The 55,683-nt window shown below is 72.8% G+C and carries 49 protein-coding genes and 1 pseudogene (2 of these 50 cut by a window edge); 13 read left to right on the forward strand and 37 right to left on the reverse strand.

Annotation, left to right across the window (positions count from 1 at the left end; genetic code table 11):
* Positions 1–63, reverse strand: the beginning of a protein-coding gene (locus tag BM064_RS09145) for a hypothetical protein (RefSeq protein ID WP_092859461.1). Its footprint begins 426 nt before the window's first position; only the first 63 of its 489 coding nucleotides appear in the window; the start codon lies at positions 61–63; its stop codon lies beyond the left edge, outside the window.
* A 77-nt stretch (positions 64–140) separates the two neighbouring features.
* Positions 141–608, reverse strand: a complete 468-nt coding sequence (locus BM064_RS09150) for a hypothetical protein (RefSeq protein ID WP_092859462.1) — start codon at positions 606–608, stop codon at positions 141–143.
* A 73-nt stretch (positions 609–681) separates the two neighbouring features.
* Here BM064_RS09150 and BM064_RS09155 point away from each other — a divergent pair, with 73 nt between their 5' ends.
* Both BM064_RS09155 and BM064_RS09160 read left to right on the forward strand, forming a co-directional pair.
* Positions 682–936 carry a helix-turn-helix domain-containing protein gene (locus tag BM064_RS09155; protein ID WP_092859463.1) on the forward strand — a complete coding sequence of 85 codons (255 nt, stop codon included), beginning with the start codon at positions 682–684 and terminating at the stop codon, positions 934–936.
* A complete protein-coding gene (locus BM064_RS09160) occupies positions 923–1,147 on the forward strand; it encodes a hypothetical protein (RefSeq protein WP_092859464.1) in 225 nt (74 codons plus the stop codon). The genes BM064_RS09155 and BM064_RS09160 overlap by 14 nt, the downstream gene beginning before the upstream one ends.
* A gap of 2 nt (positions 1,148–1,149) precedes the next feature.
* On the opposite strand, the gene BM064_RS09165 is transcribed toward BM064_RS09160, so the two are convergent.
* The 8 genes from BM064_RS09165 to BM064_RS09200 form a co-directional block, all read right to left on the reverse strand.
* The gene (locus BM064_RS09165) at positions 1,150–2,991 is read right to left on the reverse strand and encodes a phage terminase large subunit family protein (RefSeq protein ID WP_092859465.1); all 1,842 of its coding nucleotides are present in this window, start codon (positions 2,989–2,991) and stop codon (positions 1,150–1,152) included.
* A complete protein-coding gene (locus BM064_RS09170) occupies positions 2,981–3,502 on the reverse strand; it encodes a hypothetical protein (protein ID WP_092859466.1) in 522 nt (173 codons plus the stop codon). The genes BM064_RS09165 and BM064_RS09170 overlap by 11 nt, the downstream gene beginning before the upstream one ends.
* A gap of 114 nt (positions 3,503–3,616) precedes the next feature.
* Positions 3,617–4,327: a hypothetical protein gene (locus BM064_RS09175; RefSeq protein ID WP_092859467.1), complete on the reverse strand. Its 711-nt coding sequence runs from the start codon at positions 4,325–4,327 to the stop codon at positions 3,617–3,619.
* A 364-nt stretch (positions 4,328–4,691) separates the two neighbouring features.
* Complete coding sequence (locus tag BM064_RS09180) at positions 4,692–4,931, reverse strand: hypothetical protein (RefSeq protein ID WP_092859468.1); 240 nt, start codon at positions 4,929–4,931, stop codon at positions 4,692–4,694.
* A complete protein-coding gene (locus tag BM064_RS09185; RefSeq protein WP_143103293.1) occupies positions 4,928–5,497 on the reverse strand; it encodes a hypothetical protein in 570 nt (189 codons plus the stop codon). The genes BM064_RS09180 and BM064_RS09185 overlap by 4 nt, the downstream gene beginning before the upstream one ends.
* A gap of 373 nt (positions 5,498–5,870) precedes the next feature.
* Positions 5,871–7,862: a TRAP transporter large permease gene (locus BM064_RS09190; RefSeq protein WP_092859470.1), complete on the reverse strand. Its 1,992-nt coding sequence runs from the start codon at positions 7,860–7,862 to the stop codon at positions 5,871–5,873.
* A gap of 4 nt (positions 7,863–7,866) precedes the next feature.
* Entirely contained in the window at positions 7,867–9,105 is a 1,239-nt protein-coding gene (locus BM064_RS09195) for a type 2 periplasmic-binding domain-containing protein (protein ID WP_092859471.1), read from the reverse strand.
* A gap of 217 nt (positions 9,106–9,322) precedes the next feature.
* The gene (locus BM064_RS09200; protein ID WP_092859472.1) at positions 9,323–10,015 is read right to left on the reverse strand and encodes a TetR/AcrR family transcriptional regulator; all 693 of its coding nucleotides are present in this window, start codon (positions 10,013–10,015) and stop codon (positions 9,323–9,325) included.
* Positions 10,016–10,104: 89 nt separating this feature from the next.
* Between BM064_RS09200 and BM064_RS09205 the strand changes: the two genes are divergently transcribed.
* From BM064_RS09205 to BM064_RS09215, 3 genes are all read left to right on the forward strand, one after another.
* Entirely contained in the window at positions 10,105–12,489 is a 2,385-nt protein-coding gene (locus BM064_RS09205) for a CaiB/BaiF CoA-transferase family protein (RefSeq protein ID WP_092859473.1), read from the forward strand.
* A 20-nt stretch (positions 12,490–12,509) separates the two neighbouring features.
* Positions 12,510–14,018 (forward strand): acetyl-CoA acetyltransferase, encoded by a 1,509-nt coding sequence (locus BM064_RS09210; protein ID WP_092859474.1) that lies wholly within the window; start codon positions 12,510–12,512, stop codon positions 14,016–14,018.
* A gap of 110 nt (positions 14,019–14,128) precedes the next feature.
* The gene (locus BM064_RS09215) at positions 14,129–15,289 is read left to right on the forward strand and encodes an NADH:flavin oxidoreductase/NADH oxidase (RefSeq protein WP_092859475.1); all 1,161 of its coding nucleotides are present in this window, start codon (positions 14,129–14,131) and stop codon (positions 15,287–15,289) included.
* 42 nt (positions 15,290–15,331) lie between these two features.
* Here the strand turns inward: BM064_RS09215 and BM064_RS28435 are convergent.
* The 12 genes and pseudogenes from BM064_RS28435 to BM064_RS09275 all read right to left on the reverse strand — a co-directional run.
* Positions 15,332–15,913, reverse strand: a pseudogene (locus BM064_RS28435) (alpha/beta hydrolase); the annotation flags it as partial.
* Positions 15,914–16,134: 221 nt separating this feature from the next.
* Positions 16,135–16,770, reverse strand: a complete 636-nt coding sequence (locus BM064_RS09225) for a DUF1190 domain-containing protein (protein ID WP_092859476.1) — start codon at positions 16,768–16,770, stop codon at positions 16,135–16,137.
* A 116-nt stretch (positions 16,771–16,886) separates the two neighbouring features.
* Positions 16,887–18,083, reverse strand: a complete 1,197-nt coding sequence (locus tag BM064_RS09230) for a glutathionylspermidine synthase family protein (RefSeq protein WP_092859477.1) — start codon at positions 18,081–18,083, stop codon at positions 16,887–16,889.
* 256 nt (positions 18,084–18,339) lie between these two features.
* The gene (locus BM064_RS09235) at positions 18,340–19,104 is read right to left on the reverse strand and encodes a GntR family transcriptional regulator (protein ID WP_177236198.1); all 765 of its coding nucleotides are present in this window, start codon (positions 19,102–19,104) and stop codon (positions 18,340–18,342) included.
* Positions 19,105–19,189: 85 nt separating this feature from the next.
* Positions 19,190–20,956: an AMP-binding protein gene (locus BM064_RS09240; protein ID WP_092859479.1), complete on the reverse strand. Its 1,767-nt coding sequence runs from the start codon at positions 20,954–20,956 to the stop codon at positions 19,190–19,192.
* The gene (locus BM064_RS09245; RefSeq protein WP_092859480.1) at positions 20,953–21,180 is read right to left on the reverse strand and encodes an acyl-CoA carboxylase biotin carboxyl carrier protein subunit; all 228 of its coding nucleotides are present in this window, start codon (positions 21,178–21,180) and stop codon (positions 20,953–20,955) included. The genes BM064_RS09240 and BM064_RS09245 overlap by 4 nt, the downstream gene beginning before the upstream one ends.
* 73 nt (positions 21,181–21,253) lie before the next feature.
* On the reverse strand, positions 21,254–22,825 hold the full coding sequence (locus tag BM064_RS09250) for an ABC transporter substrate-binding protein (RefSeq protein ID WP_092859481.1): 1,572 nt from the start codon (positions 22,823–22,825) through the stop codon (positions 21,254–21,256).
* 148 nt (positions 22,826–22,973) lie between these two features.
* Positions 22,974–24,518, reverse strand: a complete 1,545-nt coding sequence (locus BM064_RS09255; RefSeq protein ID WP_092859482.1) for an acyl-CoA carboxylase subunit beta — start codon at positions 24,516–24,518, stop codon at positions 22,974–22,976.
* 109 nt (positions 24,519–24,627) lie between these two features.
* Complete coding sequence (locus BM064_RS09260) at positions 24,628–25,935, reverse strand: TRAP transporter large permease (RefSeq protein WP_092859483.1); 1,308 nt, start codon at positions 25,933–25,935, stop codon at positions 24,628–24,630.
* Between the two features lie 34 nt (positions 25,936–25,969).
* Positions 25,970–26,473, reverse strand: coding sequence for a TRAP transporter small permease (locus BM064_RS09265; protein WP_092859484.1), 504 nt, complete (start codon positions 26,471–26,473; stop codon positions 25,970–25,972).
* Between the two features lie 72 nt (positions 26,474–26,545).
* Positions 26,546–27,685 (reverse strand): type 2 periplasmic-binding domain-containing protein, encoded by a 1,140-nt coding sequence (locus BM064_RS09270; protein ID WP_092859485.1) that lies wholly within the window; start codon positions 27,683–27,685, stop codon positions 26,546–26,548.
* A 15-nt stretch (positions 27,686–27,700) separates the two neighbouring features.
* On the reverse strand, positions 27,701–28,357 hold the full coding sequence (locus BM064_RS09275) for a flavin reductase family protein (protein ID WP_092859486.1): 657 nt from the start codon (positions 28,355–28,357) through the stop codon (positions 27,701–27,703).
* A gap of 194 nt (positions 28,358–28,551) precedes the next feature.
* Here BM064_RS09275 and BM064_RS09280 point away from each other — a divergent pair, with 194 nt between their 5' ends.
* Positions 28,552–29,442, forward strand: a complete 891-nt coding sequence (locus BM064_RS09280; protein WP_092859487.1) for an IclR family transcriptional regulator — start codon at positions 28,552–28,554, stop codon at positions 29,440–29,442.
* A 21-nt stretch (positions 29,443–29,463) separates the two neighbouring features.
* Positions 29,464–30,258: an enoyl-CoA hydratase/isomerase family protein gene (locus BM064_RS09285; protein WP_092859488.1), complete on the forward strand. Its 795-nt coding sequence runs from the start codon at positions 29,464–29,466 to the stop codon at positions 30,256–30,258.
* 243 nt (positions 30,259–30,501) lie between these two features.
* Here the strand turns inward: BM064_RS09285 and BM064_RS09290 are convergent, their stop codons facing one another.
* From BM064_RS09290 to dmdD, 3 genes are all read right to left on the reverse strand, one after another.
* Positions 30,502–31,635, reverse strand: coding sequence for an acyl-CoA dehydrogenase family protein (locus BM064_RS09290; protein WP_092859489.1), 1,134 nt, complete (start codon positions 31,633–31,635; stop codon positions 30,502–30,504).
* Positions 31,636–31,677: 42 nt separating this feature from the next.
* The gene (locus BM064_RS09295) at positions 31,678–33,234 is read right to left on the reverse strand and encodes an acyl-CoA synthetase (protein WP_092859490.1); all 1,557 of its coding nucleotides are present in this window, start codon (positions 33,232–33,234) and stop codon (positions 31,678–31,680) included.
* Positions 33,235–33,550: 316 nt separating this feature from the next.
* Positions 33,551–34,357 (reverse strand): methylthioacryloyl-CoA hydratase, encoded by an 807-nt coding sequence (dmdD, locus tag BM064_RS09300; RefSeq protein ID WP_092859491.1) that lies wholly within the window; start codon positions 34,355–34,357, stop codon positions 33,551–33,553.
* A gap of 181 nt (positions 34,358–34,538) precedes the next feature.
* On the opposite strand from dmdD, the gene BM064_RS09305 reads away from it, so the two are divergent.
* The gene (locus BM064_RS09305) at positions 34,539–35,549 is read left to right on the forward strand and encodes an AraC family transcriptional regulator (protein WP_092859492.1); all 1,011 of its coding nucleotides are present in this window, start codon (positions 34,539–34,541) and stop codon (positions 35,547–35,549) included.
* 49 nt (positions 35,550–35,598) lie between these two features.
* Here the strand turns inward: BM064_RS09305 and BM064_RS09310 are convergent, their stop codons facing one another.
* From BM064_RS09310 to BM064_RS09330, 5 genes are all read right to left on the reverse strand, one after another.
* Entirely contained in the window at positions 35,599–36,255 is a 657-nt protein-coding gene (locus BM064_RS09310) for an ATP-binding cassette domain-containing protein (protein ID WP_092859493.1), read from the reverse strand.
* Between the two features lies 1 nt (position 36,256).
* On the reverse strand, positions 36,257–36,997 hold the full coding sequence (locus BM064_RS09315) for an ABC transporter ATP-binding protein (protein WP_092859494.1): 741 nt from the start codon (positions 36,995–36,997) through the stop codon (positions 36,257–36,259).
* Positions 36,994–37,950: a branched-chain amino acid ABC transporter permease gene (locus BM064_RS09320; protein ID WP_092859495.1), complete on the reverse strand. Its 957-nt coding sequence runs from the start codon at positions 37,948–37,950 to the stop codon at positions 36,994–36,996. The genes BM064_RS09315 and BM064_RS09320 overlap by 4 nt, the downstream gene beginning before the upstream one ends.
* The gene (locus tag BM064_RS09325; RefSeq protein ID WP_092859496.1) at positions 37,950–38,849 is read right to left on the reverse strand and encodes a branched-chain amino acid ABC transporter permease; all 900 of its coding nucleotides are present in this window, start codon (positions 38,847–38,849) and stop codon (positions 37,950–37,952) included. Before BM064_RS09325 ends, BM064_RS09320 begins: the two co-directional genes overlap by 1 nt.
* Positions 38,850–39,061: 212 nt before the next feature.
* Positions 39,062–40,333, reverse strand: coding sequence for an ABC transporter substrate-binding protein (locus tag BM064_RS09330; protein WP_092859830.1), 1,272 nt, complete (start codon positions 40,331–40,333; stop codon positions 39,062–39,064).
* Positions 40,334–40,633: 300 nt separating this feature from the next.
* On the opposite strand from BM064_RS09330, the gene BM064_RS09335 reads away from it, so the two are divergent.
* Entirely contained in the window at positions 40,634–41,317 is a 684-nt protein-coding gene (locus BM064_RS09335) for a DUF2848 domain-containing protein (RefSeq protein WP_092859497.1), read from the forward strand.
* A 24-nt stretch (positions 41,318–41,341) separates the two neighbouring features.
* On the forward strand, positions 41,342–42,052 hold the full coding sequence (locus BM064_RS09340; protein ID WP_092859498.1) for a GntR family transcriptional regulator: 711 nt from the start codon (positions 41,342–41,344) through the stop codon (positions 42,050–42,052).
* A 154-nt stretch (positions 42,053–42,206) separates the two neighbouring features.
* On the opposite strand, the gene BM064_RS09345 is transcribed toward BM064_RS09340, so the two are convergent.
* The 5 genes from BM064_RS09345 to BM064_RS09365 are packed head-to-tail and all read right to left on the reverse strand — an operon-like array spanning position 42,207 to position 46,562.
* Entirely contained in the window at positions 42,207–43,544 is a 1,338-nt protein-coding gene (locus BM064_RS09345) for an amidase (protein WP_092859499.1), read from the reverse strand.
* On the reverse strand, positions 43,541–43,927 hold the full coding sequence (locus BM064_RS09350; protein ID WP_092859831.1) for a cupin domain-containing protein: 387 nt from the start codon (positions 43,925–43,927) through the stop codon (positions 43,541–43,543). Before BM064_RS09350 ends, BM064_RS09345 begins: the two co-directional genes overlap by 4 nt.
* 12 nt (positions 43,928–43,939) lie before the next feature.
* Positions 43,940–45,439 (reverse strand): 4-hydroxyphenylacetate 3-hydroxylase family protein, encoded by a 1,500-nt coding sequence (locus BM064_RS09355; protein ID WP_092859500.1) that lies wholly within the window; start codon positions 45,437–45,439, stop codon positions 43,940–43,942.
* Positions 45,440–45,459: 20 nt separating this feature from the next.
* A complete protein-coding gene (locus BM064_RS09360; RefSeq protein ID WP_092859501.1) occupies positions 45,460–45,993 on the reverse strand; it encodes a flavin reductase family protein in 534 nt (177 codons plus the stop codon).
* Positions 45,994–45,995: 2 nt separating this feature from the next.
* Complete coding sequence (locus BM064_RS09365; RefSeq protein WP_092859502.1) at positions 45,996–46,562, reverse strand: MarR family winged helix-turn-helix transcriptional regulator; 567 nt, start codon at positions 46,560–46,562, stop codon at positions 45,996–45,998.
* Positions 46,563–47,056: 494 nt separating this feature from the next.
* On the opposite strand from BM064_RS09365, the gene BM064_RS09370 reads away from it, so the two are divergent.
* On the forward strand, positions 47,057–49,861 hold the full coding sequence (locus BM064_RS09370) for a cation:proton antiporter (RefSeq protein WP_092859503.1): 2,805 nt from the start codon (positions 47,057–47,059) through the stop codon (positions 49,859–49,861).
* A 21-nt stretch (positions 49,862–49,882) separates the two neighbouring features.
* On the opposite strand, the gene BM064_RS09375 is transcribed toward BM064_RS09370, so the two are convergent.
* Entirely contained in the window at positions 49,883–51,091 is a 1,209-nt protein-coding gene (locus tag BM064_RS09375) for a threonine ammonia-lyase (protein ID WP_092859504.1), read from the reverse strand.
* Between the two features lie 145 nt (positions 51,092–51,236).
* Positions 51,237–52,229: a helix-turn-helix transcriptional regulator gene (locus BM064_RS09380; RefSeq protein WP_092859505.1), complete on the reverse strand. Its 993-nt coding sequence runs from the start codon at positions 52,227–52,229 to the stop codon at positions 51,237–51,239.
* A gap of 161 nt (positions 52,230–52,390) precedes the next feature.
* Here BM064_RS09380 and BM064_RS09385 point away from each other — a divergent pair, with 161 nt between their 5' ends.
* Both BM064_RS09385 and BM064_RS26835 read left to right on the forward strand, forming a co-directional pair.
* Positions 52,391–53,512 carry a metallophosphoesterase family protein gene (locus BM064_RS09385; protein WP_092859506.1) on the forward strand — a complete coding sequence of 374 codons (1,122 nt, stop codon included), beginning with the start codon at positions 52,391–52,393 and terminating at the stop codon, positions 53,510–53,512.
* Positions 53,509–55,683: the 5' portion of an AAA family ATPase gene (locus tag BM064_RS26835; RefSeq protein ID WP_143103294.1), read on the forward strand. It continues 411 nt past the right edge of the window; only the first 2,175 of its 2,586 coding nucleotides appear in the window; it begins with the start codon at positions 53,509–53,511; its stop codon lies beyond the right edge, outside the window. Before BM064_RS09385 ends, BM064_RS26835 begins: the two co-directional genes overlap by 4 nt.

Here is a 55,683-nt window from a genome sequence, read left to right on the forward strand (position 1 = left end):
CCCGCAAAGCCGGGCGGCGTCCTCGTTGCCCACGGGCCAGTTTTCCAGGTCGACGTTCGGCATGTTCAGTCCTCGGGTCTGCGGTATATACTCCCGTAGACCATTCAAAGCGACTCCGTCAAATCATTTATTGACCGATCTCACACCCGCGCCGCCATCGCCTCCGTCGCCGCTACGGCGCCCCAGAGGCCTCGGATCGCGAGCGCCCCATACTCGTAGGCGTCGCCGTCCAGGTCGGTGAACAGCTCGGGCCTCCACTCGACGGGATCGACGGGAAGGTGGTCGCAGGCCCAATCGAAGCCGGCGCAGAAGGCTATGGCCCGAAGCTGGTGGGCGAGACCGGCGGCGGTGCTCGGCCGTGCGTCGATGAGGCCCCGCATCGCCTCCATCTCACGCCGGAGCGCAGCGTCGGCCACGGCCGCGAGTTCCGGCGGGCATTCCACGAATTCGAAAGTCGGCTCGTCAGCATGGCGACGAGCGATGTGGGCGGCGCGCCAAGTCTCGAAGGCGGCGACGGCCGGGTCAGGCTCGGCCTGGCCGGCGAGGGCGGCGGAGGGGAGCGCCAGAAGGGCGGGCGCGGTCAGGGCGGTGCGGCGAGTCAGGGTCATGGGTGGCGCTCCCGTTCAATGGGTGATACCTTGGGATCAATATGCACAACCGATCCCAAAGGATCAATCCCCTTTGATCTCTTCGGCTCAACTTCGCGCTGCGCGCGCCCTCACAGGATGGTCTCAGGCGCAGGCCGCCGAGGCTGCGGGCATCTCCATTCCGACCGTCAAGCGGGCCGAAGGCTCGGGCGCGATCCGGGCTTCAGAGGCGGCCGTCGCCGCTTTGAAAGCCGCCTATGAGGCGGCCGAGGTCGTTTTCATCGCCGAGAACGGGGGCGGTGCCGGCGTGCGCCTGGCGAAGCCGAGGGCTGGCCATGAAGCAAGCTGAAGCCGAAGCCGCCATCCGCAGCCTGTGCTACATCTATGCGCAGGAAATGGGGCTCAAGATGACGGCCGATGAAGAGCCGTCGTTCGATCACTTTTACTCATGGGTTTGCGCAAACTATAGCGCCTACCTGAATTTCAGAGCGACTATCGGAGTTCGCGAACAGGTCGAACTCTGGTTCGATGAGGAATTCAAGCAGATGTGGAGACGGTAGCCCTACCGCTCCATCCACTTCGACTTGATCCGCGTCGGCCTCGCCGCCGGCGCGGGCGCCGCCCGCCCCGCCGCCTTCAGCGCCACATTCGAAATCTCCTGCGCCTCGCGCTCCAGGTCCAGCCCCTGCACCCGCAGCCCGTGCAGCGCGGCCGAGGCGTAGACCAGGCAGTCCAGCGCCTCGTTGCGGATGCCCGACCGCTTCGGCTCCCATGACCGCACCGGGCGGCCGTTCACGTAGCGGGTGCGGACCTTCTCGGCGGTCAGCTGGTCGAACCACTCCGGGCCGAGGCCGGCGGCGAAGCGGATCGCGCCGGGGCCGGGCTCGGCGATGGGCAGGCGGGCGGCGATCTTGTCCTTGAGGGCGTCCACCCCGACGATGAAGACGGGCGCACCGCCCTTGCCCTTGGACGCGGCGCGGGGCCACGCCTGCACGCCCTGACCGCCCCGCCCCTTGATCCCCCAGACGCGCCGGCGCAGGCGGGGCCTGACGAACTCGTAGGCCATGGCGGTGTTCAGCCCGCCCGTGTCCACGCAGACGGCACGCAGGCCCATGTCAGGGACCGCGCGGGCATGGGGTCGCCGCTCCAGCAGGAAGGCGTCCAGCGCCTCCCAGATGGCGGGGCCGGAGGGGTCGCCCCAGATGATGACGTGCTCCAGGACGAAGGACTGCTCGCCGGCGCCCCAGCCCACCACCTGCGCCTCGATCCGGTCGGCCTGCACGTCGACGCCGGCGGTCAGGAGGACGACGTCCGCCGGCACCTCGTCGCCGAAGGCCTCGCGCCGGGCCAGAAGGCCGCCGGGGTCGATCATCTCGCCGCCCTGATCCTCCCACGTCTCGCCGAGGGCGGTGTTGACCCAGACCTGCAGCCGGGCCGGATCCTTGCGCACCTTGCCGTGCCACTCGGCGATTTCGCCGAAGCTCTCGAAGACGCTGTAGAGGCTGGAGAGGTGAAAGCCGGCGGTGCGGCCGTCGCCCTCGGCCGTGGCGCGCCACTCGCCGCGGGCCAGCAGCTCGGGCTTCTGTTCGTCCTCGATCACGCCCCCGCAGTGCTGGCAGCACGCGTAGGCCTCCCGGCGGCGACCCTGCGGCCAGTGGATGTTGCCCCATTCCAGCGTCTGGAACTCGCCGCAGGCGGGGCACGGGATGAAGAACCGGCGCTGATCGGACTCGAGGAAGGCGGCCTCGATCCGCGACTCGCCCTTGATTGTCGGGGTGCTGACCAGGAGCACCTTGCGCCGGCCGCGATAGGTGGCGGTGCGCTTCATGGCGAGGTCCACCGGATCGCCCTCGCCGTCCGCGTCGGCGGGGAAGGCGTCCACCTCGTCCATGAACAGGAAGCGGGCGGGGGTCGAGCGCAGGCCGGCGGCCGAGTTGGCGCCGGTCATGACGATCTGTCCGCCGGGGAAGGCCTTGGCGAAGGCGGTGTTCGTGCTGTCGCGCGACCTGGCGGGGGCGATGCGCTTGCGCAGCTCGGGCGTCGCCTCGATCATCGGGTCGATGCGGGTGCGGGTGTTGCGCCTCACCATGTCGAGGCTCGGCATGACCAGGAGCGCGAGGCCGGGCGCGTTGTGGACGATGTAGCCCAGCCAGTTGAGGCCGGCTTCGGTCCCGCCCAGCTGCGCGCCCTTCACGAAGACGACGCGCTCCAGCGGCGAGCCCACCGACAGGGCGTCCATGATCCCGCGCAGGTAGGGGGCGCGATCGGTGCGCCAGCGGCCGGGCTCGGCCGAGGTCGCCGGCAGCATCCGGTGGGCGTCGGCCCACTCGCTGACCGTCAACTGCCTCTCGGGCATCATGCCGGCCCGCCATGCGGCGTCGATCAGGGCGGCGTCAGTCGTCATCGGTCAGGGCGTCCAGCGGGGTTTCGGCGAGGTCGACCAGGTGCGCCCGCATCTCGCGGTCGAGGGCGGAGAACAGGGCGGCGGCGTCGACCCCGAGCTCTACCGCCAGCCGGGGCGTCACGCGGCTGACCCATGCCAGATGCGCGTCCCGCTCCAGGCGCGCCCGCTCGAATACCGCCTTCTCGGCCTCGGCCCGGTCGACCAGGTTCCCGCGGGCGCGCTCCAGCTCGATCCGGGCGGCCTCCAGCTTCACCCGGTCCAGCTCGCGCCGGGGGTCGGCGTTCGGCTTGTCGGAGAGGGCCTTGCGGCGATGCGGGGCGATGTTCTCACGATACCAGGCGAGGGCGTCGAGCCGCTTGACGCGCTTGCCGTCCGCGGTGAGCGGCAGGCCCTGCTCCACCAGCTGCGAGACGCGGGCCTTGGACAAGCCCAGCTCCTCGGCGAAGGCCGATTTCGTCACCTCGGGGGGCGGCGGGTGGGTCGCGTCAAGGTTGTGAAACAGGGCGGTCATGGCTCGATAGTTCAGCTATTTCAGGGGCTTCACGCTAGTAAACCACCGGGGTTCGAATTACCCTCACCCATGCCTCCGGGGGAAGGACCCGCTTCGGACCTCGAAGCTCTTCGGTCATCGCCGCGTCCTCATCGCGTCGCGCAGCGACTGCTCGAACAGGCGCTGGAAGTCCTTCTCGACGGTCCGCCGCACGGTCTCGCGAAAGCGCAGCGTCTGCTTGTAGCTCGGCGCACCCTTGACGATGTTGAGCATTGGAACGATGTCGCCTCGCTTGGCGCTGTGGCGCGCGAAGATGACATCACCCTGCCGGAAGAAGCGCGGATAGAACTTCTTCCCCTTCCGCTTCCGCTTCTTGCTCGTCTCGGTCTCGTTCTGGCTGGGGTCGCGGCTTGCTTTGAACTGCGAGAGCATCTTCGTGTAGGTGCCCCCGACGCCTGGCCCGTCGTTGACCAGCGGCCCCTTGGGGTGTGGGGTGGCATACTCGCCCGGCAGCAGCACTCGAGCGAATATCAGCGCCTTCTCGAAGCGCTTGGGGACGCGAGGCCCGCCCGCCTCCAGGGCGCGCAGGTATTTGGCCGGGGCGGTGCCCTTGGCCAGGTCATCCTTGATGAAGACCTTGGCGGTCAGGTTGTCCTTCTTCGCGGGGATGATCTTCGGGCTCTGCAGGGTGATCTGTCGAGGTTCGTGCAGGATGCTCCCGAACTCGCTGCGGACCGCGGCTTGGGCGCTCTGCGCTGTCCACGTAAGCGCCCGAGCCGTCGCGAACCGCAACTGGCGCAGGTTTTCCGGCGAAGCGAGCTTGCCTCTGATCGTAACTTTCGACATCGCGTCTCTACCTCTCTTTCTTCAAGCGTTGCGCCTCATGCTTGGTGGTGAGGCTCTGAGCGAGGGCATAGGACGACCAGCCCCGCCGGGTCGGCAGGGTTGGTCCCTAGCCCTTGCGATCATGCTCGGCGGAGCCGGCCCGTCGCTTCAGGCCCTCAAGGTCGCCGGTCGCCCGGTCCCACCGCCTTGAGGTCGGCTGCTACTTGCGACGCCGTGGAATGGCGCCGGGGATCCCGCTTCAGCCTTTCGGACTGCGGTCGGCCTGTGATCCCGCCCCGTGGTAGGCCCTACAATCCATGCGCCACCGTCTGCACCGTCCGCACGGAAGGGCGGGGAGCGCACCAGCTCCCCGCTCTCGTCGCGGTCAGGCGTCGTCCAGCACCTGGCAGTCGTCGTCTCCTGTGAACACCAGCTTCTCGATGATGCCCTCGATGGTCCGTCGCTGTGCGGCGGACGGCTTCCATTGGGGGCGCTTGGACTGGCCGAGGATCGAGACGCAGAACTTGCGCTCCCAAGCGGTCGCCTCGGGGTTCTTGATCGCGGACGGCAGCCAGAACAGGAGCTCATCCAGCGAGCGGTTCGGGAGGGGGAGCATGGCGTTCATGTCGCCAGCTCCGCGGCGATCCCGCCGAACTGCACGTCGAGGCCATAGCGCTGCGCCAGACGCTCGATCAGCTGTTCCGCCATCCCGTCCGCGCCGTCGCCAAGCTCGGCCTCCAGCGCATTCGCGACGCCTTCCTCCAGGTCCATGAGGAACAGGTCGTCGGCAATCAGGGGATCAAGCCCGGCGCCCAGCTTGCCCGGCTCCACCTCGCCGAGCATCTGGTCGAGGCGGGTTTGCAGCGACCAGGGCGCGGCCGGCCGCAGGGACGGCAAGAAGGTCGGCGCGATCCAGCGCACCAGCTGGCGGCAGTGGTCGCGCTCCATCGCCAGCAGCGCGGCGCAGGCCCAGCCGATGCGGGCGGCGGGCGACTTCTCCCGTCGCATCTTCTCGGCGAGGCGCGAGACGTTCGCGCAAGTCACGCTTGCCGCGGCCGGATCAGCCGCGTAGGATTCGCCTGTGAAGTCTTCAATGCCGCGGTGCGAGGTGCGAGCCTCCGCCGCGGTTTTTCGTTTCGGATCGCCCCTATCTTCGGTTGGGAGGCGGTTCGTAAGCCCTTGATCTTCCATCGGCGACTTTCTCCGCGGTTTGCGGGAAAGCGCAGGAAATTCAATCTATGGCCGTGGACTCTGACTCCGTCGGTCCTGGTTCGAATCCAGGTTCCCCAGCCACGACCCTCCGAAAAGCGCCGAACCGAAGAGACGATCGCCGGATCGTCGCTTTCGCCTGCGTCCCAGGCGCGGCGGCGCCGCGGTCCTCGGAGCGGTGCTCCGGAAATCCTTCGATCCGCCGATCCCGACGCGTCCCGCGCCGCGTTCCACGCCTCGAACGCAGGTCTGCGACGGCCGGGGCCATGCCGGACGACGCCCCCCCGGGGGGGAAGCCGCGTCGGCGATCGGAGAGGCGCGGGCCGGGCGGCCGGCGCCTCTCCGGAGGCGGCGCTCAGCGCAGCATCATGCTGTCGGGGAGCCAGGTGGCGACGGTGGGGAACAGGATCAGCAGCACCGCGGCGACCACCGCGATGGGCAGGAACAGCGCCACCGAGACGAAGACGTCGCCCAGGCTGATGCGCTGGCCCGCGTTCACCGCCCGGTCCTGCAGGATCGAGTGCATCACGAAGGACAGGATCCCCACCGGCGGCGTCAGGATCCCCAGCTCGGCCATGAACACCGTGAACACGCCGAACCACAGCAGCGACACCTCCATCCCGTTGAGGATCGGGATCAGCAGCGGCACCGTCAGCAGCATCATCGGCAGCGGGTCCATGAACATGCCCATCACCAGATAGGCGACCATCACGATCAGCAGGAACTCGATCCGCCCGAACTCCATCGCGCCCACCCAGGCCGCGAAGCCGCGGGTCAGGCCCGAGAGGGTCAGCATGCTCGACAGGATCTCCGCGCCCACGATCAGCAGGAAGATCGAGCCGGTGACGATCACCGTCTCGACGCCCGCGCCCACGATCGCCCGCGGCGCGCCGCGGCCCAGCAGGACCAGCGTCAGCAGCAGCGCCCCGGCGGCGCCGGCGGCCCCGGCCTCGGTCGCGGTCAGCACGCCCGAGTACATGCCCCCCAGCACCACCGCGATCAGCGCGGGCAGCGGCCAGATCCGGCCCAGCGCCCGCCAGCGCTCGGCCCAGTCCACCGGCTCCGCAGCCCCCGTCCCGCGCCCCACCGCGCCGGGCGAGGCCAGCGCGAAGAGCACCATCGCCAGGCTGAACACCGCCGAGATCAGCAGCCCCGGCCCCACGCCCGCCATCAGCTGCGGGCCGATCGGCACCTCGGCGATGCCGGCGTAGACCACCAGGAAGGTCGAGGGCGGGATCAGCTGCCCCGGCAGGCCCGCCACCATCACCGAGCCGACGGCGAGCCGCCGGTCGTAGCCGCGGGCCAGCATCTCGGGGATGCCGATGCGCGACAGCGCGTAGGTGGTGCCCAGCGTCGAGCCGCTGACCGCCGCCAGCCCCGTGCCCGCCATGTTGGTCGAGACCGCGAGCCCCCCCGGCAGCCAGGCGAGCCACTGGCGCGCCGCCTCGTAGATCCGGGTGGTCAGGCCCGACTTCCACAGCAGCAGCCCCATGAACACGAACATCGGCAGGACCGAAAGCGTCCAGGTCGCCGTCGCCTCATAGGGCTTGTCGGCCAGCATCGTCTCGACCGAGCGGGGGCGGATCGCCCACAGGCCCAGCAGCCCCGGCACGGCCAGCGCGAAGGCCACCGGCACGTGCAGGAACAGCAGGATCAGCAGCAGCCCCAGCGCCGAGAGCGCCGCGGCGGTGCGGCTCTCGGACAGCAGCACCCCCCCGACCGCGACGCCCAGCAGCGCCACGATCGCGAACCGGCCGAGCCAGACGCCGCGCCCCGCGGCGGCGCGGCCGTCGGGCCCGTCGGCCTCGCCGAGCGCGGCGGGCGAGATCGCCTCGGCCGGCGCCGCGAGCAGGGCGACGGTCTTCCAGGCCAGCATCGCGGTCAGCGCTGCGAAGGCGGCGGGGGCGGCGAAGGTGGCGGGCCAGACGATCAGCTCGAAGGAGCCCGCGATGACCATCCGCCCGATCTCGCGCCCGTGCATCGCCTCGCCGAAGCTGAACCAGGCGAACAGCGCGCAGATCGCGGCGCACAGGCCCGCGCCCCCCACCGCCACCTCCCGCCGCAGGCGGGGGGGCAGCTGGTCGAACAGGATGTTGGCCGCGATGTGCCGGTCGCCGGCCTGGGCCAGCACGAAGCCCGAGAAGGCGATCAGCGGCATGTACCAGGCGCCCGCGATCTCGGAGGCGCCCTGCAGCGGCATGTTGAACACGTAGCGCATCGTCACGTTGGCCAGCGTGTGCGCCATCAGCAGCATGACGGCCAGCGTGGCCAGCACGCTGACGGCCAGCGCCGCCGGGCGCGAGACGCCCCCGGCGGTCCGGCCGTCCTCGGTTGCAGCGAGGGTCATGGGATCACTTCGGCCGATGGGGGAGCATCGCCTCCTGGTAGAGGCGGTCGAAGAACGGCTCGAAGTTCACCGTCTCGTCGTCGTACCAGTCGACGAAGCCTTCCCAGCCGGGATCGATCTCGTCGTAGCCCATTTCGTCCAGGATCCGGGTCCACTTGGCGGCGGCGGCGCGGAACCGCTCGACCGTGCCGGCGGGATCGGGGACGCGGGCGGTCTGCGCGAACTCCGCCAGCAGGGCCTCGTTCACCGCGCCCAGCCGCTCGTCCAGCGCGGGATCGAGCGGGACCGCCCCGCCGCCGTTCTCCGCCGCCACGCGCAGCGCGCGCTGGGTGTTGACCAGGTTGTAGCGCATGTACTGCTCGGCATAGTCCTTCTGCAGGTCGAACAGCAGCTGGCGGGCGGCCAGCGGCAGCTCCTCCCACAGATAGAGGTCGTATCCCCCGCCCAGCGAGGTCACGGCGAAGGACTCCGCGGTCGGGTAGCCGTAATGCGGCGCCACCGGCACGATGCCCGCGATATGGGCGGTGGACAGCGAGGTCAGCGAGCAGTCCGCGATGCCGCGCTGCAGGGCCTCGAACATCTCCGAATAGGGCAGCGAGACGTTGGAGGCGCCCAGCGCCTCGACCTCCTTGGCGTGCATCACGCTGCCCGAGCGCACGCGCGCCCCCTCGAGGTCGGCGAGCCCCGTGCGCGGCTGCGAGCAGAACAGGCCCGAGGGCGGCGCCCCCATCAGGATCATCAGCGGCTGGATGCCGTAGTCCTGCTGCTCGGTCCAGGCCTCGGGGATGGCGTTGGAGGCCTCCATCATCACGCCGTAGCTGTGCAGCGTCCCGTAGAGCGGGCGCGGGTCGGAGACCACGCTCAGGTCCACCAGCGCCGAGGCGATGGGGAAGTTCGAGGGATCGTACTGCGAGATCACGCCCCCGTAGGAGAGCCGCCCGTCGGCGATCGCCGGCGCGTTGTTGCCCCGGATGATCGCCGAGCCGTAGACGATCTCGACCGTGATCTTGCCGCCGGACCATTCCTCGATCATCCGGGCGTAGGTCTCCATCGAGCGGGACGAGTTCTCGCCCGGCGAGGAGACCGACTGGAAGGTCATCTGCACCGGCTCCATGTCGGCGAGCGCGTCGATGAACGCCTGCTTGCCGGAGCCGGGCGGGACGCCCTGCGCGAGCGCGGGCGCGCCGCCGAAGGCGAGCGCGCCGAAGGCCATGGCGGCGAGGCCAAGCCGGGTGGTGGACATGCGGTTTCCTCCCAGAAATCCTTGGTTTTCTTCGCAGCCCCAACGCCTCGCCGCGGCGGGGTCCGCGGTCGGGGGCGCCGTCCGATTCCCGGAGGGGCAAATTACGGACGCCTGACGTCCACAATAGGTTCCGGTTGAGCCGGCGCAACAGTTTCGCGCGGCCCGGACGCAGGCGGTTCGACGAGGACGGGAGGGCGGCCGGCAGGCCGGAGCGGCGTCAGCGGCCCGCAGGGCCGGGACGCAGGGCGAGCGCGCGCTCCAGCAGGTCGACCAGCTCGGCGCAGAAGGTCTCGGCCTCCTGGCCGGTCATCTCGCGCGGGGTCGTCTCCAGCCGGGCGAAACGGGAGGCGATGGGCCCCATGATCAGCAGCACCGCCAGGCTCTTGCGGATGGTCGGATCCATCTCGCCCCGCTCCTGCGCGCGGGCCAGCATCCGGAACATCGGCCGGGCGGCGCGGGTGATGAAGGGCAGCGCCATCTCGCGGAACTCGGGCGAGACCATGCCGTCCACCTGGGCGTGCAGGGCCACCGCGCCGCGGTTGTCCTGGTAGCGGCTGACCGCCATCGCCACCAGCGCCGCGAGGTCGCCGCGCAACGAGCCCTCGTCGATCTCCTCGATCGCCTCCCAGCGGCGCTCGAACGTGTCGCGCAGGATGTCGCGCTTGTCCGACCAGCGCGAATAGATCGCGGCCTTGCCCACGCCCGCGTGCCGGGCGATCCGCTCGATCGAGAAGCCCGACCAGCCGCCTTCGGCGTAGACGTGCATCGCCGCGTCGTAGACCCTGTCCTCCAGCGCCTCGTCCCGCGGACGCCCGGCACCGGGGCGTCGGCGGCGCGCCGCGGTCCCGGCCGGCTCGCCGTCGTCCGCGGGCCCTTCGGGCGACGGGTCGACGGAACGCGGGTCTTGCATGACGTCGGCTCCTGTGCATTTTCCGGACGGAGGTCGTCCGTAATTCTGGTCTCGAGACGCCAGACTGCGACAGCCGGGGAGACGCCGCAATGACCCCTGAAGACGCCGGCCCGCTGCAGGGCCTCGAGGTTCTCGACCTCCTGTCCGGGCCGATGGCCGCCATCGGCCGCGCGCTGGCCGACCTGGGCGCGCGGACCACCCGGATCGAGCCGCCGGGCGGCCAGCCCGACCGGCCAGCGCCGGGGGACGATCCGCTGCGCGGCCTCGCCTTCGCGGTGCGCAACGCGGGCAAGGGCTCGGTCGTGCACGACCCCGAGGACGCGGGCGACCGCGCGCGGCTGGCGGCGCGGCTGGGCGCGGCCCATGCGGTGCTGCTCGACCTCGGCCCCGACGCGCGGCTGCGGCTCGATCCCGACGATCTGCGCGCGCGGTTCCCGGGGCTGGTGGTGGTCGGCGTCTCCGATTTCGGGATGACGCCCGGCTTCTCGCGCTGGCGCGCCGCGGACCCGGTGATGCACGCGCTCTCGGGCTCGCTGTCGCGCTCGGGGATCGAGGGGGCGGAGCCCCTGATCCCGCCCGGGCGCATCGCCGAGGGTTCGGCCGCCTCGCAGGCGCTGATGCTGACGCTGGCCGCGCTCTACGCCCGGATGCGGCGGGGCGGCGGGGCGCTGCTGGACATCGCGCTGGTGGACGGGGCGGCGCTGGCGCTGGACCCGGTCTTCGGCATCGCCGGCGCGGCCGGCGTCGCCGCCGCGCAGGGCCTGTCTCTGGAAGAGATCCCCCGCCCCCGCCCGCCGGTCGGCGCCTTCTACCCGATCCTGCCCTGCGCCGACGGCCGCGTGCGGATCTGCGTGCTCTCGCCGCGCCAGTGGCAGGCGATGTTCGCGTGGATGGGCCGCCCCGCGGCCTTCGCCGACCCGCGCTTCGCCCAGACGCGGGTGCGCTTCGAGACGCCCGCGCTGAACGCCGCCATCGCCGCCTTCTTCGCCGACAAGACCCGCGCCGAGCTGGAGGCCGAGGGCGGCGCCCGCGGCGTCCCCGTCGGCGCGCTCCTGACCCTCGACGAGGCGCTGGCGACCGGCCACGTGGCCGCGCGCGGGGCCCTGACCCGCGTGCCGACGCTCGACGGCGGGACCGCGACCCTGCCCGACGGCGTGGCGGTGATCGACGGCCGCCGCGCCGGCCCCCGTCGCGGCCCGCCCGCCCTGGGCGAGGCCCTGCCCGACGCCCCCGCCGCCCCCTTCCCCGCCCCCGAGCCCGCCGCCCCCGGCGCCGGTCCGCTGGCGGGCCTGAAGGTGCTGGACCTCGGCGTGATCGTGGTGGGGGCGGAGCAGGGGCGGATCCTCGCCGACCTCGGCGCCGACGTGCTGAAGGTGGAATCGCGGGCCTTTCCGGACGGGACCCGCGCCTCGATGGTCGGCGTGCGGATGACCGCCAGCTTCGCCGTCGGCCATCGCAACAAGCGTAGCCTGGGCCTGAACCTGCGCGCGCCCGAGGGCCGGGCCCTGTTCCTGCGCCTCGCCGCCGAGGCGGACCTGGTGCTGTCCAACTTCAAGCCCGGCACGATGGAGAAGCTGGGCCTCGGCCCCGAGGCCCTCTCCGCCGCCAATCCGCGCCTCGTCACGGTCGAAAGCTCCGCCTTCGGCGACGTCGGCCCCTGGGCGGGACGCATGGGCTACGGCCCCCTGGTGCGCGCCAGCGCCGGGCTGACGGAGCAGTGGCGCTACCCCGAGGTCGAGGACGGCTTTTCCGACGCCGTCACCATCTACCCCGACCACGCCGCGGCCCGCTTCGGCCTCGCCGCCGCGCTGTCGCTGCTGATCCGCCGACTGCGCACCGGGCGCGGGGGGAGGGCCTCGATCAGCCAGGCGGAGGTGATGTTCGCGCATCTGGAGGTCGACATCGCCCGTCGCGCCGCCGGCCTGCCCGAGCGCGCGCCCGGCGCCCCCTGGGGCGTGTTCCCCTGCGCCGGCGAGGACGCCTGGTGCGCCGTGGCGGTCGGGACCGACGCCCACTGGGCGGCCCTCGCCCGCGCGCTCGGCCGGCCGGAACTCGCCTGGGATCCGGACCTCGCCGCCGCGTCGGGCCGCCTCGCCGATCCCGCCGCCGCCGAGGCGCCCCTGCGCGCCTGGCTGGCCGGGCGCTCGCCGCAGGAGGCGATGGCCGACCTGCAGGCCGCGGGCGTGCCCGCCGGCGCCATGCTGCGGCCCGTCGACCTGCCCGAGTGGGCCGAGCGTCCCGGCCGCGGCCTCTATCGCCGCGCCCGGCACCCGCTGGTGGAGCGTCCCTATCTCGAGGAAGCCGCCCCCGCCCGCGTCGACGCCTGGCCCGCGCCCCCCTCCCGCCCCGCCCCGCTGGCGGGGGAGCATTCGCTCGAGGCGGCGGCCGAGTGGCTGGGCCTGCCGCCCTGCGAAACCGCCCGCCTCCTGCACGAGGGGGTGCTGGAGGTCCCCGACGCCCCCCTCCCCGCCTGACCGTCCCCAAGGAGCCCCCCATGACCGACCCCGCCCGCATGCCCGTCATCGTCGGCGTCGGCCAGATCAACGACCGGCCCGACGACCCCGACGAGGGCCTCGATTCGCTGGGCCTGATGGCGCAGGCCCTGCGCCGCGCCGCCGCCGACGCGGGCGGAGAGGGCTGGCTGGCCGACCTCGACAGCCTCGCCACCACCGCCCAGATCTCCTGCCCGCAGCTCGGCGACCCGACGCCGGCGCTGGCCAGGGCGCTGGGGGCGGCCCCGGCGCACGTCTACACCACCCCCACCGCCAGCGGCGACGGCCCGATCCGCCTGCTGAACGAGGCCGCCAACCGCATCGGCGCGGGGGAGGCGAAGATCTGCGCCGTCGCCGGGGCCGAGGCGCTGCGCACCGCCGCCCACCTGACCCGCAAGGCGCTGGCCGAGGGGCGCGAGCCCCCCTACAAGCCCGTCGCCGAGGTCGCCGCCGCCGCCGCCTCGCCGATCCGGCGGCGCTACGGGCTGCTGGCGCCGGTGGACGTCTACCCCCTCTACGAAGCCGCCACCCGCGCCGCCTGGGGCCAGAGCCTGGCGCAGGCCCAGGCCGAGACCGGCGAGATCTGGTCCCGCTTCGCCCAGGTCGCCGCCGCCTCCGACGGCGCCTGGATCAAGCGCGGCGCCACCGCCGAACAGATCCTGGAGGCCGGCCCCGACAACCGCCCCATCGCGCACCCCTACCTCAAGCTGATGGTGGCGAATTCCTCGGTGAACCAGGGGGCGGGGTTCATCGTGACCAGCCTCGCCGAGGCGCGGCGCCGCGGCGTCCCCGAGGACCGCCTGATCCACGTCGGCGCCGGCGCCGCCGGCCACGAGCCGGCCGACCCGCTGACCCGCGAGGGCTTCGACGCCTCCCCCTCGATGGCCGCGGCCCTGACCAAGGCGCTGGAATTCAACAACATCCAGCCCGGGGAGCTCGATCACGTCGAGCTCTACTCCTGCTTCCCCTGCGTGCCCAAGATGGCCCGGCGGATCATCGGCTGGCCCGCGGATCGCCCCGCCACCGTCTTCGGCGGCCTGACCTTCGGCGGCGGGCCGATCGGCAACTACATGGCCCACGCGGTCGTCGAGATGGTCCTCAAGCTGCGCCGCGAGGGCCGGCTGGGCCTGCTCTTCGCCAACGGCGGCTTCGCCACCAAGAACCACGCCATCGTCGTCTCGCGAGAGCCGATCCCCGGCGCCGCCTTCCCCAGGGACTTCGACGTCCAGGCCGAGGCCGACGCCGCCCGCCGCCCCGCCCCCGAGCTGGTCGAGGAAATGCCCGGCCCCGCCCGCATCGAATCCTTCACCGTCCTCTACGACCGCAAGGGCGCGCCCCGCTGGGGCGTGGTCGTGGCCCGCAGCCTCGACGGCGCGCGGCGCTCCGTGGCCCGGATCCCGGCCGAGGACGCGGCCGGGATCGCCTTCCTCACCGACGGCGCGGTGGAGCCGGTCGGGACCGAGGGCGTGATCGAGCCCGCCGGCGACGGCGACCAGGTCTGGCGACGCTGACCCCGGGTCCCCCGAGTTGACAGCTGTCAACTCGCGGGCCTCTGATCGCCGCCGGCCCTCGAAGAGGCCCCAGGACAACGACACGCCGGCCCGGCGCCGGGGGAGGATCCATGACCACACCGCTGCTGTTCACGCCCCTCGAGCTGCGGGGCGTGCGCCTGCGCAACCGCGTCGTCGTGCCCCCGATGCTGCAATACAAGGGCGAGGCCGGCCTGCCCGTGGACTGGCACGCGATCAACGTCGGCCGCTTCGCCGCCGGCGGCGCGGGGCTGGTGTTCGTCGAATCCACCAAGGTCGAGCGGCGCGGCGCCGGCACCGTGGGCGACCTGCTGCTGTCCGAGGACCGCTTCGTCGAGCCGATCTCCCGCCTCGCCCGGGTGATCGCCGAGAACGGCTCGGTCCCCGGCATCCAGCTCGGCCACTCCGGCCGCAAGGCCCGCGGCCGCTTCCCCTGGCAGCAGCGCGGGCCGCTGGAGCGCTCGCCCGAGATCCCCGATTTCGACGCCTGGGAGCCCGTCGCCCCCAGCGCCGTCCCCTTCGCAGAAGGCTGGCCCGCGCCCCGCGCGCTGGAGCTGTCGGAACTGCCGGGCGTGATCGACGCCTGGGCCCAGGCCGCCCGCCGCGCCCACCGGGCCGGCTTCGAGGTGCTGGAGCTGCACGTCGCCCACGGCTTCCTGCTGCATTCCTTCCTCTCCCCCCACGCCAACCGGCGCGAGGACGCCTACGGCGGCTCGGAGGCGAACCGGATGCGCTTCCCGCTGGAGGTGATCGAGGCCGTCCGCGCCCAGTGGCCGGAGGACAAACCCCTGTTCCTGCGCCTGTCGATGGAGGACGACGCAGGCTGGGGGCCGGACGAGAACGTGCGCTTCGTGCGGGCGGCGAAGCCGCTGGGGGTGGACGCGATCGACTGCTCCTCGGGCGGGACGACCGACAAGCCGCCGAGCCTTCCCACCGTGAACACCTATGGCTTCCAGGTGCCCTGGGCCGCGAAGCTGCGGCGCGAGGCCGAGATCCCGACCATGGCCGTGGGCCTGATCATCCACGGCGACCAGGCCGAGCGGATCCTGCAGGACGGCGACGCCGACCTGATCGCGGTGGGGCGCGAGTTCCTGCACAACCCCAACTGGGCGGTCGACGCGGCGCTGAAGCTGGGGCTCGACGGCTATGACGTCGCCCCGGTGCAGGCCGGATGGTGGCTGTCGCAGCGGGCCAAGCGCGGGTTCGGGGGCAATCCCTCGACCTGGCAGACCGGGCGCGCCGCGGACGACTGAGAGAGGGGGCGCGAGGGCGGCGTTCTGCGTGCAGGCGGGCGAGGCGAAGTCGCCGTCGGTCGCCGGCGTGACCAGAAGCGGGCCCGAGAGGACAGGCCCCCCGCGGTCGCGCGCGTGCTGCGCGGCCGAGGCCGCCAGCTGGCCGCCCGCGCTCCCCCCCGCGACGGCGAACTTGCCGGAGGCGGCCCCCAGCGCCTCCGCCGATTTCGCCGCCCAGTCGAGCGCGGCCACCGCGTCGAAGCCGGTGGCGAGCACGATCACCTCGCGCTCATGCAGGCCCTTGGCGGTCTCGACCCCGGTCGCGGCGATGCCCTTGATCGGATCCTTGCGCAGGTCGACCAGGCTGACCTGGGGCTGGTTGAAGGTGGCGTGGCAGCCGTCGTCCAGGCAGGGGCGCTTCGAGGCGATCGGATGGTCCGTCGGGCGCAGCGCCTCGGCGGACTCCGGGTCGTCGACGATCTCGCGGATCTTCTCGCGGACGAACCCGGCCAGGGTCTCGTTGGCCTCCCGGTCGAGGAGCGTATCGGAGAACCGGGCGAACATCGGCTGCAGCTCGCCGGCCTGCCCGACACGCTCGTAGCGCCGCGGGCGGTCTTCTTCCGGGACGGTCTTCGTCTGCTCCATCGCCGCCGGCCCCGGCACGCCGAGGCGGCTGCAGCGGGGCGCCTGCCGGCAGGCGCCGGGGTCCTCGCGGAAGACGGCGATGCGGTCCCCGGTTGCGGATCAAGCCCGGACAAGCGCCCCCCGGCTGCGAGAGGCCGATACGTCAACGGTAACCCCGCCCGTCCGCCCCGGGATCAGGCGCGGAATGGGGCGGGGGAGGGACGCGCGGCGGGGGCCCCGGCTCAGCCGCCGAAGCCGCCGAAGCCGCGGCCGGTGGCGGCGGAGCGGGCGGCGCCGAAGCCGCCGGCCTGGGTGACGGTCGCCCGGGTCATCGGGGCCGCGATCGCGGTGGTGCGCGGCGCGGCGAGGGTCGAGGCGAAGCCGCGGGTCACGGCGCCGGGCCGGCCCGAGAAGCCGGTCCGCGTCCCGTTCGTGGTGAACCAGCCGCCCGAGCGCGCCTCGCGGTAGAGGGGGCGGCCCGCCGCGTGGGACTGCCCGCCGCTGAGCATGCTGCCCATCATGTAGCCCATCATGAACGGCATGAAGGAGACGCCCGCGTGCTGGGGATCGGTCTCGCCCCCGACCTGCTCCGGCCTGCCGCAGACGCCGGCGCCGTGCTCCTCCTCGCACAGCTCCAGGCTCTCGTAGCGCGGGGCGGCGACGGCGTGCTCGGCGACGGCCTCGGCGAAGGCCTCGTCGCAGTCGGCCTCGCTGAGCTGCGCCGAGACGACGGCGCCGCGGTAGCACTGCTCCTTTGTCTCGAAGAAGGTCAGGTCCTGCTCCTGCTCGCAGCCGGCGAGGGCCAGGACGAACGCGGCGCCGGAGCAGCCCTTCAGGGCGGCCCTGGCGGATCGGGAACGCTTGCGGGTCTGGGTCATGGGTCGGTCCTCGTCAGGGTCGAGATCTGGGGCCTGCGCCGCCGGAAGGGAGGGCGGCGCGGCGGGGTTTCGCGGTCGGGTCCGGAGATCGGCTCCGGGAGGGGCGGGTCCGGGGCTCAGTCCCGGATGAAATGCGGCTTGAAGCGGCTGAGGTCCTGGGTGATGCGGCCGTCGTCCTCGCGCACGCCCAGGCCCACGCAGGTCTCGCCCACGATCCAGGCGCCCAGCACCGGGCGGGCGCCGTCGAAGACCGGCAGCGGCGCATAGGCCTGCACCACCACCGGGTGGCGGTCGTAGTCGCGATTGGCCGAACGCTCGGTGGTGCGGCCGCGCTCGACGATCTCGACGCCGGCGCCCTCGCGCGAGAAGATCGGCTTGATCACATGGCCGCGCTCGAGCTGCCCGCGCGCGCGGTCGAAGGCGGCGTTCCCGCCCTGCATCTCGTCGGGGAAGAAGGCGGGCAGCAGGTTGGGGTGGCCCTCGAACAGCCGCCACAGCACCGGCAGGATCCCCTTGTTGGACAGCAGCGCCTTCCACGCCGGCTCGATGAACCGGCAGTGCGCCCCGGCGATGCGGTCGGCGAAATCGTCGAGGAGGATGTCCTCCCACGGGTAGAGCTTGAACAGGGTCCCGATCACCCGGGACTCGTCGTCGGCGAACTGGCCCGTCGCGGTCACCCCGATCATGTCGAGGGGGACGTAGTGGGCGACCATCCCCGCCTCCTTCGCGATCCAGGCGAGGTATTCGACGGTGGCGAAATCCTCCTGGTGGCCGCGGGCCGAGGCGAAGTGGACGGGCGTGCCGGGGGGCAGCATCGCGCGGAAGCGCTCGACCAGCGTCTCGTGGAGCAGGTTGAACTGGTCGGGCTCGGCGCAGGGCAGCGCCCCGGCGGCCTGCATGTCCTCGAGCCACAGCCACTGGAAGGAGCCGGCCTCGTAGACCGAGGTGGGCGTGTCGGCGTTGTATTCCAGCAGCTTCGCCGGCCCGGTCCCGTCATAGGCGAGATCGAAGCGGCCGTAGAGCGACGGCTCCCGCGCGCGCCAGCTTTCGGCGACGAGGTCGCGGTGGGCGTCGGGGATGCCGAGCCGCTCCATCAGCTCCTGCGACCCGACCACATGGGCGACGGCTTCGAGGCACAGGGCGTGCAGCCCGGTCGCGGGGTCCTCGACGTCGTCCTCGATCTGGCGCAGGGAGAAGGCGTAGGCGCTGCTCTCGTCCCAATAGGCCTGCCCGTGCATGGTGTGGAACGTGAAGCCCAGGGCCTCGGCCTTCTCGCGCCAGTCGGCGCGGGGCGCGACCGGGATGCGCTGCATCGTGCGTCCTCGCTGCGGAGGCCGGACGGCGCCGCGCCTGCATCAGGCGCGCCGCGTCGAGGGTCCTCCCATATTTTCGTCTTTGCAGGACCTTATAGGCGCTCGCCCCCCGGGCGGCCAGTGACGCTCGCGAGAGCGGGGGCCCGGCCGGGTTTCGCGGGGAGCTCCGGCGCCCGCGACGGCGTCGAGGGGCCGGGTCGCGGAATCGAGCGCGGAGGGCGCGCCCGTCCCGCCCCCGGAAGCGGTCGCGGCGGCCTCAGCCCTGCGGGGCGGGGGCGCGCGGGCCGGCGAGGGCGGGGCGGGCGCGGGCGTCGGGGCGCGGGCCGGCCAGCGGGCCGGGGCGCATCCGGCGCAGGGCCTCCAGCGCGCCCTCGCGCCCCTCCTCCATCCACAGGCGCACGCTGCGCTCGGCCGCGTCGGGGCGGCGGGCGCGCAGGGCGGCGAGGGTGTCGGCGAACTGGTCGGCGCGGCGGCGGCGGATCTCGGGGGTCGCCCCCTCCAGCGGGATCTTCCACAGGGTCGTCCAGAAGGAGTGGTCGTTGAGCTCCGCCCAGATCTGCTCGGCCAGCTCGTTGCCCCCGGCCCGCACCAGGGCGTGGCAGGCGCGCCCGAGCGCGAAGGCGATCGCCGGGGGATCGCCCTCGGGGCCCTCGGCGGCGGCGCGGATCTCGGCCAGGCGCCGCTCCAGCGCCGCCAGCAGCCCGGGCGAGGGGTCGCGCGCGGCGTGGCCGGCGGCATAGGTCGCAAGCGCGATGCGCACGCCATACTGGTCGGCGACGGATTCGAGCGTGATGCTGCGCACGAAGGCGCCGCGGCGGGGCAGGATGTCGACCAGGCGGCGGCGCTCGAGGATGTGGAACGCGTCGCGCACCGGGCCGCGGCTGACCGAGAAGCGCTCGGCGACCTGCTGCTCGATCAGGCGGTCGCCGGCGCGCAGGCGGCCCTCCATGATCGACAGGCCGCAGGCGTCGGCGATCTGCTCCGCGATCGAGCGCGGGGCCCGCCTGTTCGCCCTGTTCAATCGCATCGCATCCCGCCTCGAAACCGCTTCGCCCGCATCCTGACGCCGGCCGGATCGCGTCGCAACCCGGCCGGCGCCGGCCGTCTCAACCGCCGGCCAGTTCCGCCAGCAGCCCGGCCTTGAGCTTGTATTTCTCGACCTTGCTGGTGGGGGTGGTGGGCAGCGCCTCGACGATCCGGATATGCCGGGGGCGCATGTACTTGGGCATCACCTGCGCCGCGTGGGCGCGCAGCGCCGCCTCGTCCAGCGCGGCGCCGTCGTGGGGCTCGACGAAGACGGCGATGTCGTCCTCCTCGCCGTCGCGGGCGGGCACCGGCACGGCGGCGCAGGCGCGCACGCCCGGGTGGCGGGCCATCGAGGTCTCCACCTCGAAGGAGGACACGTTCTCCCCGTGCACCCGGAAGAAGCCGCCCATGCGGTCGATGAAGACGTGGCCGTCGCGCGCGGGATCCACCAGCTTCACCGCGTCGCCGGTGTGGAACCAGCAGTTCGCCATCACCTTCAGCGTCGCCTCGGGCTTGTTGAGATAGCCCTCCAGCAGGATGCCGGGGACCCGGGGGCGCAGGCAGAGCTGGCCGACCTCGCCCGGCGCCACCGGCCGGTCGGCCTCGTCCAGCACCGCCACCTCGTAGAGCGGCGAGGGGCTGCCCATGATGCCCTTGGGCAGGTCCTCGCGCCCGTCGTAGAGGATGCGCCCGGTTTCCCGGGCGCGCTCGCGCAGGGTCTGCTTGGGCAGGCCGCGGCGCCATTCGGGGTCCTTCGCCTCGCCGTCGGGAAACTCGTCGATGACGGCCGAGAAGACGTGCCCCGCCTCGGTCTGGCCGAAGCCCACGGTCATGAAATCGATGCCGAAGCGGGTGGCGAAGGCGTGGTGCTGGGCGCTGTAGGGCTGGATGTGGATCTTGCGCAGGGGGTGGGCGCGGTCGGCGTCCGAGGGCGCCTGCGCCATCAGCCGCGGCACCATCACGTCGAGCAGGATGCCCGCCGTCGCCCCGACCTCGTGGACCCGGTCCCAGAAGCGGGTGGGGCTGAAGCGGTCCCATAGCCCCACGGTATTGCCGTTCCAGACCGCACGGCACAACATGTAGTAGGCGCCGCCCACGTGATAGAGGGGCAGGTCGCAGTAGATCACGTCATCGGGCGCATCGAAGCGGCGGATCATCTGCGTGTACTGGTTGATCCAGCGATAGCTCTGCAGCACGCCCTTGGCGGGCCCCGTGGTGCCGGAGGTGTAGATGATCGAGCAGGGGTCGGAGGGGCTGCGCTCCACCTGCGGGGGCGGATCGTCCCGCTCCAGCGCGTCGAGGGGCAGCGCGTCGGGGGCGAGGCGGGCGACCAGCGCCGCCTGGTCCGCCACCGCGCCATGGGCGCCCGGCGCGGGGACGTGCAGGACCATGCGCTCGGCCCGCCAGTCGTCGGCGATGGCGTCGAGCGTCTCGAGGAAGCTCGTGTCGGTGATCAGCAGCCGGGGGTCCGCGTCGGAGAGCTGGTAGCTCAGCAGCGCCCCGGTGAGGTTGAAGTTCACCGGCGCGAAGATCGCCCCCGCCCGCCAGATCGCGAACATCGAGAGCGCCGTGAGCAGCGAGTTGCGGGTCAGCACCGCCACCCGGTCGCCCGGCCGCACGCCCGCGTGGGCGAGGCCGGCGGCCATCCGCTCCGACCGCCGCTTCGCCTCGCCGTAGGTCACCTGCGTGCCGTCCTCGCCGTAGTGCAGGAACACCTTGTCGGGATGGGCGGCGGCGGCCTCGTCGAGCTTGTCGAGCACGATCTCCCCGTCGCGCTCCAGCAGGTCGAGGAGGGCCGCGGCCTCGGCGGCGCGCGCCTGCGCGGGCGTTCCGGCCGCGGCGGTCATTCCGCGCGCTCCAGCGTGGCCAGCGGCTGGTCCTCCTCGATCATGTCGTCGAGGGCGACGTGGATCGCGCGCAGCGTGCCGGCGGCGGGGCTGGCGACGGGGATCTCCATCTTCATCGCCTCGATGGTCGCCACGGTCTCGCCCGCGGCGACGGCGTCGCCCGGGGTCTTCAGGATTTCCAGCACGCGGCCCGCGGTGTCGGAGCGCAGCACGTCCTCGGTCATTCGATGGTCTCCAGCGAGGGGTGTTCGAGGGTCGGGGGCCGCCCCCGGCCGCTGCGGCCGGGGGCGGCGGGGGTCAGCTGGCGGCGAGCGAGACGCCGCGGAACTTGGGCTTGCCCAGCAGGTTGGGCTGGTAGCCTGTCACGGCGCTGCTGGAGGCGTCGACCTCGTAGGCGACCGCGATGGGCACGCTCAGCGCATGTTCCATCGCGATGCGCTGCACGTCGGCGAGCGCCCTGGCGCGGGCCTCGATCTCCTGGCTCTCGCGGCTGGCCTGCAGCGCCTCGAGGAAGCCCTCGGGCGGGGCGACGCGCCCGGCGTTGTAGAACGAGCTCTCGGAGTAGAGCAGCGCGTAGGTCAGCGTCGGGTCCGGCCGGCCGGTCCAGTAGGACAGGTAGACGTCGCCGAAGCGCTCGGGACCCATGAAGCGGTTGGTGACGTCGGCCACGGGCCCGTTCACGAAGCGCCCGGTGATCCCCACCGCCGACAGATGCTCGAGCACCACCTCCGAGCGCTGGACCGAGGCCTGGTCGTGCATGCCCAGGAAGGTCAGCTCCAGCCCGCCCTCGAAGCCGGCTTCCTTCAGCAGGGCCCGGGCCTTGTCGGGGTCGTGGACCATGTGGCCCGCGGCGGCCTCGGACCAGGCCCAGTGGGCCTGGGGCAGGACCATGCGCGCGGGCTCGCCCACGCCCGCCTGGGTGGCGGCGACGAAGGCCTCGCGGTCGAGCGCATAGCCGATCGCCTGGCGCACCCGCACGTCGGCCAGCGGCCCGCGGGAGCTGTTGAAGTAGAACTTGTGCACCCGCAGCGTCGGCCCCTCGTAGAGCTTGAGCTGGGGCATCCGCTCGATCAGCGCCTTCTGCTGCTCGGCGAGGAGGTAGGCGAGGTCCGCCTGCCCCGACTGGATGGCGCGGAAGGCGGTGGCCTTCTCGGTGATGATGCGAAGCTCGATCCGGTCGACCCCGGGCGCGTCGGGGCGCCAGTGGTCGGCGAAGCGCTCGCCCTTCACGCTGTCGGCGTCGGTCCAGGAGACGAAGCGCCAGGGGCCGGTGCCGACGGGACTGCGGCCCATCTCCCCCTCGGGATCGTCGCCCAGCGCCCGGGGCGAGACCATCAGCCCCGCCCGGTCCGACAGGATCAGCGGCAGGGCGGTGTCGGGCGCCTTCAGGCGGATGGTGACGGTATGGGCGTCCGTCGCCTCCACCGCCTCGATGTTGGCGAGGTCGTTGCGCACGTTCGAGACCTGCGCGCCGCGGTTGCGGTCGAGGTTGAACTTCACCGCCGCCGCGTCGAAGGGCGCGCCGTCATGGAAGCTGACCCCCTGCTCCAGCGTCAGGACCAGGGTGGTGGGGTCGGGGAAGTCCCAGGCGCTGGCGAGGCCCGGGCGGGCGGCCAGCGTCTCGGGGTCCCAGTCCACCAGGCTGTCGTAGAAGCAGTAGAGGAAGGTGTGATCGGTCCCCGAGGAGCCCACGGCGGGGTCGAGGCTGGAGGGGTTGTGCCCCGAGATCACCCGCAGCGTCGTCCCGTCCTGCGAGAGCGCCGCCCGCGGCAGCCCCATCGCCGCGAGCCCCGCGGTCCCGGCGAGCCCCGCCAGCACCTGCCGGCGTCCCGGCCGCCATCCCGGCGGCGTGTTTCCCGTGCGCGTCATGACGTCGATCCTCCCATGCGGCGCCCCGCCGTCGTGTCGCGGCGGTTCCGTGATGCGCCTTGTCGGCCCGGCCGGGTCTCGGGCGGCGGAGCGGCCGGGCGGGCCCCGCCGTCCCGGCGCGGTCGGCGCCGGGAAGCTTGATCCGGGATCAGGGCCGGGCGCGGGTCCTCGGCGGCTCGCGCAGGTTGAGGCGGTAGGCGAGCTCGGCGAACTCGCACAGCAGGGGCCGGGTCTCGCAGGGATCGACGATCTCCTCGATGTTGAAGGCCTCGGCGGTGCGGAACGGGTCGCGGTACTTCTCGAGCCCCGCGGTCAGCTCCTTCAGCCGGGCGGCCCGGTCGGGGGCGGCGTCGAGGTCGCGGCGGAAGGCGGCCTCGACGCCCCCCTCCAGCGGCAGCGAGCCCCAGTCGCCGCTGGGCCAGGCGTAGCGGAAGCGGAACCGCTCGGGGTTCATGTTGGCCGCCCCCGCCACGCCGAAGCATTTTCGAATGATCACCGAGCACCAGGGAACCGTCGCCTGGTAGACGGCGGCCAGCGCGCGGGAGCCGTGGCGGATGGTGCCGGCCTGCTCGGCGTCGAGGCCGATGCGGAAGCCGGGGATGTCGACGAGGTGGACCACCGGCAGGCGGAAGGTCTCGGCGAAGTCCACGAAGCGGGTCACCTTCATCGCCGTGTCCGCCGACCAGGCCCCGCCGTAGATCATCGGGTCGGAGGCGAGCACCCCCACCGCGCGCCCCTCCAGCCGCGCCAGCGCGGTGATGGACGAGCGTCCGTAGCGCGGCGCCATCTCCATCACCGAGCCCGCGTCGAAGACCGCCTCCATGATCTCCCGCATCCGGTAGACCTTGCGCCGGTCCGGGGGGACGACGGAGGCGAGCGCCGGCTCCCGCCGGTCCGCGGGGTCGTCGCAGGGGGCGCGCGGGATCTCCTCGCCGCTGGCGGAGGGCAGGTAGCCCAGGAAGCGGCGCACGGCGGCGAAGGCGCTCTCCTCGTCGGGGACCACCAGGTCGGCCGCGCCCGCGCGCTCGTGGATGCGGGCGCCGCCGAGCTCGTCCTTGCCGAGGTCCCGGCCCGTCGCGCCGCGCACCACCGGGGGGCCGGCGATGAACATGTGCGACATCCCCTCGACCATCACCGTCAGGTGGGCCGAGACCGCGCGGGCCGAGGCGATGCCGGCCACCGAGCCCAGCACCAGCGCCACCACCGGCACGGTCTCGAGACTGGCGACCACCGAATCCCAGCCGGGGTTCATCGGCACGTAGGTCCGCCCCAGCGCCTCGGTCGTGCGGACCGAGCCGCCGGTGGCGTCGATCAGCCGGATCATCGGCAGGCGCAGCTCCAGCGCCATCTTCTCGGCCTGGACCACCTTCTCGTCGATGGTGGCGTCGGCGGCGCCGCCGCGCACGGTATTGTCGTCGGCCGCGATCACCACCGGCCGCCCGTCGATCCGCGCCCGCCCGAACAGGAAGTTGGAGGGCGAGAACCCGGTCAGCCGGCCGGCTTCGTCATATTCGGCCTTGCCGGCGACCGACCCGATCTCGCGGAAGCTGCCCGGATCGCAGAGCTGGTCGATGCGCTCGCGCACCGTGAGCTTGCCGCGGCCGCGATGGCGCGCGACCGCCTCCTCGCCGCCCATGCGCGCGGCCAGCGCGCGCCTGCGGCCGAGCTCGTCGAGCCCGCTGCCTCCATCCATGGCGTCCTCCCCGGCGGGCGGCCTCTTCAGCGGGCCGACCTTCCATAAGGGAACGGAACCATCCTGGACGGTCGATTGTCAACAATTGTCCGTAGCGCCCGGCGCGGGATCACCCGATCAAGGCGGGCAGGAAGGTGACGATGGCGGGGAACAGAACCAGCAGCGCGCCGATGATCAGGTCGACGACCAGGAACCACACGATGCCGCGGAAGATGCCCGACAGCGGGATCAGGTCGCCGACCACGCCCTTGATGACGAAGACGTTCATGCCGACGGGCGGCGTGACCATCCCGATCTCGAGCAGCTTGGTGAGGAACACGCCGAACCAGACCAGCGACCAGCCCGCGTCGCCCACGATGGGCAGCACGATGGGCAGGGTCAGCAGCATCGCCCCGATGGGCTCGAGGAACATGCCCAGCACCAGGTAGATCAGCGCGACGCCGAGGATGATCATCACCGGGTCGGCGCCGAAGCCGGTCACCGCCTCGGTCAGGAACACGCCCGTGCCGCTCAGCGCCAGGAACCGGATCAGCAGCGCCGCCCCGCAGCCGATGATGAAGAGGGTGGCCGTGGTCATCAGCGTCTCGCGGATCGCATCGACGAAGGCCGACCAGCTCAGGCTGCGGCGGGCGAGCGCGATGACGGTCGAGAGGGTCGCGCCCAGGGCGCCGGCCTCGGTCGGGGTGAAGAAGCCGCCGAAGAGGCCGCCGAAGATCACCGCGATCAGCCCCGCGATGGGGGCCACGTCGCGGAAGGCGGCGAAGCGCATGCGCCAGGTCACCGCCTCCTCCACCCGCGGGGCGAGGGAGGGGTCGAGGCTCACCCGGATCACGATCAGGACCGCGTAGCCCAGCGCCGTGACCAGGCCCACCACCGCCCCGCCCAGGAACAGCTGGCCGATGGAGACCTGGGCGATCATCCCGTAGAGGATCATCAGGATCGACGGCGGGATCAGCGCCCCCAGCGTGCCCGCCACCGCCAGCGCCCCGGTGGCGAGCCGGGCGTCGTAGCCGTATTTCGTCATCTCCGGGATCGCGATGCGCCCCATCGCGGCCGAGCAGGCGACCGACGACCCCGCCACCGCCGCGAAGCCCGCCGCCCCGAAGATCGAGGCGATGGCGAGCCCCCCCGGCAGGGCCGAGGTCCACAGCCGGGCGAAGCGGAACAGGCCCGCCGTCAGCCCGGCCGCGAAGCAGACGTATCCCATCATCAGGAACATCGGGATCGAGCTCATCGTCCAGGTGGCGGCGAAGGTGTAGGGGACCAGCGACAGCGTCCCCCAGGCCGCCCGCTCGCCGCCCACGATCCACAGGCCCGCGAAGCTGACCGCGATCAGCGAGAAGGCGATGGGCACGCGCATCGCCACCAGGGCGAACAGGATCGCGACGCCGGTCAGGCCGATTTCGATGTTGGTCATGGGCGGAGGGTCCGGTCCGGGGCGTCGGGAGGGCTCATTTCGGGGGCGCGAGCCGGCCCAGCGCGTATTCCAGCAGGCGCAGGGCGCTGATCAGGGTCATCAGCGCGCAGCCCGCCGGCAGCAGGAAATAGCTCGGCCAGGTCGGGATCCGGGTCCCGAACTCGATCGAGAAGCTGTTGATCCTGAACTTGGTCAGCGCGTCGTGCGTCGCGGTCCAGGTCAGCAGGGCGAAGACCACCACCGCGATCAGCAGCGCGAAGCCCGCCATGTGATATTGCGCCCGAGGCGGCGCGAGATGGGCGGCGGCGTCCATCGAGATGTGCCCGTCCACCGCCTGCGCATAGGCCAGCGGCAGGAACGCGCAGGCGACCATGTAGTAGTCCGAGACGATCAGCGTGGTCCCCGGCAGCGGCCGGGCGAGGAACGGCCGGGTCACGACGTCCAGCGAGACGTGCAGCATCATCAGCACCACCGCGACGCCCGCGACGATCATCGCGAGGGCCAGCAGGCGGTTGGTCACGGCGAAGACGGTCTTCATCCGCAGGCTCCGGTCAGGTCGGACGGGGGAATGGGCGGCGGGCGGCGGCCGCGCGGGCCGCCGCCCCGGGCCTCAGTTGAAGCCGTAGGTCTCGTAGTCGACCTTGCCGAGCACCTCGGTCCACAGCAGCTCGGCCAGGGCGGCCTGGTCGGTGGGGTCGAGCGGGTCGGTCAGGCCCTTCCACTTCGCCAACAGCGCCTGGAAGGTCTCGGCCTTGGCCTGCGCGTCCTGCACGCCGTACTGCTCGGTGTAGAGCTGCACGATGGTGGCGACGTCGGCCCTGGTGAAGGCGGCGGTGGCTTCGGCGAGCGAGGCGTCGGGCTCCAGCACCTCGATCCCCATCTCGCGGGCCTTGGCGAGGTCGGTCTGCGCCTGACGCACGTAGGCCGTCGACATGAAGGCCGCCGTCTCGGCCATGCCGCGGGCCATCATCTCGCGCTGCTCGACGCTCAGGTCCGCCCAGTAGCCCAGGTTGAAGTGGCCGATGCCGGTGCCGCCGAAGGTGCCGCCGGGGACGGCCAGCGTGATGCCCTTCACCACGTCGAACAGCGAGAAGTTCGACATCTCGCCCACCGCGTTGACGGTGCAGTCGATCAGGCCCTGGTTCAGCCCGTCATACATCTCGTTGCCCGAGATCGAGGAGGCGGTGGCCCCCATCGCCTCGGTCCAGCGGCGGAAGGTGTTGGTGGACGAGCGCAGCACCTTGCCCTCGACGTCGGCCTTGCTGGCCAGCGGCTCGCGGCACAGCAGCGAGAACTGGGTGCCCGGCGCGGTGGCGAGATACACCTGGTTCTGGGCGGCGATCTGCATCAGGCAGTCGGGGCAGTTGAAGATGATGTATTCCATCATCGCCCCCGCCATCGCCGCCGCGATCGAGGTCGGGCGGCCGTCGATGTTGGCGGCCATCGACAGGTCCGCGGGGAAGTTCGCCTCCGAGAACTCGTTCTGGAAGTAGGGCGTCAGCACCATCGACACGTCCGCCACGCCCGAGGTCAGCCCCGGGGAGGCCTGGCGCAGGTCGAGCAGCGTCAGCGCGAAGACCTCGGCCTCGATGTCCGAGTTCGCCTCGACGTATTCGGCGAAATGGTCGTAGGTCGCGCCGATGATCGACTGCGCGGGATAGCCGTGGGCGATGCGCAGGCTCTGGGCGCCCGCGGGCGCGGCGACGAGGCCCGCGGCCAGCGCGGCGGCGAGGGTGAAGGTCCGTTTCATCAATTTCCTCCCGGTTCAGGCGTTCTTTTCCGCGCCGGCTTCGGCCGGTCGCGGCGTCCAGTCGGCCGGGTTCAGGCGGCGGAGCTGGAAAAGGTCGGTGGTGCGCGCGTACCAGCCCGGGTTGTGCAGGCGGGAGACGGGCGCGAGGGCCGCGGTGTCGACCCGCATCCGCTCGGCGTCGATCAGCGCGTCGCGGATGTGCATCGCCACCACCTCGCCCAGCGCGATGCCTTGGGCCTCGCCCAGCTCGATGGCCTGGAACAGGCGGCATTCGAAGGCGACGGGGGCGGCGAGGATCCGGGGCGCGGCGACCAGATCGCCCGGCGCGGTCTCGAGCCCGGCTTCGGTCAGCTCGTCGACCTCGGGGCCGAAGTCCATGGCGGCGATGTTCATCGCCTCCAGCAGCGGCTCGTCGACCAGGTGCACGACGAATTCGCCGGTGGCGCGGATGTTGGCCCAGCTGTCCTTGCCGGCGGCGGGGCCGCGCGGCTCGAAGCCCAGCGCCAGCAGCGGCGGGGTCGACTGGAGGCAGTTGAAGAAGCTGAACGGCGCCGCGTTGCGCCGGCCCTGCGCGTCGAGGCTCGTCGCCAGCGCGATCGGGCGCGGGGTCACGGTGGCGGTCAGCAGCTTGGAGCGGTCGCGCTCCGTCAGGGTCGCGAAGTCCAGCCGCACGGCCGCACCTCCTTGTCACGTTTCCTCTGGCGACCCGATTCCGGGTCTTTTTTGGCAGGCTAGTTTCACCAAGTGAAACATGCAATATACAAACGCAGGGATGACCCGCGACGCCGCGCCGGCGACGCCCCGTGGCGTCGCCGGCGCAACTGGGAGATGATGCCGGCGCAGCGAGGGACCGGCGGAAGGACGAGATGGCGAAGACAGGCAGCAAGGGCCGCGACGACGGCACGGGGGCGCAGCCGGCGCCGGGGCGCGAGCGCAAGGTCTCGCGCTCGGCGATGCCGCTGATCTTCGACGACGACGACCTGTCCGAGGAGCTGGGCGCCGACCGCAAGTTCAACTGGTCGCTGGCCCGGGGCCTCGAGATCCTGCGCGCCTTCTCGGGGGGAAACGCGTCGCTGGGCAACGGGGAGCTTGCGGAGATCACCAAGCTGCCCAAGCCCACGATCTCGCGGCTGACTTACACGCTCAAGCAGCTGGGCTACCTGCAGCTGAACGCGCGGTCGGGCAAGTTCGAGCCGACGCCCGCGATCCTGGCGCTGGGCTACCCGGTGATGTCGACGATGAAGATCCGGGTGATCGCGCGCGACTACCTCCAGCAGCTGGCGAACGAGGTCGGGCTGACGGTGGCGATCGGCGGGCGCGACCGGCTGGGGATGATCTACGTCGACGCCTCGCATCCCTCGACGATGATGACCCTGCGCCTCGACGTGGGCAGCCGGGTGGACATCGCCACCTCGGCGATGGGGCGGTCGTTCATGCACGGCATCTCGGCGCCCGAGCGCGAGCTGCTGCTGGGCGTGATCGAGCAGCGCGCGGGCGAGGGCTGGCCGAAGCTGCGCGACGCGATCCAGCGCAGCTTCGACGAGATCGACCGCCGCGGCTTCTGCATCGTCGACGGCGAGTTCCAGGAGGACATCCGCGGCGTCGGCGTGCCGCTGGTGGCGCCCGACGGCGGCACGGTGCTGGCGCTGAACGCCGCCGGCCCGCGCTTCGCCGCCACCCTCGAGACGCTGGAGACGGTGGTGGGCCCGCGGCTCGTGCACCTGTCGCGCTCGGTCGCGCCGATGCTCAATCGCTAGAAGAGACAACCGGAGGAAACCATGACCGCCGACCACGAGGCGCCCGCAGGCGGCGTCCGACGCACGCTGGAGAACGGGATCGGGACCCTGATCCTGGACAACCCCGCCGCGCGCAACGCCATGTCCGCCCCCCTGCAGGCCGAGCTGATCGAGGGGCTGCGCGTGCTGGGCGCCGACCCCGAGTGCCGGGTGATCGTGATCGCGGGCGAAGGCGGGCACTTCTGCGCCGGCGGCGACGTGAAGGGCATGGTCTCGCTGAACGGCGACAACGCCTACGGCAAGCTCCTGCACATGCAGGAGATGATCCGCGGCGTGGTCGAGGCGCCCAAACCGGTGATCGCGGCGGTCGAGGGCGTGGCGGTCGGCGGCGGCATGGCGCTGGCGGCGGCCTGCGACTTCGTGGTGGCCGCGCGCGACGCCCGCTTCGCCTCGGCCTTCGTGAAGATCGGCCTGATGCCGGATCTCGGCGCGATGTGGACGCTGACCATGCGCATGGGCCTCGGCCGCGCCCGCGCCTTCCTGATGTCGGGCGAGGTCATGGGCGCCGAGGCCGCGCGCGAGGGCGGCATGATCGAGGAGGTCGTGGACCCCGGTCAGGCCCTGCCCCGCGCCCAGGAGATGGCCGCGGGCTTCGCCACGATGGCCACCCGGGCGCTGGCGCGGACCAAGTCCTACATGGCCCGGATGCCGATGGGCTTCGACGAGGCCCTGAAGCTGGAGCCCGACGCCCAGACCGCCTGCATCATCTCCGAGGATTTCGCCGAAGGGCGCGCGGCCTTCCTCGAGAAACGCGCGCCGGTGTTCAAGGGGCGCTGAGGCGCCGCCCGGCCGGCGGGCGTCGCGCCCGCCGCAGGCGCGGCGCCGGAGGCCCCGGGCCGAGCCCGGGGCGCCCTCCCTGGCGGGCGCCCGGGACGGAGCGGGCCCCGTGGGACGCGCGGCCGGGGTTGGGGGCGGCGCATTGAAATGCGCCCTGCGCCTCCGTCCTCCTTTGCGCGCCAACGCCCCCGTAGGGCGCATTTCAATGCGCCATCCGCGCGCCGTCCGCCGCCCGCGCGGCGCTCAGAGCGAGCGGCCCACGATCTCCAGCATCACCTCGCTCGCGCCGCCGGCGATGCGCTGGTAGCGGCTGTCGGCCCACAGGCGCGAGATCGGGTATTCCTTCATGTAGCCGTAGCCGCCGTGCAGCTGCAGGCAGATGTCGAGCACCCGGTCCTGCATCTCGGTGCCCCACAGCTTGGCCATCGCGCCCTCTTCGGGCGTCAGCTCGCGCTCGATCTGGGCGGCGAGGCAGCGGTCGATGAAGGCGTGGCCGACCTCGATGTCGATGGCGCAGCGGGCGAGCTGGAAGCGGGTGTTCTGCAGGTCGAACAGCGTGCCGCCGAAGGCCTGGCGCTGCTTGACGTGCTCCAGCGCCCAGCCCATCGCGGCCTCGGCCACGGCGACGGTGTTGATGGCGATGATCAGCCGCTCCCACGGCAGGTTCGACATCAGCATGCCGAAGCCGCGGCCCTCCTCGCCCAGCAGGGCCGAGCCGGGCAGGCGCACGTCGTCGAAGAACAGCTCCGAGGTGTCGGCGGCGTGGGTCCCGATCTTCTCCAGCTTGCGGCCCTTGCGGAAGCCCGGCAGCGACGTGTCGACCAGGAACAGGCTGACGCCCCGCGCCCCGGCCGAGGGGTCGGTCTTGGCCGCCACCACCACCAGGTCGGCGGTCGAGCCGTTGGAGATGAAGGTCTTCTGCCCGTTCAGGACATAGCCGTTCCCGTCCCGCTTCGCCGTCGTGCGCAGCGCCTTCACGTCCGAGCCGCCCGAGGGCTCGGTCATCCCGATCGCCGCGATCGCCTCGCCGGTGGCCATCCGGGGCAGCCATTCGCGCTTCTGCTCCTCGGTCCCGTAGGTCAGCAGGTAGGGCGCGATGATGTCGGAGTGCAGGGACCAGCCCGGCCCGGTCAGGCCGAGGCGATACTGCTCCTCGAGCAGGATCGCGGCGTAGCGCTCGTCGACGCCGGCGCCGCCGTATGCCTCGGGGATCAGGGTGCACAGCCAGCCCTGCTCGCCCATCGCGCGCCAGGCCTCGCGCGGGACCTCTCCGGCGGCCTCCCACGCGGGGTTGCGGGGCAGGAACTCGGTCTCGAAATACTTGCGAACGGTGTCGCGGAAGAATTCGTGCTCGGGCTCGAACAGGGTGCGGCGCATCGGGGGGGGCTCCGGGAACAGGGGGGCGCGGGGAGGCGGGCGTCAGAGGGCGCCCCGCCCCTCCCAGTAGGGCGCGCGAAGGTCGCGCTTGAGGATCTTGCCGGCCGAGCTCAGGGGCAGCGGCTCGGTCCGGATCTGCACCTCGCGGGGGCACTTGTAGGGGGCGAGGCGCGCCCGGCAGAAGTCGATCACCGCCTGCGGGTCGACCGTGGCGCCCGCGCGCGGCACCACCAGCGCCAGCACCGTCTCGCCCCACTGCGGATGCGGGATGCCGATGACGGCGCATTCGGCGACGCCGGGGACCTCGGCGATGACGTTCTCGACCTCGATGGCGAAGACGTTCTCGCCGCCGGTCTTGATCATGTCCTTCAGCCGGCCGGCGAGGAACAGGAACCCCTCCTCGTCCAGCCAGCCGAGATCGCCCGAGTGCATCCAGCCGTCGCGCAGGGCGGCCGCGGTCTCCTCCGGCCGGTTCCAGTAGCCCTGCATGACGTTGGGCCCGCGGATCGCGATCTCGCCGACCTCGCCCGGCTCGGCGCGGGATCCGTCCTCGCGCCGCACCTCGACCTCGCACAGCAGGCCCGCCTGCCCGCAGGAGCGGCGCTTGGCGGCGTTGGGCCCTTCGGTCACGGCGTATTTGCCGGGCAGCATGGTGGCGATCGAGGCGACCTCGGTCATGCCGTAGCCATGGATGAACCGGGCGTTGGGCAGCAGGGTCAGGGCGCGGCGCAGGGTCTCGTCCTCGATCGGGCTGGCGCCGTAGAGGACCTTGCGCAGGCTGGTCAGGTCCCGGGTCTGCGCGTCGGGGTGGTCGAGCAGCATCTTGATCATCGTCGGCACGAACTGCGCGTTGGTCACGCGGCAGGTCTCGATCTGGGCGAGGCAGGCGGCGGCGTCGAAGCGCGGCACGTAGGCGTGCGCGCCGCCCATCATGGTGATCGCGAAGGTCGAGGTGCCGTCGGCCAGGTGGAACATCGGGGCCGAGTGCAGGTAGATCGAGTCCTCGGTGAACTGCAGCGAGGCCATGGCGTTGATCGCGTTGGCGCAGATGTTGTCGTGGCTCAGCATCACCCCTTTCGAGGCGCTGGTGGTCCCCGCGGTGTAGTAGAGCCCGGCGAGGTCCTCGCCGCCCCGCTCCGCGTCCGGGATCGGCTCGGCCCGGGTCGCGAGATCCTCGTAGGGGACGAGGTCGGGGGCGCCGTCTCCGCCCCCGCCGATCAGCACGGTGCGGGCCCAGGCGGCGGGGCGCGGGGTCATCGCGCGGGCCAGCGCCAGGCCCTCGGCGTCGGCGATCAGCACGCCCACGCCCGCGTCCTCCATCAGGAAGGCGAGCTCGCGCGGGGTCAGGCGCCAGTTCATCGGCACCGCCGCCGCCCCGCACCAGGGCAGCGCGAAGAGGCATTCGAGGTAGAATTCGGAGTTGAAGGCGAGGATCCCGACCCGGTCCCCCGGCGCGACGCCCATCGCGCGCAGCCCGCCGGCGAGGCGCGCGACCCGCTCGATCGCCTCGCGATAGGTCCGCCGCCCCTCGGCCGAGACGCGGATCGCCCCCTGCGGATTGGTGGCCGCAGCCCGTTTCAGGCCATGCGTCAACTGCATGGTCGCTCCTCCCGAAAGACCTTCGCCCCGGGCTCTGCGGCCCGTTCGCGCCATGCCTGCGGCATGGGCCTTCGCGACATAGCAGTTTCACCTAGCAAAACACAAGCGTCGCATAGGCGCGAAGGAGGACGCCCCGCGCGCCGCGGCGCGCAAGGGCGCGCCCGGCGGGCAGGTCGCGGGCGGCCGGCGCCGGCGCGCGGACGGGAGCTGTCCGGAAAAGGGGGGAGCGCCCCGGCCCTCGGGCCGGGGGCGGCAAGCTGCGGCCCTGCGGGGCCGGGGCCGGGGGCTGGAGGCTGCGGTCCCGCGGGGCCGGGGGTCAGCCGTTGGGGCGGACGCGGGCGGCGGTCTTGTTGGCGAAGGCCTCCAGCCGCGCCCGGGCGGCGGGCTGGGTGTTGACCACGCCGGCGACCACCGCCTCGGCATAGGCGGCGTCCATCCCGGACATGTTGTTGAGGTGGCTGATCGCCGAGCAGATCGCGAAGTTGGTCAGCGGCAGGTTGGCGGCGATCTTCTCGGCCAGCTCCAGCGCCTTGTCGAAGCTCGACCCCTCGACGAGATACTGCGCCAGGCCGAGGTCGACCGCCTCCTGCCCCTGGTAGACGCGGCCGGTCAGGATCATGTCGATCATCCGCGCCTTGCCCACCAGGTCCGAGACCCGGATCGTCGCGCCGCCTCCGGTGAAGATGCCCCGCTGGCCCTCGGGCAGGGCGAAGTAGGTGGTGGCGTCCATCACCCGGATATGGGCGGCGCTGGCGAGCTCCAGCCCGCCCCCGACCACCGCGCCCTTCAGCGCCGCGATCACCGGCACGCCGCCGTATTCCATCTTGTTGAACGCCTCGTGCCAGCGCAGGCAGACGTGCATGAACTCGTCGGGGCTGCGGTCGGCCTTCCAGTGCTCGACCAGGTCGAGGCCGGCGCAGAAATGGTCGCCGGCGCCCGCCAGCACCACCGCCCGCACGCCGATGCGCCGGGCGGACGTGAAGAAGGCGATCAGCTCCTCGATGGTGGCGACGTCGAGCGCGTTGCGCTTCTCGGGCCGGTCGAGGGTGACGACGGCGACGCCGTCGCCATGCTCGCGGATGGAGAGGTTGGCGTAGGCCAGGTCTTTGGGGTCGAGGGCCATGGTCCGGTCCTTGGCTGGGATGTCCGCGCGACGGCGGCCGAGGCCTCGTCGGCGCGGGATGGACCCGGCCGGCCGCGCCGCCCTATTGTCTGTTCGCGCCATCTAGCCGGCCCTGCGCGCCCTGAAAATCTCCGCTCAGGACAGGATCCTGTCATAAAGCGACAAACCGGAGCCCCGCCCCATGCCCCCCGCCGCGCCGCCCGACATCCCCACCGTGTCGCGGGCCTTCGTCGAGGACTGGCTCGACGCCCTGCGCGGGACCTGCCCGCCGGAGCGGATGGCGGGGTTCCTGCGCCGCTCGGGCATCGGGACGGCGCCGGGGCGGCGGGTGACGCTGGACGAGATCGTGCGCCTCTACCAGATCGCCGCGGTGGAGACCGGGGACGAGATGATGGGCCTGTGGAGCCGCCCGATCCGCGCCCGCGCCCTCCAGCACCTGCTGACCACGGTGCGCGAGGCCTCGAGCCTGCCCTCGGCCCTGCACCGGTTCTCGACCTTCTGGAACCTGCTGCTGGACGACTGGCGGCTGGAGGTGGCGACCGAGCCCCGCGCCCTGCGCCTCGCGCTGCACCCGCGGGGCGCGGCGCGCGTCCAGCGCTTCGGGCACATGCTGATGCTGAAGCTGGCGCACGGGCTGCTGTCGTGGCTGGCGGGGCGCGAGGTTCCGGTGGCGGGCGTGGCCTTCGCCTTCCCGCGCCCGCCTTTCGCCGCCGACTACCCGGTGCTGTTCCCCGCCCCGGCGGCCTTCGGGGCCCCGCGCTCGGCGATCGTCTTCGACCCGGCCGCGCTGGGCCCGCCGGTGGCGCGCGGCGGCGGGGAGCTGGCGGCCTTCCTCGCGCGGGCCCCGCGCGACTGGCTGTTCACCGGCTACCGCGAGCACAGCCTGGCGCTGCGGATCCGCGAGCTGCTGCACCGCGCCGACTGGGCGGAGGGGCGGCTGGCGCAGGTCGCCGACGCGCTGGGCATGACGCCCCGCACGCTGATGCGGCGGCTGGAGGCGGAGGAGACCTCGTTCCAGGCGATCAAGGACGGGCTGCGGCGCGACATCGCCATCCGCCGGCTGCGCGACGGGCGCGGCAGCATCGAGGAGATCTCGCAGGACCTCGGCTTCTCCTCGGCGGCCAACTTCCACCGCGCCTTCCGGCGCTGGACCGGCGGCGCGCCGAGCCTCTATCGCCGCGGCGGCCCCTGACCCGCCGGGGCGCGCCGGCGGGTCGGGGGCGGACGCCCGAGCGGGCGCGTCAGGCCCGCGAGACGGCGCCGCGCTCGATCAGCAGGGTCTCGTCGGCCACGTCGTCGAGCAGCTTGGGCGAGCTCTCGGTGACCAGCACCGCGATCTCGGGCCGGTGGTCGCGCAGGCGCGCCAGCGTGCGGGCGTAGTCGAGCGCCAGCGCGGGGGCGAGGCCCTGGAAGGGCTCGTCGAGGAACAGCACCCGGTCGGCCACCATCAGCGCGCGGCCCAGCGCCACCATCTTGCCCTGCCCGCCCGAGACGCCGCCGCCGGGACGGTCCTTGAGCTGCGCGAGCTGGGGGAGGAAGGCGTAGACCTCCTCCAGCCTGCGCTTGCGCTCGGCCGCCGGGAGGTCCAGCGCCAGCGCGGGCAGGAGGATGTTGTCCTCGATGGAGAAGCCCGCGATCAGGCGGCGGTCTTCGGGGGCGTAGCCGATGCCGAGGCGGGCGCGCTCGTGGGAGGGGAGATCCTGGATCTCCCGCCCGTCCAGCGTGACCTTGCCGCCCTCGCGCGGCAGCAGGCCCATGATGGCGCGGAGCGTCGTGGTCTTGCCCGCGCCGTTGCGCCCGATCAGGACCGAGCGGACGCCGGCCTTCAGCTCGAAGCCGAGGGAACGCAGGACCTTCACGCCCGCGATCTCGACCGACAGGTTTTCGACGACCAGCATCTCAGGCCCCCACCACGCTTTTCAGGACCCGGGGGTCCTTCATCACCTCGGAGGGCTTGCCCTCGGCCATCACCGAGCCGCTGTCCCAGACCACCACGCGGTCGGCGTAGGTCTCGACGATCTCCATGTCATGCTCGACGAAGAGGGCGGTGACGCCTTGCGCGCGCATCGCGGTCATCAGCGTGTCCATCAGCGGGAAGCGCTCCAGCGCCGAGACGCCCGAGGTCGGCTCGTCCAGCAGCAGCAGGCGGGGCTTGAGGGCCATCGCCACCGTCACGTCGGCCAGTTTGCGCAGGCCCTCCGGCAGGGCGCCGGCCATGGCGTTCGCGTGGTCCGCGAGCTTCAGCAGGTCCAGCAGCGCCATCGCCTCGGCCCGGTAGTCGGGGCGGTCGAGGGGGGCGAAGGCCTGCCAGATGCCGCGATGGGCGGCGAGCGCCAGCATCACGTTCTCGATCACCGTGTGCTCGGTGAACAGCTGCGGGATCTGGAAGGCGCGGGCGATGCCCTTGCGCGCGATCCGGCGCGGGGCCATGGCGGTGATCGGCTTGCCGTCGAGCCAGACCTCGCCCGAGACCGGCCGCACGTAGCCGGTGCACAGGTTGAGGAAGGTGGTCTTGCCCGACCCGTTGGGGCCGATGATGGCGACGAACTCGCCCTCGTCGATCGAGAGGTTGACCCCGTCGGCCGCCTTCACGCCGCCGAAGGCGACCTCCAGGTTCTCGGCTTTCAGAAGCGCGGTCACAGCTCGGTCTCCCCGCGATGGTCCTTCACGCCGGCGGCGGATTCGATCAGGCCGAAGAGGCCGCGCGGAAGGAAGAAGATCACCGCCAGCAGGGCGACGCCGACGATCAGGTTCCAGGCCTCGGCCGCGTAGCCGACGGCGACGGTGTGGATCAGCTCGAGGAAGATCGAGCCGACGAACGGCCCGGCGATGCCGGCGATGCCGCCGAGAACCGCGGTGAGGACCAGGTGGCCGCTCTCGGTCCAGAAGGCGTATTCGGGCAGGACGTGGCCGATGGCGACGGCCGCGATGGCGCCGCCGATGCCGGCGAGCGCCGCCGAGATCGTGTAGGCCGCCAGCAGCGTCGACCAGGCGGAGACGCCCAGGTATTCCAGCCGCACCTCGTTGGTGTGCACGGCCGCCAGCGCCTGGCCCAGCGGGCTCTTGAGATAGCGATGCACCAGCCAGCCGACGACGGCGAGCAGGACCAGAGAGATGTAGTAGAGCGCCTGGTCGAACTGCGCCTTCTCAAGGCTCATGCCCATCAGGGTCGGGACGTCGATGCGCAGCCCGTCAGTGCCCCCGGTGATCGAGTAGAGCTTGGAGGCCAGCGCATAGGCGACCATCGAGACGGCGAGGTTGAGCATGGCGAAGAAGATCGCCCGGTAGCGCACGAGGAAGGCGCCGACCAGCAGCCCCGCCAGCGCCGAGACGGCGACGGCGAAGGGCAGCAGCAGCAGGAAGTCGTTGATCCCCACGGCCTGGGCGAGGAAGGCGGCCGCATAGGCGCCCACCGCGAAGAACATCGCGTGGCCGAGCGAGATCAGGCCCGCCCGCAGCAGCAGCGCCACGCCCAGCGCGGCGAAGCCCTTGGCCACCGCCACCGTCAGGACGAACTGCAGGTAGGGGGCGGCGAGCGGGGCAAGCGCGAGCAGCGCGAGGCCCGCGGCGAGGATGAGGGGAAGCGCGCGCATCAGATCCTCCGCGTCGCGCCCGCGCCGAACAGCCCGTAGGGACGGACCAGCAGCACGGCGAGCATGACAAGGTAAGGCGCAACCGCGTCGAGCGCGGGCGCGTAGTAGATCGCCAGAACCTTGGCGACCGCGACGATGACCGAGGCGACGGCGGCGCCCTCGACCTGGCCCAGGCCGCCGATGGCGGCGACGGCGAAGGCGAGCACCATGGTGTCGGCGCCCAGCCCCGGCGCCACGCCGGTCGTGGGGGTGGCCATGGCGCCGCCGAGGGCCGCCAGCAGCACGCCCAGGGTGAAGGCGATCATGAACATCTTGTTGGTGTCGATGCCCATGGCCTGGCTGACCTCGCGGTCGGCCACGACGGCCGCCAGCAGCTTTCCGGTGCGGGAGCGGCGGATGAACAGGCGCAGGCCGATCAGGACGGCGACGGCGAGGCCGATCAGGGCGAGCTGGTAGTTGAGATAGACGATGCCGCCGATCTCGGAGATGCCCAGCAGCGCCATCGGCGTGTCGGCGTAGATCGACTGCACGCCGAAGACCATGCGCTGCAGATCCTCGAGGATCAGGAACAGGCCGAAGGTGACGAGGACCTGCACGGCCTCGGACTTGCCGTAGGTCCAGCGGATCAGGGTGCGCTCGATCACCGGGCCGAAGAGCAGCGCCGTGAAGGCGGCCGAGAGCACCAGCGCGGGGAAGGTCAGCCAGGCGGGCAGGCCCGCGGCGACGATCCACAGGCCGACCGAGGCCGCCACGTAGGCGCCGATGGAATAGAGCGAGCCGTGGGCGACGTTGAGGATGCGCAGCACGCTGAACACCAGCGTCAGGCCGACGGCCACGAAGAAGATCAGCGCCGCGTTGGCGAGCGCGTCCACGAAGAGGGGTATGAGCGTCTGAAGCATGGGGCTCGTCGGTCTGGCGCCGCCGCCGGGGGCGAGGAGGGGGCGGGGGTGGAGAGAGCGGGGCGCGGCGGGCCCCCGGCTCGGGCGGCCCTTGCGTCCGCTGCGCGGCCGCATCGCCCCGCCCGGCCGTCCCCCTCGCGGGGACCCCTGGCGGGCGGGACGGCGAAGACGCAGGGCCCGGGGCGCGCCGGCACGCGCGCCCCGGGCGCGTCTTACTCGTAGGAGCCGGGCTTGGGCATCGCGGCCAGGAACTCCGGCGTCAGGGAGCCGATCCAGGCGATGGGATCCTCGCCCAGCGGGGGCAGCATGGTCTCGCCGTCGTAGCGGGCCATGTCGGTCATCACCAGCTTGCCGTCGACCTTCGCCACCGTGCCGACCAGCTGGTCGACGACGCCGTCGTTATCCTCGCGGAAGGTCATCTCGCCGGTCATGGTGGTGGTCGACATCCCCTCCATCGCCGCGGCGAGCTGCTCCTTGGAGGGCCACTCGACGTTGTTGTCGGCGATCGCCTTCTCGTAGGCGGCCTTCATCACCAGGAAGGCGTTGGCCATCTTCACCGAGGGGAACACCGGGTCGGCGTCGAACTTGGCGCGGTAGGCCTCGGCGAAGGGGGCGGCGAGGCCGATCTCCTGCGCGTCCGGCGACATCCAGTAGCCGTCGCCCAGCACGCCGACGATCGAGCCCTCGGGCACGTCCACGCTCTGCAGCGCCGACTCGCCCAGCGCGAAGACGCCGACCGAGGTGCGGAACAGCCCGCGCGGCGCGGCCTGGCGGATGAAGTTCTCCAGATCCCCGCCCCACATGTTGGAGAAGATCACGTCCGGACGCGCGGCCGAGAGGCGCGAGATCTCGGTCTGGAAGGTCGAGGAGCCCAGCTTGGGGAACAGCTCGGCCACGATCTCGACCTCGGGCTTCACCGCCTTGAGGGTCGCCTTGACGATCTCGGCGGCGTCATGGCCGAAGGAATAGTCGGGGTTGATGATCGCCACGCGGCTGACGTCCGGGTTCTTGTCCAGGAAGTAGAGCGCGTAGGCCATGAACTCGGCGATGGTGTTGCCGTTCGGGCGGTAGAAGAACTGGTAGTCGTTCCCGAGATACAGCTGGTGCGTATCGCAATTCCAGCCGATCGTGGGCATGTTGAGCTGGTCGGCGATGGGGGCCAGCGCCAGGCAGTTGCCCGACGACAGGGCCGCGATCATGAAGCCGTAGGCCGGGTCCTCGGACAGGCGGCGGTATTCGGAGATCACGCCCTCGGCGCCCTGCGCCTCGTCGACGTAGGTGGCCGAGACGGGCACGCCCGCGACGCCGCCCTCGGCGTTGATCATGTCGATCATCACCTCGGCGCCCTGGCGGCCGGGCATGCCGTAGGCGGCCGGGCCGCCGGACATGAAGGTGAAGACGCCGAGGTTCAGCGACTCGGGCTTGTCCTCGGCCGCGGCGGCGCCGGCGGCGAGCAGGGCGGCGGCGGCCGCGATCGGTCTCATGAAGGAAGTCTTGCGCATTCTCTCACCCCTGTCGGCGCCGATCCGGCGCGTCGCTTCGATTGCCGACGTCCCCGGCGCCTCGGCCCCGCATCTCCCCGGCGTGCGTCCCGGGTTCGGATCTGGGCGGCCCTTTAAAACGTCTTGTGATATTTCACATAGTGTTTATAGAATCGCCGCTGTCAAGACGCATCACGGGCGACCGGCGACGACAATGCCGCTTGCGGCGGCGCCCCGGGCGCCGGCGCCGCGGGATTGGGCGACCGCCGCCGATCCGCGCCCCCGCCGACAGGAAGGACCCCCATGGGCTGCACGCTTCGAATCACCTCCCGCGACGGCGAGCGCACGCTCGACTTCGCGCCCTCCGCCCTGGTGATCGCGGGCTGGGCCGGCCGCGACCGGGAGGCCATGGAGCATCACATCGCCGAACTGGAGGCGCTGGGCGTGCCCCGGCCGAAGGAGACGCCGACCTTCTACCGCGTCTCCGCCGCCCGCCTGACCACGGCGCCCACGATGGAGGCCATCGGCGAGGCGTCCTCAGGCGAGGTCGAGCCCGCGATCTTCGCCCATGGCGGCGCGCTCTACGTCGGCGTCGGCTCGGACCACACCGACCGCGAGGCGGAGACCCACGGCGTCGCGCTGTCCAAGCAGATGTGCGACAAGCCGGTGGCGTCCGAGGTCTGGCCCTTCGAGGAGGTCGCCGACCACTGGGACAGCCTGATCCTGCGCTCCTGGATCGTGGAGAACGGGGAGAAGGTCCTCTACCAGCAGGGTCCGATGACCGGCCTGCTGGATCCGCGCGACACCATCGCCCGCTTCGCCGGCGACGCCGGCCTGCCGGACGGGACCGCGATGCTGTGCGGCACCATGCCGGCCATCGGCGGCATCCGCCCCTCGGGAACCTTCGTCGCCGAGATCGAGGACCCCGTGCTTTCCCGCAGGATCACGTTCCAATATGAGATCGTGACCTTGCCCATCGCCGGTTGAATCAATTTCGTGCAGATTTCCTGAATGGCCACGCCTCCCTCCGACCCCGCGCCCGAGATCCTCGACGCCCCCGCGCCTGCGGGAGGCAAGCGGGTGTCGCTGCGCGACCGGGCCTATGCCGAGATCAAGCGCCGGATCGTGACGACCGAGCTCAAGCCCGGCGAGGCGGTGACGGTCACCGACCTCGCCGACGCGCTGGGCTTCGGCCGCACGCCGGTGATGCAGGCCGTGGACCGGCTGATGATCGACGGGCTGGTCGAGGTGATGCCCCGCAAGGGGGTGGTGGTCAGCCCGGTGTCGCTCGACGAGCTGGTGGAGATCATCGAGATCCGCCTGCTCAACGAGGGCCAGGCGGCGCGCTGGGCGGCCGAGCGGGCCTCGGGCGCGCTGATCGAGGAGATGCGGGCGAACCTGGAGGGGCTGAAGGCCGCCACCGGGGCCCGCGACCTGGAAAAGCTGATCGAGCTCGACCGGGCATTCCACCGGCTGATCACGCAGGCGGCCGGGAACTCGATCCTGGCGGAGATCCTGGGCAACCTGCACGACCGCTCCTCGCGGTTCTGGGCGATGTCGCTGAACGTGCCGCGCCATGACGCGCGGGTGATCGAGCAGCACGCGGCGATCATCGACGCCATCGCCGCCCACGACCCCGACCGGGCCGAGGCGGCGGTGCGCGACCACGCCGCCGCCTTCCAGCAGAACCTGGTCAGCCAAGTGCTGCGGCCCCGCTCCTGAGCCGCCGCGCTTCCGCAAGGGCTTCGCTCGGCCTCCGCCCCCGGGCGCCCCGGGCTTGACCCGGGGCCTCTCCCACGCCTGCAACCTGCGCAAGCGGCGGGCGTCGAGAGGCCCCGGGTCGAGCCCGGGGCGCCCTCTTGTCCGGCCGGACGCCTCAGCCGGCCAGCGTCGCCTCGACTGCGCGGGCGACGGCCAGCAGCCGCCGGTCGCCCATCGTCGGCCCCATCAGCATCAGCCCCACCGGCAGCCCTGCGGCCGGCAGCGGGACCGAGATCGCGCAGCGGTCCAGGAAGTTGCCCACCGTCGGGTTGCGCAGCGCCAGCAGGTTGGCCGAGCCGTAATAGGCCTCGTCCCTGTCCAGCTCGGCGATCAACGGCGCCTCCATGGGCGTGGTGGGCATCAGCACCGCGTCGAAGGGGGCGGTGGCGGCGTCGGCCGTGGCGATGATCTCGGCGCGGGTCGCCAGCAGAGCCTCGTATTCGCCGGGCTCCAGGCTCTCGCCCTTGAGGATGCGGATGCTGACGCGGGGGTCGTAGCCCTCGCGCCGGCGGTCCAGCAGCTCGCGGTGGATGGCCAGCGCCTCGGCGGCGACGATGCCGCCGCGGGCGTTCAGACCCGGCAGGCGGTCGAGATCCGGCAGGCTCAGCGAGGTCAGGCTCGCCCCCGCCGCCTCCAGCGCCTTCAGCCCGGCCTGATACGCCGCCGAGACATGGGGGGTCATGTCGCCGGTCACGTAGTTCTCCAGCACCGCGAAGCGCAGGCCCGACAGGGCCGGCACGTCCGCCGCGCCGTCCAGAGCCTCGCCCGCCAGCACCGCATCCGCCAGCGCGCAGTCCTCGACGGTCCGCGCGATGGGGCCGATGGAATCCAGCGTCTGCGACAGCGGGAAGGCGCCCGCCGTGGGGACCCGCCGGGCGGTCGGCTTGAACCCGACCAGCCCGTTCCAGGCCGCCGGGATCCGGCAGGAGCCGCCGGTGTCGGTCCCCAGGCCCATCGCGGCCATGCCCTCGGCCACCGACACAGCGGCCCCCGAAGACGAGCCGCCCGGCGCGTGCCGCCGGTCAGGCCCGCTGCCGGGCGTGCCGTAGTGCGGGTTCAGGCCCAGGCCGGAATAGGCGAACTCGGTCATGTTGGTATGGCCCATGACCACCATGCCCGCCTCGCGCAGCCGCGCCACCGCGGGCGCATCCTCACGCGCGGCGGGGGCGTCGGCCAGCACCTTGGAGCCGGCCGTCGTGACCTTGCCTTGCAGGTCGAACAGCGCCTTGATCGACACCGGAACGCCCGCGAGCGGCGAAGGCGCCTGCCCCGCCGCCCGCAGCGCGTCCATCCGCTCGGCCGTCGCGACCGACCGCTCGGGGTCGATCATGGTGAAGACCCGGTCGCCCTGCCCCTCGGGGTCGAGGATCCGGTCGAGCGCCTCGCGGACGAGGGCGACCGAGCTGGTCTCCCCCGCCTCGAGCGCGCGCGAGAGCTCGGCGAGCGTCTTCATTTGCTCTCGTCGTAGTAGTGCAGCTCCAGCAGCACGCAGCCGCCCACGGACTTGAACGGGCCATGCACCGCCCCCGGCGGGCGGCAGGCGTAGGTGTGGGGCTGGAAGCTCTCGCCGCCCTCGCCGTTCTCGTCGTTGCCGACGGTCAGGTCGCCTTCGACGAGATAGACCTCCTCCCAGTAGTCGTGGACGAAGGGCTTCGTCGTGTAGCAGCCCGGCTCGAAGCGCAGCAGGCGGGTGCGGAAGCCGGTCTTGTTCTCCTCGTCGAGCAGGCCCGAGAGGATCTTCTGCTGGATCTCCTTGGGGTAGCCCGGGGGCGAGGCCCAGCCGTCGGTTCCCATGTCGATCGGGTAGAACTCGTCGTGCGTCTTGGGGATGGCCATCATCTCAGGTCCTCACTCGGCGGCGGTCTTGATCTGGGCGAGCTCGTCGTCCAGCGAATAGGAGTCCAGCATCCGGTCCACCAGGCCCGTGCAGCGGTCCCAGTCGAAGGTGCGGAAGGCGTGGCCCTTGGTCACGAAGGTCGCGCCGGCGTAGAACATCTCGTACTGCGTGTGGCGCGAGGCGAACTCGGAGCCCACGGCGTCCCAGGCCAGCTTGAAGAACTTCACGCGGCCCTCCGAGGAGGTCGTCGGCGACTGCTGGGTCTTGCCGATCAGGGCCCGCAGCTCGGGGTTCGCGAAATCGGCGATGGACGAGGGCAGCATGATCAGCCCGCCGCCGGCGAGATCCCGCAGGGTGCCGATGACGCCGTTGTACATCTGCTGGGTCAGCACCTGCGCGGTGTAGAGCGTGTTGCGGTCGGGGATGAAATATTCGCCCCGCTGCGACCCCTTGGCCTCCATCGCGTGGACCAGCGCATCGACCATGCCGCACTGGGCGGCGAGCTGGCCCAGGGTCTCGCGCACCTGGGGGAAGGCGATGACGCCGTTGGTCTCGGCGGTCTTGCGGGCGATGCCCAGCAGGAAGCGCATCTTCACCATCAGGCGGATCTGCGCCTGGTAGTTCTGGTAGACATGCGCCGGGGTCGCGTGGAACTGCTTGCCGACCATGGCGGTGTCGCGGTCCACGAACACCCGGTCCCACGGCACCTTCACGTCGTCGAAGTAGAGCACCGCGTCGTTTTCGTCGAAACGGCTCGCCAGCGGGTTGTCGAAGGTCGAGGTCGCCGAGGCCTCGTAGCTCTTCCGCGACAGGATCTTCAGGCCCTTGGCGTTCATCGGGATCGCGAAGGAGACGGCGTAGGGCTCCTCGCCCTCGCGCATCGGCTGGATGCAGGTGACGAAGACCTCGTTGGCGAGGATCCCCCCGGTGGCGAGCATCTTGGCGCCACGGATGGTCAGCCCTTCCGCGTCCTCGTCCACCACGCCGGCGGTCAGGAACGGGTCCGCCTGCTGATCGGCGGTCTTGGAGCGGTCGGCCTGCGGGTTGATGATCACGTAGGTGAGGTAGAGCTCGTTGTCGCGGGCGTAGCGGTAGTAGCCCTCCAGCGCCTTGGCCCGCTCGGGGTTGTAGTCCTCGAACACCTCGCGGCCCATGTAGAGGCCGGCGATGCACGACGCCACGTGGTCGGGCGCGCGGCCCATGAAGCCGCCGTGCAGCTCGGTCCAGGCCTCCAGCGCCTTCCGGCGCTCGACGAGATCCGCGTAGGATTTCGGAAGCTGCCAGATGCGGTTCGCCCGCGCGGTCCCGTCGCCGCCCTCGGCTTCGGGGATGACGTAGGTCATCAGCTCGCGCTGCTCGGGCGCGCTCTGGAAATCGTAGATCGCGGCCATCGAGCCGATGGCGTTGCGGAAGGCGGGGTGTTTCGTGACGTCGCCGGCCTCGGCGCCGTCGATGAACACCTGCCGGCCGTCCTGCAGGCTGCGGATGTGCTGTTCGCCGGTCTTGAGCATGGGTCGCTCCTCGGGAGGGGTCAGTAGTGGATGGGGAGGGGCCAGTCGGCGGGACCGACCTCCCCCGGATGCAGCGCCCCGTAGCGGCCGCCGGCGAAGAGCAGCGGCTTGCGGTCGGGGTCGTGGGCGTGGCGGACGACCTCGGCGAGGAACAGCCGGTGGTCGCCGCCGGGGTGAATGGCGTGGGGGCGGCATTCGAACACCGCCGCGGCGCCGGACAGCAGAGGAGCGCCGGTCACGCCGGTCTCGGAGGGCAGGCCCTTCCACTTGTCGCCGCCGGGGCGGGCGAAGCGGTTGGAGAGGTCCTGCTGGCTCTCGGCCAGCACGTGGATCGCGTAGCCGGTGGCGCGCTCCCACAGCGGCAGGCTCAGGGCGCGGTCGTCGATCGAGAACAGCACCAGCGGCGGGGTCAGCGACAGCGAGTTGAACGAGCTCATGGTCATGCCCAGCGCCTCGCCGTCGACGCGCGCGGTGACCACGCAGACGCCGGTGGCGAAGCGGCCGAGCGCGCTGCGGAAGGCGCGCGGATCGACGGCGGCGGCGGCTTCGGTCATCGTCACTTGCTCCTCTGCCCGGAGCCCGTGCCTGCGCCCGCGCCCTCTGCGATCAGGTAGTCGGAGAGGCGCACCGCCTGCTCCGCGCTCTCGCGCAGCTCGGCGGCCAGCGCCTGGAGGACCCCGAAGCTCTGCTCCGTCAGCGGCTCGAAGAGCTGGTCGTTGATCTCGCGCTGCACGGGGGCGAGGCGGCGCAGCAGCTCGGCCCCGTGCTCGGTGACGGTCAGGATCACGCGGCGGCGGTCCTCGGCGGAGGGGCGCTTGTCGACCACGCCGGCCTGCACCAGGCGCCCGGTCTCCTGGGTGACGAAGGCGGGCGAGAGCGCGAGGTGGTCGGCCACCTGGCGCACGCCCACGCCCTCGCCGTCCTGCAGGTGCCGGATGGTGATCAGGATCGTGTACTGCGGCGGGGTCAGGCCGATGAAGGCCGCGAACCGGGCGCGCACCTGCTCCAGCCGCGCCGAGAAGGCCAGCAGGTCGTGCAGCATCCGCCGGAACGCCGCGTCGTCGCCGGCCGCGCCCAGTAGGGCGGGGCGGCTCGCCGTCAGCATCTCTTCGTTTCGCGTCATGGATGGATCGCCCTGTGATATTTCACAAAGGATGCTGAGGCGAGATAGTTAAGTTGTCAAGCTATTTCCGGCGACGCGCCCGTCCGTCCGGGGCCGCGCGGCGACGCCGTTTCGCCGGGCCGGCGCCCGGGTTCGGCCGATCCCGGCCACGGTTCCGACGATTTGCCGTGTCAGACAGGGGTTTGAAGGCCTCCGGCCCCGGGGCGACCCGGGCCGCCTGCGCCGCGCCCCCCCGGTCCTTCGGGCGGACGCCGGGCGCCCCGGCCCGCGTCCCGACCGGGCGCGGCGCCGGTCGGGCGGCAGGAACGGGGCCTGCGGGGGAGGGCCGCGCCGCTCCGTCGCCTGTCGTCGCGTCCGCCCGTCGGATTGATGGCGACGGCGGCTGGTTCGGCGGCGGCCGAAGTCACATGTAACGACCCACGGCGCCCGGGCCTCGCGGCCGGCCGTGGAAGACCGCCCGGCGCGACGGGCGAGGGAACGACGAAGCGACGCGAATGGACATCATCCTCATCACCGCCATCATCGCCGCGCTGTTCGTCGTGATCGGCGCGGCCGAGCCGCTGGCCGACCGCCTGCGCCTGCCGTTCAGCGTGATCCTGGCGGCGATCGGCATCCTGATCGGCGGCGGCGCGATCTTCTTCCTGCGCACCCCCCTGACCGACGCGCTGAACCCGGTGGCGGAGGCGATTCTCGGCCTGCCGATCCGCTCCAACGTCTTCCTTTACGTGCTGCTGCCCACGCTGCTGTTCCAGGCGACGCTGGGCATGAACCTGCGCCGGATGCTGGACGACTGGGCGCCGATCCTGGTGCTGGCGGTGGTGGCGGTGGTGGCGGCCAACCTGACCGTGGGCTACGCGCTGTTCGCGGCCGGGGCGGGACCGCTCGCGGCCTGCCTGCTGATCGGGGCGATCGTCTCGACCACCGACCCCTCGGCGGTGGTGGGGATCTTCCGCTCGATCTCCGCGCCTCGCCGCCTCGCGCGGATCATCGAGGGCGAGAGCCTGCTCAACGACGCCGCGGCCATCGCGCTGTTCGGCCTGTTCATGAGCCTGGTGATGATGGGCGTGCCGGACCCCTCGCTGGGGGACGCGCTGGGCGAGTTCCCGATGCTGATCCTGGGGGGCGCTGCGGCGGGCTGGCTGGCGGCCCGGATCGCGGTCGCGGTGATGGGCGCCTTCGGGCGGCACGAGCTGGCGCAGATGTCGGTCTGCGTGGCGCTGCCCTACCTCGCCTACATCGGGGCCGAGCAGCTCGCCGGCGCCTCGGGCGTGATCGCGGTGGTGGTGGCGGGGCTGACCCTGAACCTTGCGGCGCCGGGCCGCCTCTCGCCCGCCGCCTGGGCCAACCAGCGCGAGGTCTGGGACCTGCTGGCGCACTGGGCGGGGGCGCTGATCTTCATCCTCGCCGCCCTGCTGGTGCCCCGCACGCTGGAGGAGCTGCGCTGGTCCGACGCGGCCCTTCTGGGCGTGGTGATCGCGGCGGCGATCGCGGCGCGGGCGGCGATCCTCTATGCGCTGCTGCCCCTGCTCTCGGCCCTGCGCCTGTCGCCGCCGGTCGAGCGGCCCTACCGCACCGCGATCCTGTGGGGCGGCCTGCGCGGGGCCGTCACCCTGGCGCTGGCGCTGGCGGTGACCGAAAGCGCCTATGTGCCGCCGGAGGTGAAGCGGCTGGTCTCGGTGCTCGCCACCGGCTTCGCGCTGTTCACGCTGGTGGTTCAGGGCTCGACCCTGCGCTGGGTGATCTCGCGCCTCGGGCTCGACCGGCTGTCGCCGCTCGACCAGGCGCTGGCCCGCCAGGTGGTCGCCGTGTCGCTGCAGGAGGTGCGCGAGACGGTGGCCGAGACCACCGACACCTACGACTTCAACCGCGAGATCGTGCGCGCCGAGGCCAAGCGCTTCGGCGACCGGCTGGACGGGGCGGTGACCGCCGCGGACGAGGCCGACGCGATCTCGGACCGCGACCGCATCACCCTGGGGCTGGTGGCCCTGGCCGGGGCCGAGCGGGACGCGATCCTGGTGCGGATGCGCGACCGGATGATCTCGGCCCGGCTGGCGGAGCGGGCGCTGTCGAACGCCGACCAGCTGATCGAGGCGGCGCGCACCGGCGGGCGCAACGGCTACCGGCAGGCGGCGCGGCGCTCGATCGCCTACGGGCGCACCTACCGGGCGGCGATGTTCCTGCACAACACCCTGCATCTGTCGCGCCCCATGGCCCGGATGACCGCCGAGCGGATGGAGATGCTGCTGACCCAGCGCATGATCCTGCGCGACCTCGAGGGCTTCACCCGCGGCCGCATCCGCCGCATCCACGGCCGCCGCGTCGCCGACCTGCTGCAGGAGCTGCTGTCGCGCCGGGCGGAGGAGGTGGCGACCGCGCTCGAGGGCCTGCGCCTGCAGCATCCCGGCTACGGCGAGGAGGTGGAGCGCCGCCTGATCCGCCGCACCGCCCTGCGGCTGGAGGAGCGGGAATACCAGGCGATGCACGAGGACGGGCTGATCGGGGCCGAGCTGCACGCCAGCCTGATGCAGGACATCGCCGGCCGCCGGGCGGCGGCCGAGCGGCCGCCGCGCCTGGACCTCGCCATGCGCCGCGCCGACCTGGTGCGGCAGTTCCCGCTGTTCGAGGACCTCGACGAGGCCGACCGCCGCCGCCTGACCCGGGTGCTGCGCGCCCGCTACGCGCGCGAGGGCGAGACGGTGGCCCGCCGCTCGTCCGGGGCGCGGGCGGTCTATTTCATCGCCTCGGGCGCGGTGCAGCTGACGCTCGCGGGGCAGAGCTGGCGGCTGGGTCGGGGCGAGATGTTCGGCCAGCTCGCGATCCTGCTGCGCCGCGCGCCGCGGGCCGAGGTGCGCACCATCGCCCCCACCATCTTCCTGGTGCTGGACGAGGCGCGCTTCCTGCGCCTGCTGCGCCGCTCGGCCACCCTGCGCGCGGCGGTCGAGGAAAGCGCGGCCAAGCGCGGCGTGGCGGTCGAGGCGCTGGAGGCCGGCCCGGGCGCCCCACGCGCCCTGCCTGGCCCCGGCAAGTCCGACCCCGCGCCCGGCGCGCCCGCGCCGCAGGCCGGCCCCGTCGACGCCCCCCCGCAGGAGGCCACGCCGCACGCGCCCGCGTCTCGCAACACCGCGCCGGAGCAGGCGACGGCCGGGCAGGACGCGCCGGGCGAGGCGACGGCCGGGCGGGATGCGCCCGAGGAGGCGACGGCCGGGCGGGACGCGCCCGAGGAGGCGACGGCCGGGCGGGACGCGCCCGAGGAGGCGACGGCCGGGCGGGATGCGCCCGAGGCGGCCCCGCGTCCCTGAGCGGGCGCGGGGCAGCCGGGCTCAGTCGCCCTCGGCGCGCAGGGTGAAGCCGCGGCCGCGCAGGTCGTCGACGATCTCGCGGACGTGGAAGCGGTCGCGGGCCTCGAGCACCACGTCGAGCTCGGCCTGCTTCAGCGCCACCGCCTGGAACATGCGCTGGTGGATCACCTCGATCACGTTGGCGCCCGCGTCGCCGATCACGCGGGAGATCTCGGCGAGCTGCCCGGGGCGGTCGTCGATCTCGAAGGTCAGGCGGGCGATGCGCCCGTCGCGCACCAGCCCGCGCAGGATCAGCGACGACAGGATCCGCGAGTCGATGTTGCCCCCGCAGATCACCAGCCCGACCTTGCGGCCCTGCAGCTCCTCGCGCAGCTTGGTGACCACCGCCATGCCGGCGCCCGCCGCGCCCTCGGCCACCAGCTTCTCGTTCGAGAGCAGGTCGAAGACCGCGGTCTCGATCTCCTCCTCGGTGGCGGATTCGATGCGGTCCACGTGGCTGCGGATCAGCGCGAGGTTCGCCTCCGCCGGGGCCTTCACCGCGATGCCCTCGGCCAGCGAGGCGGCGCCGAAATGCGGCTCGAACCCCTCCAGCCGAGCCTTGGCGGCGTCGAACAGCCGGGCCTGGGCGCCGATCACCTCGATCTCGGGCTTGATCGCCTTGGCGGCCACCGCCATGCCCGCGATCAGCCCGCCGCCCCCGATCGGCACCACGATCACGTCGAGGTCGGGCGCCTGCTCGAGCATCTCGCAGGCGACCGTCCCCTGCCCCGCGGCCACCACCGGGTCGTCGAACGGGTGGATCAGCACCATGCCCTCGCGCTCGACCAGGGCGTGGGTGAAGGCCATCGCCTCCTCGAAGGTCTCGCCCTGCAGCTCGACGCGGGCGCCGAAGTCCTGGGTGCGCTTGATCTTGTTGAAGGGGGTGCCGTGCGGCATCACGATGACCGAGCGCATTCCCAGCCGGGTGGCGTGGTAGGCCACCCCCTGCGCGTGGTTGCCGGCCGAGCAGGCGACGACGCCGCGCGCGCGTTCCTCCTCGTCCAGGCTCAGCAGCTTCGCCAGCGCCCCGCGGGCCTTGAAGGCGTTGGTGTGCTGGAGGTTCTCGAGCTTGAGATACAGGTCGAAGCCGAGCTGCATCGACAGCCGGGTGGCGTGCACGGTCGGCGTGGTCACGGTGGCGTCGGCGATGGCGCGGCGCGCCCGGACGACGTCGGAATAGGTCAGCGGCATGGAGCCTCCGCGGGGCTGGACGGCGCGACGCCCCGGGGGGCGGCGCCTTGGCGAGGGGCGAGCGATACGCCCCCCCGGCCGCCGCCGGCAGGCGTCACGTCGTTGCAGGGGTCCGGGGGCAGGGGTCGGGGGCCGGCGGCCGGCCTCAGGGCAGCACCTCGAAGTCGCTGCGCCGGTGGCCCTCGACCATCCGGCGCAGGGGCTCGGGGCTCAGCACCTCGACCGAGTCGCCCCACTGGTAGAGATGCCAGGCCATCTCGGTCCAGCCCGCGGCGGTGAAGCGCACGGTGAGCGAGCCGTCGGGGTTCTCCTCGACCCGCTGCTCGGGGTGGAAGACGAACTCGCGCGCATGGGCGGCGGCGCGGGGGGCGAAGCGCCAGGCGACCTCGCCGTATTCGCGCTCGGACTGGAACAGGCCGAAGGCGCGGGCGGCGTGGGCGTCGATGTCGAAGCCGGGGACCAGGGCGAAGCTCTCCTCCAGCGCCTCCGCCTCGTGGATGCGGTCGAGGCGGAAGTGGCGCAGCTCCGGCCCCCGGTCGGGCTGGCGGGCGACGAGGTAGCGCCGCGGGCCGACCAGCAGGCCGTGCGGCTCCACGATCCGCGGCGCAGGCGGCGCGCCGCCCGGCGTGACGTAGAGGATGCGCAGGCGGAACGGGCCCTTGAGGGCATGGGTCACGGTCTCGGCCACGCCCGCGTCGATGCGGGTGCGCGGGCCGGGGCGGGCGACGAAGCCTTGGGCGTCGAGCAGCGCCTCGGCGTCGGTCTCGGCGCGGCGGGCCTCCCGCGCGGGGGCCTGGGCGATCAGACGGTCGCGCAGACGGCGCAGGGCGGCGGCGTCGGCGGCGGTGTCCCCCCGCTCGGCCGCGCGGATCGAGATGTCGAGCGCGGCCAGCGTCTCGTCCTCCAGCCCCTGGAACCGCGCCGGTCCGGGGTCGCGCAGCTTCCACGCCCGGCGGCGGTCGGGGAGGGTGCGGATCTCGACCTCTCCGAAACTCTCCTCCAGCGCCTTGGTCATGCGCTGGGCGGTGCGGTGGTCGACGGCGAAGGTCTCGGCGATGTCGTTCAGGGTGACTCCGCCGTGGCGCGCCGCCGCCATCTCGGCGAGCTGCAGGAGCTGTCGGGCCTTGGCGAAGGACATCGGGCATCTTCCATGACGGTTCCGGTCATGCTTGATGGCAGGCGCGCGCGCCTCGCACGAGCCCGAATCCCGGGCGCCGGGCGCGCCATGACCGTTTTCGCCACCCTGGGTCGTCAGGGTGACGCTCCCGTTCCCCTGCGCAGAGCTCCGAATCCCCGCCCATGACCGCCTTCCGCTTCATCCACGCCTCGGACCTGCATCTCGGCCGTCGCTTCTCGACCTGGCCGGAGGAGATCCGCGGGCGCCTGCAGGAGGCGCGGCACGCCTCGCTGGCGCGGCTCGCCGCCGCCGCGCGGGCGCATGGGGCGAGCGACGTGCTGGTGGCGGGCGACGTCTTCGACAGCGAGACCCCCTCCGACCCCGTCTGGCGCCAGGCGCTGGCCGCGATGGGCGCCGAGGCCGGGATCCGCTGGCGCCTGCTGCCCGGCAACCACGACAGCCTCGCGGCCGAGGCGCTGTGGGACCGGGTCGGCCGGCGCCTGCCCGACAACGTCCACCTGATCCGCGAGGCCGGCGTGGAGGAGATCGCCCCCGGCGTGCACCTCCTCTCCGCCCCCGCCACGCGCCGCCACCCGGGCCGGGACCTGACCGAGTGGATGGACGCGGCCCCCGACCCCGGCGGGATCCGCATCGGCCTCGCCCACGGCGGCGTCACCGAGTTCGGCGAGGACGATCCCCGCGACGTCATCGCCCCCGACCGGGCGGAGCGGGCGGGCCTGGACTACCTCGCCCTGGGCGACTGGCACGGCCGCATCCGCATCACCGCCCGCACCTGGTATCCCGGCTCGCCCGAGCGCGACGGCTTCCGCCATGCCGGCCGGGGCGAGTGCCTGGCCGTCGCGATCCCCGCCCGCGGCGTCGAGCCGGAGGTGACCCCGGTCCCCGTCGGCGCCTTCGCCTGGCTGGACGTGGAGCTGCCCCTCCTCCCCGACATGGAGACGGTCGAGGAGCTGGAGCGCCTGCTGCCTCCCGCCGAGCGTCGCGAAACCCTGATGCGCGTCCGCGCCACCGGCCGCGCCGGCCTCGCCGAACGCGAGGCCCTGCTCGCCTGCGCCGAGCGCCACGCGCCCGAGTTCGGCTGGTTCGAGCTGGACGACGCGGCCCTGGCGCTGGAGGCCGCCCCCGGGGACCTCGACGAGATCGACCGCGCCGGCGCCCTGCGCGCCGCCGCCGACGCGCTGGACGCCCGGACCCGGGACGAAGACCTCTCCGCCGCCGAGCGCGAGGTCGCCCGCGCCGCCCTCGGCCGTCTCTTCGCCGTGCTGCGGGAGGACGCGGCATGAGGATCCGCGCCATCCGCCTGAGCGACGTGCGCCGCTTCGACCGCCCCGTGGCGGTGGAGGGCATCGGCGACGGGCTCAACCTGCTCTCCGCCCCCAACGAGGCCGGCAAGTCGACCCTCTTCGACGCCCTGCACGCGGCCTTCTTCCTCCCCCACCGCTCTCAGGCGAAGGAGGCGAAGGCCCTGCGTCCGCGCGTCGGCGGCGCCCCGGAGGTGACGGTGGAGATCGAGTGCGCCGAGGGCCGCTACGAGATCGCCAAGCGCTGGTTCTCCCGCCCCATGGCCGAGGTCCGCCGCCTGCCCCCCGGCGGCGGCGCCCCGGAGCTGGAGGCCAAGGCCGACGAGGCCGAGGCCCGCATCGCCCGCCTGGTCGGCGCCGCCGACGGCCGCGGCCCTGCGGGCCTTCTGTGGGTGCGCCAGGGCGAGCAGGGCCTGGGCGGCGACCCGGGCCTGCGGCGCGACCTGCTCTCCTCGGTCACCGGCGAGGTCGAGGCGCTGACCGGCGGCCGGCGCATGGACCGGGCGCGGGCGAAGGCGCAGGCGGAGCTCGACCGCCTCGCCACCTCCACCGGCCGTCCGAAGACCGGCGGCCCGTGGAAAGCCGCGCAGGACGAGATGGAGGCGCTGGAGGCCGAGGTCGCGCGCCTGACCGCCGACGCAGCCCGCCTGCACGACGACCTCGCCCGCCGCCGCGCCGTGCGCCGGGAGCTCGCGGAACTGACCGAGCCCGCCGCCGTCGCCGCCCGCGAGGCCGCCCTGCAGGCCGCGACCGCCGCCCATGCCGACGCCGAGCGCCACGCCGAGCGCCTGCGCGCCGCCGTCTCGGCCGAGACCATGGCCCGGCTGACCCTGGAGGCGACCCGCGACCGCCTCGCCCGCCTCCGCCACGCCGAGGCCGAGCGGCAGGAGGCCGCCGCCGCCGCGCAGACCGCCGCCGACGCTCACGCCGCAGCCGCGGCCGAGCGCGCCGCCGCCGCCGAGGCGCTGCGCGCCGCGCGCGCGGCCGCCGAGACGGCGGCGCAGGCCCGCGCCGAGGCCGACCGCGCCCTCGCCCTCTCCCACGCCGCAGCCCGCGCCGAGGACCAGCGGCGGCGCCGCCAGGCCCTGTCCGACGCCCTCTCCCAGGCCGAGGAGCTGCGCCGCCTGCGCGAGGCGGCGGAGGCCGAGGCGAAGCTGGGCCCCGACGCCAAGGCCCTGCGGCGGCTGGAGGATCTCGCCGCCGACCTGCGCGCCCGCCGCGCCGCGCGCGACCGCGAGGCCGCCGCCCTGGTGATGCGCTACGCGCCCGGCGCCGCCCCGGCGACGCTCGATGGCGCCCCGCTGCCAGAGGGCGCCCGCACCCCGATCCCCGACGGTGGAGCGCTGGAGCTGCCCGGCCTCGGGACCCTGACCATCGAGCCCGGCCGCGGCGCCGATTCCGGCGCCGTCGCCGCCGCCGAAAAGGCCCTGGCCGAGGCGCTGAAATCCCTCTCCCAGGACGGCCTCGACGCCGCCCGCGCCGCCCATGACCGCCGCCACGCGGCCGAGACCCGCCTGCGCGAGGCCGACGCCCGCCTCGCAGCCCTCGCCCCCGACGGCCTGCCGGCCCTGCGCCAGGCCCTCGCCGCCCTGCCCGAACCTGCGGAGACCGAGGCCCTCCCCCTGCCGCAGGCCGAAGCCGCCGCCGAAACCGCCCGCGCGGCCGAGACCGCGGCGCTGGCCGCCCAGGCCGAGGCCGACCGCGACGACCGCGCCGCCGAGCAGGCCGAGACCCGCGCCGCCGCCGCCGCGGACGCCTTGGCCTCGCGCCTCTCCCGCGCCGCCAACACGCTGGAAACCCTGGCCGATCGCGACGCCGTCGCCCTCGAGGCCCGCATCGCCACGGAGACCGCGGCCCTGTCCGAGGCCGAAGCCGCCCGCGCCGCGCTGGCCGAGGCCGCCCCCGACCTGGAGGCCGCCGAGGCCGAGCTCGCCCGCGCCCGCGGCGTCGCCCGCAACGCCGCGCAGACCCGCGAGCGCCTGGAGCAGGAGCAGGTGGCCCTGACCACCGCCATCGAGCTGCGCGCCTCCGACGCGGTGGAGGAGGAGCTGGCCGACGCCCGCGCCCGCCTCGCCCGCACCGAGACCGTCCACGACCGCCTGGCCTTCGAGGTGCAGGTGCTGCAGCGCCTTCTGACGGCCCTCGACGAGGCC

Source organism: Albimonas pacifica, from assembly GCF_900113695.1.
Taxonomy (GTDB): domain Bacteria; phylum Pseudomonadota; class Alphaproteobacteria; order Rhodobacterales; family Rhodobacteraceae; genus Albimonas; species Albimonas pacifica.

What these genes read in the sequence shown, in the direction of transcription:
- BM064_RS09210 (WP_092859474.1), top strand. Translation starts at nt 12,510, where the DNA reads ATGACCGACCCCGCCCGCATGCCCGTCATCGTCGGCGTCGGCCAGATC.
- BM064_RS09205 (WP_092859473.1), top strand. Translation starts at nt 10,105, where the DNA reads ATGACCCCTGAAGACGCCGGCCCGCTGCAGGGCCTCGAGGTTCTCGAC.
- BM064_RS09165 (WP_092859465.1), bottom strand. Translation starts at nt 2,991, where the DNA reads ATGACGACTGACGCCGCCCTGATCGACGCCGCATGGCGGGCCGGCATG.
- BM064_RS09170 (WP_092859466.1), bottom strand. Translation starts at nt 3,502, where the DNA reads ATGACCGCCCTGTTTCACAACCTTGACGCGACCCACCCGCCGCCCCCC.
- BM064_RS09355 (WP_092859500.1), bottom strand. Translation starts at nt 45,439, where the DNA reads ATGCTCAAGACCGGCGAACAGCACATCCGCAGCCTGCAGGACGGCCGG.
- BM064_RS09255 (WP_092859482.1), bottom strand. Translation starts at nt 24,518, where the DNA reads ATGGATGGAGGCAGCGGGCTCGACGAGCTCGGCCGCAGGCGCGCGCTG.
- BM064_RS09310 (WP_092859493.1), bottom strand. Translation starts at nt 36,255, where the DNA reads ATGCTGGTCGTCGAAAACCTGTCGGTCGAGATCGCGGGCGTGAAGGTC.
- BM064_RS09350 (WP_092859831.1), bottom strand. Translation starts at nt 43,927, where the DNA reads ATGGCCATCCCCAAGACGCACGACGAGTTCTACCCGATCGACATGGGA.
- BM064_RS09180 (WP_092859468.1), bottom strand. Translation starts at nt 4,931, where the DNA reads ATGAACGCCATGCTCCCCCTCCCGAACCGCTCGCTGGATGAGCTCCTG.
- BM064_RS09270 (WP_092859485.1), bottom strand. Translation starts at nt 27,685, where the DNA reads ATGAAACGGACCTTCACCCTCGCCGCCGCGCTGGCCGCGGGCCTCGTC.
- BM064_RS09260 (WP_092859483.1), bottom strand. Translation starts at nt 25,935, where the DNA reads ATGACCAACATCGAAATCGGCCTGACCGGCGTCGCGATCCTGTTCGCC.
- BM064_RS09335 (WP_092859497.1), top strand. Translation starts at nt 40,634, where the DNA reads ATGGGCTGCACGCTTCGAATCACCTCCCGCGACGGCGAGCGCACGCTC.
- BM064_RS09185 (WP_143103293.1), bottom strand. Translation starts at nt 5,497, where the DNA reads ATGGAAGATCAAGGGCTTACGAACCGCCTCCCAACCGAAGATAGGGGC.
- BM064_RS09360 (WP_092859501.1), bottom strand. Translation starts at nt 45,993, where the DNA reads ATGACCGAAGCCGCCGCCGCCGTCGATCCGCGCGCCTTCCGCAGCGCG.
- BM064_RS09265 (WP_092859484.1), bottom strand. Translation starts at nt 26,473, where the DNA reads ATGAAGACCGTCTTCGCCGTGACCAACCGCCTGCTGGCCCTCGCGATG.
- BM064_RS09285 (WP_092859488.1), top strand. Translation starts at nt 29,464, where the DNA reads ATGACCGCCGACCACGAGGCGCCCGCAGGCGGCGTCCGACGCACGCTG.
- BM064_RS09250 (WP_092859481.1), bottom strand. Translation starts at nt 22,825, where the DNA reads ATGACGCGCACGGGAAACACGCCGCCGGGATGGCGGCCGGGACGCCGG.
- BM064_RS09295 (WP_092859490.1), bottom strand. Translation starts at nt 33,234, where the DNA reads ATGCAGTTGACGCATGGCCTGAAACGGGCTGCGGCCACCAATCCGCAG.
- BM064_RS09375 (WP_092859504.1), bottom strand. Translation starts at nt 51,091, where the DNA reads ATGCCGCTGACCTATTCCGACGTCGTCCGGGCGCGCCGCGCCATCGCC.
- BM064_RS09365 (WP_092859502.1), bottom strand. Translation starts at nt 46,562, where the DNA reads ATGACGCGAAACGAAGAGATGCTGACGGCGAGCCGCCCCGCCCTACTG.
- BM064_RS09195 (WP_092859471.1), bottom strand. Translation starts at nt 9,105, where the DNA reads ATGTCCACCACCCGGCTTGGCCTCGCCGCCATGGCCTTCGGCGCGCTC.
- BM064_RS09225 (WP_092859476.1), bottom strand. Translation starts at nt 16,770, where the DNA reads ATGACCCAGACCCGCAAGCGTTCCCGATCCGCCAGGGCCGCCCTGAAG.
- BM064_RS09160 (WP_092859464.1), top strand. Translation starts at nt 923, where the DNA reads ATGAAGCAAGCTGAAGCCGAAGCCGCCATCCGCAGCCTGTGCTACATC.
- BM064_RS09330 (WP_092859830.1), bottom strand. Translation starts at nt 40,333, where the DNA reads ATGAGACCGATCGCGGCCGCCGCCGCCCTGCTCGCCGCCGGCGCCGCC.
- BM064_RS09175 (WP_092859467.1), bottom strand. Translation starts at nt 4,327, where the DNA reads ATGTCGAAAGTTACGATCAGAGGCAAGCTCGCTTCGCCGGAAAACCTG.
- BM064_RS09230 (WP_092859477.1), bottom strand. Translation starts at nt 18,083, where the DNA reads ATGCAGCGCATCCCGGTCGCGCCCCGCGCCGACTGGCGCGAGAAGGCC.
- BM064_RS09320 (WP_092859495.1), bottom strand. Translation starts at nt 37,950, where the DNA reads ATGCGCGCGCTTCCCCTCATCCTCGCCGCGGGCCTCGCGCTGCTCGCG.
- BM064_RS09290 (WP_092859489.1), bottom strand. Translation starts at nt 31,635, where the DNA reads ATGCGCCGCACCCTGTTCGAGCCCGAGCACGAATTCTTCCGCGACACC.
- BM064_RS09190 (WP_092859470.1), bottom strand. Translation starts at nt 7,862, where the DNA reads ATGACCCTCGCTGCAACCGAGGACGGCCGGACCGCCGGGGGCGTCTCG.
- BM064_RS09215 (WP_092859475.1), top strand. Translation starts at nt 14,129, where the DNA reads ATGACCACACCGCTGCTGTTCACGCCCCTCGAGCTGCGGGGCGTGCGC.
- BM064_RS09340 (WP_092859498.1), top strand. Translation starts at nt 41,342, where the DNA reads ATGGCCACGCCTCCCTCCGACCCCGCGCCCGAGATCCTCGACGCCCCC.
- BM064_RS09150 (WP_092859462.1), bottom strand. Translation starts at nt 608, where the DNA reads ATGACCCTGACTCGCCGCACCGCCCTGACCGCGCCCGCCCTTCTGGCG.
- BM064_RS09385 (WP_092859506.1), top strand. Translation starts at nt 52,391, where the DNA reads ATGACCGCCTTCCGCTTCATCCACGCCTCGGACCTGCATCTCGGCCGT.
- BM064_RS09240 (WP_092859479.1), bottom strand. Translation starts at nt 20,956, where the DNA reads ATGACCGCCGCGGCCGGAACGCCCGCGCAGGCGCGCGCCGCCGAGGCC.
- BM064_RS09380 (WP_092859505.1), bottom strand. Translation starts at nt 52,229, where the DNA reads ATGTCCTTCGCCAAGGCCCGACAGCTCCTGCAGCTCGCCGAGATGGCG.
- BM064_RS09245 (WP_092859480.1), bottom strand. Translation starts at nt 21,180, where the DNA reads ATGACCGAGGACGTGCTGCGCTCCGACACCGCGGGCCGCGTGCTGGAA.
- BM064_RS09370 (WP_092859503.1), top strand. Translation starts at nt 47,057, where the DNA reads ATGGACATCATCCTCATCACCGCCATCATCGCCGCGCTGTTCGTCGTG.
- BM064_RS09200 (WP_092859472.1), bottom strand. Translation starts at nt 10,015, where the DNA reads ATGCAAGACCCGCGTTCCGTCGACCCGTCGCCCGAAGGGCCCGCGGAC.
- BM064_RS09325 (WP_092859496.1), bottom strand. Translation starts at nt 38,849, where the DNA reads ATGCTTCAGACGCTCATACCCCTCTTCGTGGACGCGCTCGCCAACGCG.
- BM064_RS09305 (WP_092859492.1), top strand. Translation starts at nt 34,539, where the DNA reads ATGCCCCCCGCCGCGCCGCCCGACATCCCCACCGTGTCGCGGGCCTTC.
- BM064_RS09280 (WP_092859487.1), top strand. Translation starts at nt 28,552, where the DNA reads ATGGCGAAGACAGGCAGCAAGGGCCGCGACGACGGCACGGGGGCGCAG.
- dmdD (WP_092859491.1), bottom strand. Translation starts at nt 34,357, where the DNA reads ATGGCCCTCGACCCCAAAGACCTGGCCTACGCCAACCTCTCCATCCGC.
- BM064_RS09345 (WP_092859499.1), bottom strand. Translation starts at nt 43,544, where the DNA reads ATGAAGACGCTCGCCGAGCTCTCGCGCGCGCTCGAGGCGGGGGAGACC.